At 34.1% G+C, this 54,636-nt stretch carries 48 protein-coding genes, 2 tRNA genes and 1 pseudogene; 15 read left to right on the forward strand and 36 right to left on the reverse strand.

Features of this window, described 5'->3' with window-relative positions:
- Positions 1–329: 329 nt before the first annotated feature.
- A complete protein-coding gene (locus V6246_RS17530) occupies positions 330–2,105 on the reverse strand; it encodes a M1 family metallopeptidase (RefSeq protein WP_341561750.1) in 1,776 nt (591 codons plus the stop codon).
- A gap of 259 nt (positions 2,106–2,364) precedes the next feature.
- On the opposite strand from V6246_RS17530, the gene V6246_RS17535 reads away from it, so the two are divergent.
- Genes V6246_RS17535 through V6246_RS17545 form a run of 3 tightly spaced genes read left to right on the forward strand, consistent with a single transcriptional unit; the run spans position 2,365 to position 4,084 of the window.
- Positions 2,365–3,648 (forward strand): DEAD/DEAH box helicase, encoded by a 1,284-nt coding sequence (locus V6246_RS17535; protein WP_341561751.1) that lies wholly within the window; start codon positions 2,365–2,367, stop codon positions 3,646–3,648.
- A gap of 3 nt (positions 3,649–3,651) precedes the next feature.
- Complete coding sequence (locus V6246_RS17540) at positions 3,652–3,876, forward strand: DUF6500 family protein (protein WP_341561790.1); 225 nt, start codon at positions 3,652–3,654, stop codon at positions 3,874–3,876.
- Positions 3,857–4,084, forward strand: coding sequence for a VF530 family protein (locus V6246_RS17545; RefSeq protein WP_159018166.1), 228 nt, complete (start codon positions 3,857–3,859; stop codon positions 4,082–4,084). The genes V6246_RS17540 and V6246_RS17545 overlap by 20 nt, the downstream gene beginning before the upstream one ends.
- Before the next feature lie 22 nt (positions 4,085–4,106).
- Here the strand turns inward: V6246_RS17545 and V6246_RS17550 are convergent, their stop codons facing one another.
- The 9 genes from V6246_RS17550 to V6246_RS17590 are packed head-to-tail and all read right to left on the reverse strand — an operon-like array spanning position 4,107 to position 13,881.
- On the reverse strand, positions 4,107–4,856 hold the full coding sequence (locus V6246_RS17550) for a DUF5995 family protein (RefSeq protein WP_341561752.1): 750 nt from the start codon (positions 4,854–4,856) through the stop codon (positions 4,107–4,109).
- Between the two features lie 25 nt (positions 4,857–4,881).
- Positions 4,882–7,008: a methylmalonyl-CoA mutase gene (gene scpA / locus V6246_RS17555; protein WP_341561753.1), complete on the reverse strand. Its 2,127-nt coding sequence runs from the start codon at positions 7,006–7,008 to the stop codon at positions 4,882–4,884.
- Between the two features lie 9 nt (positions 7,009–7,017).
- Positions 7,018–7,656 (reverse strand): hypothetical protein, encoded by a 639-nt coding sequence (locus V6246_RS17560; protein WP_341561754.1) that lies wholly within the window; start codon positions 7,654–7,656, stop codon positions 7,018–7,020.
- Positions 7,640–9,025, reverse strand: coding sequence for a methylmalonyl-CoA mutase subunit beta (locus V6246_RS17565; protein ID WP_341561755.1), 1,386 nt, complete (start codon positions 9,023–9,025; stop codon positions 7,640–7,642). The genes V6246_RS17560 and V6246_RS17565 overlap by 17 nt, the downstream gene beginning before the upstream one ends.
- On the reverse strand, positions 9,018–9,350 hold the full coding sequence (locus V6246_RS17570) for an FtsB family cell division protein (protein ID WP_341561756.1): 333 nt from the start codon (positions 9,348–9,350) through the stop codon (positions 9,018–9,020). Before V6246_RS17570 ends, V6246_RS17565 begins: the two co-directional genes overlap by 8 nt.
- Positions 9,351–9,956, reverse strand: a complete 606-nt coding sequence (gene udk, locus V6246_RS17575) for a uridine kinase (protein ID WP_042497892.1) — start codon at positions 9,954–9,956, stop codon at positions 9,351–9,353. It lies immediately after the preceding gene.
- A 50-nt stretch (positions 9,957–10,006) separates the two neighbouring features.
- Positions 10,007–10,423 (reverse strand): c-type cytochrome, encoded by a 417-nt coding sequence (locus V6246_RS17580; RefSeq protein ID WP_162857680.1) that lies wholly within the window; start codon positions 10,421–10,423, stop codon positions 10,007–10,009.
- A 10-nt stretch (positions 10,424–10,433) separates the two neighbouring features.
- Complete coding sequence (locus tag V6246_RS17585; protein WP_341561757.1) at positions 10,434–11,558, reverse strand: PQQ-dependent sugar dehydrogenase; 1,125 nt, start codon at positions 11,556–11,558, stop codon at positions 10,434–10,436.
- A 25-nt stretch (positions 11,559–11,583) separates the two neighbouring features.
- Positions 11,584–13,881, reverse strand: a complete 2,298-nt coding sequence (locus V6246_RS17590; RefSeq protein WP_341561758.1) for a TonB-dependent receptor domain-containing protein — start codon at positions 13,879–13,881, stop codon at positions 11,584–11,586.
- A 163-nt stretch (positions 13,882–14,044) separates the two neighbouring features.
- Here V6246_RS17590 and V6246_RS17595 point away from each other — a divergent pair.
- The 3 genes from V6246_RS17595 to V6246_RS17605 all read left to right on the forward strand — a co-directional run bounded on the left by V6246_RS17595 (position 14,045) and on the right by V6246_RS17605 (position 18,702).
- Positions 14,045–14,119, forward strand: a tRNA-Pro gene (locus V6246_RS17595).
- A gap of 189 nt (positions 14,120–14,308) precedes the next feature.
- Positions 14,309–16,585 carry a DUF7133 domain-containing protein gene (locus V6246_RS17600; protein ID WP_341561759.1) on the forward strand — a complete coding sequence of 759 codons (2,277 nt, stop codon included), beginning with the start codon at positions 14,309–14,311 and terminating at the stop codon, positions 16,583–16,585.
- A 296-nt stretch (positions 16,586–16,881) separates the two neighbouring features.
- On the forward strand, positions 16,882–18,702 hold the full coding sequence (locus V6246_RS17605; protein ID WP_341561760.1) for a lectin-like domain-containing protein: 1,821 nt from the start codon (positions 16,882–16,884) through the stop codon (positions 18,700–18,702).
- A 159-nt stretch (positions 18,703–18,861) separates the two neighbouring features.
- On the opposite strand, the gene V6246_RS17610 is transcribed toward V6246_RS17605, so the two are convergent.
- From V6246_RS17610 to V6246_RS17700, 19 genes are all read right to left on the reverse strand, one after another.
- Entirely contained in the window at positions 18,862–21,228 is a 2,367-nt protein-coding gene (locus tag V6246_RS17610) for a GumC family protein (protein WP_341561761.1), read from the reverse strand.
- A 7-nt stretch (positions 21,229–21,235) separates the two neighbouring features.
- Complete coding sequence (locus V6246_RS17615) at positions 21,236–22,003, reverse strand: polysaccharide biosynthesis/export family protein (protein WP_341561762.1); 768 nt, start codon at positions 22,001–22,003, stop codon at positions 21,236–21,238.
- A 14-nt stretch (positions 22,004–22,017) separates the two neighbouring features.
- Complete coding sequence (locus tag V6246_RS17620) at positions 22,018–23,010, reverse strand: MraY family glycosyltransferase (protein ID WP_341561763.1); 993 nt, start codon at positions 23,008–23,010, stop codon at positions 22,018–22,020.
- 132 nt (positions 23,011–23,142) lie between these two features.
- Positions 23,143–23,904 carry a glycosyltransferase family 2 protein gene (locus V6246_RS17625; protein ID WP_341561764.1) on the reverse strand — a complete coding sequence of 254 codons (762 nt, stop codon included), beginning with the start codon at positions 23,902–23,904 and terminating at the stop codon, positions 23,143–23,145.
- 14 nt (positions 23,905–23,918) lie between these two features.
- The gene (locus V6246_RS17630; protein ID WP_074938497.1) at positions 23,919–24,854 is read right to left on the reverse strand and encodes a UDP-glucuronic acid decarboxylase family protein; all 936 of its coding nucleotides are present in this window, start codon (positions 24,852–24,854) and stop codon (positions 23,919–23,921) included.
- Positions 24,851–25,672, reverse strand: coding sequence for a glycosyltransferase family 2 protein (locus V6246_RS17635; RefSeq protein WP_074938500.1), 822 nt, complete (start codon positions 25,670–25,672; stop codon positions 24,851–24,853). The genes V6246_RS17630 and V6246_RS17635 overlap by 4 nt, the downstream gene beginning before the upstream one ends.
- Before the next feature lies 1 nt (position 25,673).
- On the reverse strand, positions 25,674–26,222 hold the full coding sequence (locus V6246_RS17640) for a putative colanic acid biosynthesis acetyltransferase (RefSeq protein WP_341561765.1): 549 nt from the start codon (positions 26,220–26,222) through the stop codon (positions 25,674–25,676).
- Positions 26,219–27,367: a glycosyltransferase gene (locus tag V6246_RS17645; protein ID WP_341561766.1), complete on the reverse strand. Its 1,149-nt coding sequence runs from the start codon at positions 27,365–27,367 to the stop codon at positions 26,219–26,221. Before V6246_RS17645 ends, V6246_RS17640 begins: the two co-directional genes overlap by 4 nt.
- Before the next feature lie 3 nt (positions 27,368–27,370).
- Positions 27,371–28,345 (reverse strand): glycosyltransferase family 4 protein, encoded by a 975-nt coding sequence (locus tag V6246_RS17650; protein ID WP_341561767.1) that lies wholly within the window; start codon positions 28,343–28,345, stop codon positions 27,371–27,373.
- Positions 28,335–29,552, reverse strand: a complete 1,218-nt coding sequence (locus tag V6246_RS17655; RefSeq protein ID WP_341561768.1) for a glycosyltransferase — start codon at positions 29,550–29,552, stop codon at positions 28,335–28,337. The genes V6246_RS17650 and V6246_RS17655 overlap by 11 nt, the downstream gene beginning before the upstream one ends.
- Positions 29,533–30,498: a hypothetical protein gene (locus tag V6246_RS17660; protein WP_341561769.1), complete on the reverse strand. Its 966-nt coding sequence runs from the start codon at positions 30,496–30,498 to the stop codon at positions 29,533–29,535. Before V6246_RS17660 ends, V6246_RS17655 begins: the two co-directional genes overlap by 20 nt.
- Positions 30,499–30,796: 298 nt before the next feature.
- Positions 30,797–31,972, reverse strand: a complete 1,176-nt coding sequence (locus V6246_RS17665) for a glycosyltransferase family 4 protein (RefSeq protein ID WP_341561770.1) — start codon at positions 31,970–31,972, stop codon at positions 30,797–30,799.
- A gap of 22 nt (positions 31,973–31,994) precedes the next feature.
- Entirely contained in the window at positions 31,995–32,924 is a 930-nt protein-coding gene (locus tag V6246_RS17670; protein WP_341561771.1) for a hypothetical protein, read from the reverse strand.
- Complete coding sequence (locus tag V6246_RS17675; protein WP_341561772.1) at positions 32,921–33,406, reverse strand: acyltransferase; 486 nt, start codon at positions 33,404–33,406, stop codon at positions 32,921–32,923. Before V6246_RS17675 ends, V6246_RS17670 begins: the two co-directional genes overlap by 4 nt.
- Positions 33,407–33,521: 115 nt before the next feature.
- The gene (locus V6246_RS17680) at positions 33,522–34,793 is read right to left on the reverse strand and encodes a lipopolysaccharide biosynthesis protein (protein ID WP_341561773.1); all 1,272 of its coding nucleotides are present in this window, start codon (positions 34,791–34,793) and stop codon (positions 33,522–33,524) included.
- Between the two features lie 22 nt (positions 34,794–34,815).
- Positions 34,816–36,252 carry a UDP-glucose 6-dehydrogenase gene (locus tag V6246_RS17685; RefSeq protein WP_341561774.1) on the reverse strand — a complete coding sequence of 479 codons (1,437 nt, stop codon included), beginning with the start codon at positions 36,250–36,252 and terminating at the stop codon, positions 34,816–34,818.
- A gap of 18 nt (positions 36,253–36,270) precedes the next feature.
- Positions 36,271–37,221 carry a GDP-L-fucose synthase family protein gene (locus V6246_RS17690; protein WP_341561775.1) on the reverse strand — a complete coding sequence of 317 codons (951 nt, stop codon included), beginning with the start codon at positions 37,219–37,221 and terminating at the stop codon, positions 36,271–36,273.
- A gap of 1 nt (position 37,222) precedes the next feature.
- The gene (gene gmd / locus V6246_RS17695; protein WP_341561776.1) at positions 37,223–38,341 is read right to left on the reverse strand and encodes a GDP-mannose 4,6-dehydratase; all 1,119 of its coding nucleotides are present in this window, start codon (positions 38,339–38,341) and stop codon (positions 37,223–37,225) included.
- A 136-nt stretch (positions 38,342–38,477) separates the two neighbouring features.
- Complete coding sequence (locus V6246_RS17700; protein WP_159018143.1) at positions 38,478–38,939, reverse strand: UpxY family transcription antiterminator; 462 nt, start codon at positions 38,937–38,939, stop codon at positions 38,478–38,480.
- A gap of 857 nt (positions 38,940–39,796) precedes the next feature.
- On the opposite strand from V6246_RS17700, the gene V6246_RS17705 reads away from it, so the two are divergent.
- Positions 39,797–40,387 (forward strand): DUF3575 domain-containing protein, encoded by a 591-nt coding sequence (locus V6246_RS17705; protein ID WP_341561777.1) that lies wholly within the window; start codon positions 39,797–39,799, stop codon positions 40,385–40,387.
- Between the two features lie 268 nt (positions 40,388–40,655).
- Here V6246_RS17705 and pepE read toward each other — a convergent pair whose 3' ends face one another.
- Entirely contained in the window at positions 40,656–41,363 is a 708-nt protein-coding gene (pepE, locus tag V6246_RS17710) for a dipeptidase PepE (RefSeq protein ID WP_341561778.1), read from the reverse strand.
- Positions 41,364–41,474: 111 nt separating this feature from the next.
- Here pepE and V6246_RS17715 point away from each other — a divergent pair, with 111 nt between their 5' ends.
- From V6246_RS17715 to V6246_RS17735, 5 genes are all read left to right on the forward strand, one after another.
- Positions 41,475–42,272, forward strand: coding sequence for a hypothetical protein (locus tag V6246_RS17715; protein ID WP_341561779.1), 798 nt, complete (start codon positions 41,475–41,477; stop codon positions 42,270–42,272).
- 95 nt (positions 42,273–42,367) lie between these two features.
- Positions 42,368–43,156: a hypothetical protein gene (locus V6246_RS17720; protein ID WP_341561780.1), complete on the forward strand. Its 789-nt coding sequence runs from the start codon at positions 42,368–42,370 to the stop codon at positions 43,154–43,156.
- 108 nt (positions 43,157–43,264) lie between these two features.
- Entirely contained in the window at positions 43,265–43,768 is a 504-nt protein-coding gene (locus V6246_RS17725) for a DUF6702 family protein (protein WP_341561781.1), read from the forward strand.
- Between the two features lie 110 nt (positions 43,769–43,878).
- Positions 43,879–46,134, forward strand: coding sequence for a M1 family metallopeptidase (locus V6246_RS17730; RefSeq protein WP_341561782.1), 2,256 nt, complete (start codon positions 43,879–43,881; stop codon positions 46,132–46,134).
- A 127-nt stretch (positions 46,135–46,261) separates the two neighbouring features.
- A complete protein-coding gene (locus tag V6246_RS17735) occupies positions 46,262–46,549 on the forward strand; it encodes a Sec-independent protein translocase subunit TatA/TatB (RefSeq protein ID WP_042497928.1) in 288 nt (95 codons plus the stop codon).
- 2 nt (positions 46,550–46,551) lie between these two features.
- Here the strand turns inward: V6246_RS17735 and V6246_RS17740 are convergent, their stop codons facing one another.
- From V6246_RS17740 to V6246_RS17750, 3 genes are all read right to left on the reverse strand, one after another.
- Complete coding sequence (locus tag V6246_RS17740) at positions 46,552–47,226, reverse strand: DUF2490 domain-containing protein (protein WP_341561783.1); 675 nt, start codon at positions 47,224–47,226, stop codon at positions 46,552–46,554.
- A gap of 147 nt (positions 47,227–47,373) precedes the next feature.
- On the reverse strand, positions 47,374–49,005 hold the full coding sequence (gene pckA / locus V6246_RS17745) for a phosphoenolpyruvate carboxykinase (ATP) (RefSeq protein WP_341561784.1): 1,632 nt from the start codon (positions 49,003–49,005) through the stop codon (positions 47,374–47,376).
- 36 nt (positions 49,006–49,041) lie between these two features.
- Complete coding sequence (locus V6246_RS17750; RefSeq protein ID WP_341561785.1) at positions 49,042–50,874, reverse strand: SLC13 family permease; 1,833 nt, start codon at positions 50,872–50,874, stop codon at positions 49,042–49,044.
- Between the two features lie 286 nt (positions 50,875–51,160).
- Between V6246_RS17750 and bshB1 the strand changes: the two genes are divergently transcribed.
- Positions 51,161–51,880, forward strand: a complete 720-nt coding sequence (gene bshB1, locus V6246_RS17755) for a bacillithiol biosynthesis deacetylase BshB1 (RefSeq protein WP_341561786.1) — start codon at positions 51,161–51,163, stop codon at positions 51,878–51,880.
- A 115-nt stretch (positions 51,881–51,995) separates the two neighbouring features.
- Positions 51,996–52,071 (forward strand) — tRNA-His (locus V6246_RS17760).
- Between the two features lie 109 nt (positions 52,072–52,180).
- Here the strand turns inward: V6246_RS17760 and V6246_RS17765 are convergent.
- From V6246_RS17765 to V6246_RS17775, 3 genes are all read right to left on the reverse strand, one after another.
- Complete coding sequence (locus V6246_RS17765; RefSeq protein WP_341561787.1) at positions 52,181–52,681, reverse strand: hypothetical protein; 501 nt, start codon at positions 52,679–52,681, stop codon at positions 52,181–52,183.
- A gap of 78 nt (positions 52,682–52,759) precedes the next feature.
- On the reverse strand, positions 52,760–53,407 hold the full coding sequence (locus V6246_RS17770; protein ID WP_341561788.1) for a class I SAM-dependent methyltransferase: 648 nt from the start codon (positions 53,405–53,407) through the stop codon (positions 52,760–52,762).
- Positions 53,408–53,443: 36 nt separating this feature from the next.
- Positions 53,444–54,178: a DUF4386 domain-containing protein gene (locus V6246_RS17775; protein ID WP_341561789.1), complete on the reverse strand. Its 735-nt coding sequence runs from the start codon at positions 54,176–54,178 to the stop codon at positions 53,444–53,446.
- Between the two features lie 356 nt (positions 54,179–54,534).
- On the opposite strand from V6246_RS17775, the pseudogene V6246_RS18480 reads away from it, so the two are divergent.
- A pseudogene (locus tag V6246_RS18480) lies at positions 54,535–54,636 on the forward strand (IS110 family transposase); the annotation flags it as partial.

The following is a 54,636-nucleotide window of genomic DNA, read 5'->3' on the forward strand; positions in this document are numbered from 1 at the left end:
GACGCATGGAGACATCACACACGTTTTTCAGATCACTGTTATGTGATACCTTCTCACGTCGATATGACTTGAGGCTTTTGTTTTTAGGTTGGTTTTATTTTGAAAATTTTACATGTTGGTCATGTCGACACATGGAGACATCACACACGTTTTTTAGTTCACTGTTATGCGATATCTCCTCACGTCGATATGACTTGAGGCTTTTGTTTTTAGGTTGGTTTTATTTTGAAAATTTTACATGTTGGTCATGTCGACACATGGAGACATCACACACGTTTTTCAGTTTACTGTTATGTGATATCTCCTCACGTCGATATGACTTGAGAGTGTTATTCAGAAACAAAACCCAACATATCATCAATAGTGTTAACAGTTACTGAATGATAATTTTCACGAGCTTTTTTATAAATTACTAATGCATCATCTGTTTTATCATTTCTTTTAAAAGCTTTGTAAATAGTTGAAACATACCAACGGCGACCAACTTCAGTTAAAAAAGTTTCAATCTTTTCATCTACATTATTACCATGATAATCATGATTGATAGCTTGCTCGTACCAAACCATAGCAATGTAAGAGTTGTTGGAGTTGGTTAAATTGAACGTGTCATCGAGTAATTGCATTTGTTCAGTACTCATGTCTTCAGGGAAGTTACGAACAAAATGCACCCACTCTTGAGGCGTCCAATTATTTGTTTTTTCCTGATCGATGTTGTTTGTTTTAACAAAATCTTGGACTATACTTTCAACTTGTTCAAATTTATCAGAAACAATAATGGCTTGGTTTTCAGGAATACCTGGTTGGTAAATCCATTCTTCCGTGTTAAACGTTACTCCATTTTTTTCTAATAGATTTTCATTTAAATATTTGATAAATTTTTCAGTATTGGTAGTTGAAAATGCGTGAGATTCAAAATAATTTTTCAAGAATACATCAAATTTTTCACGACCAACCGTTTCTTCTAAAGTTCTTAAAAAGAGGTACCCTTTATCATAAGCAATACTGTTCATGCCGTCGTCAGGGTTTCTTCCGTTAAGGTCAAGTTTTAGTTTGGTATCATTCGGTGAATCTTTTAAACCTTCTAGTTCTTCTTCTAAATCTTGTCGACCTATTCTCGCCAACATATTAGCGCGATCTTTTCCGTAAAGCGCTTCCATGATACGCATTTCAAAGTAAACAGTGAAACCTTCGTTAAGCCAAAAATCATCCCAAGTGGCATTGGTTACTAAGTTTCCAGACCAAGAATGCGCCAATTCGTGTGCAATAAGTGAGGTTAAACTTTTATCGCCAGCAATTACTGTTGGTGTAGCAAAAGTTAAACGTGGATTTTCCATACCTCCAAATGGGAAACTTGGTGGCAACACAATAACATCAAATTGTTCCCAAGCATATTTACCATATAGTTTTTCTGCAGAAGCAACCATGTTTTCCATATCCGAAAATTCAAAATGTGCTTTATCTAGCATCGATTTTTCAGCATAAACACCAGTTCTGCTACTTATTGGTTTATAAGCTATATCTCCAACGGCAATGGCTATTAAATATGGTGAAATAGGTTGAGCCATTTTAAAGTTGTAAACACCATCTGCAGTTTTTGTTTTAGGGTTTTCGGCACTCATAACCGCCATAAGTTGTTCTGGCACGGCTACTTTTGCGTTGTATGTTACTCTAATTTGTGGACTATCTTGTATCGGGATCCAGGTTCTAGTTAAAATCGCTTGACCTTGCGTAAATAGAAATGGCTGTTCTTTATCGGCTGTTTGCTGAGGTTTTAACCATTGTAATGCTTCCGTTTTGTCTGTGGTTTTGTAGAAAACAGTAATACGTTTAGTCTCTGGTTTTATTGCTATTTTTAAAGGGGTTCCTAATTGAGAATCAAAAGCTCCTAATTCGAAATTAGTGTCTGTGCCATCGGCTTGTACCTTTTCAATCTCTAAGAATTTTGAGTCAAGAATAATTTCCGATGCATCGTTATTGTTAATTAAATAAGAGGCTGTTCCCGAAATAATTTCTGTATCGAAATCGACTTTTATATCTAAATCTAAATGTGTGATAACCGCTTCATTTGGTTTGGCGAACGAGTGTGGTTCTTCAATATAAGTCATTAAAGGGGTTTGTTTTTTTGCTTTTTGGCAGCTTGAAAATAAAAGTATTACGCATCCTAATAGTAGTAGGGCCTTTTTCATATAAAATTTAATGTTTTGATAATTTATTACGAAGTTACTCGTTTTGGTTTAAAAAAAAGAAATAAACTAACAACGAAAAAAATAAGTGTACCTTTGCGGCTTAATAAAAAGGAGATGGTGTTTACTACATAAATTGTCATCTCAACGGCTCGCAAAAAGAGCTTTCTAAACAATTTATATGTCATTTCAATCTTTAGGCTTATCCGAAGCCTTGCTAAAAGCAATTAGCAAAAAAGGATACACTACCCCAAGTCCAATTCAAGAAAAAGCGATTCCTCCAGTTTTGGAAGGTCACGATGTTTTAGCTTCGGCACAAACAGGAACAGGGAAAACAGCAGGTTTTACATTACCACTTTTACATATTTTATCGGAAAATCCGAAAGAAAAGTATAGACCAATACGTGCCCTAATTTTAACGCCAACGCGTGAATTAGCGGCTCAGGTTTATGCTAATGTTAGAGAATATAGTGAGTTTTTAAATTTACGTAGTGCCGTTATTTTTGGTGGTGTAAACCAGAAACCACAGGTAGCAACACTTCGTCAAGGTATTGATGTTTTAGTAGCGACTCCGGGACGTTTATTAGATTTACAAAATCAAGGATTACTATCACTTAAGCGTGTGGAGATTTTTGTTTTAGATGAAGCGGACCGTATGCTAGATATGGGGTTTTTACGCGATATTGAACGTATTATTAAATCGATGCCAGAAAAACGTCAGAATTTAATGTTCTCGGCTACGTTTTCTAAAGATATTAAAAAGTTGGCTCATGGTATTTTAAATCATCCGGTTCAGGTTGAAGCCACTCCGGAGAATACCGCTGTAGAGGCGATTACTCAAAAAGTATATCGTGTGGCTAAAGGTTTAAAAACACCTTTAATTATAAAATTAATTTCTGATGGAAATTGGAAACAAGTTTTAGTTTTTGCGCGTACAAAACACGGCTCGAACAAACTTTGTGAAAAATTGGATAAAGCAGGTATTTCTGCTGCGGCCATTCATGGAAATAAAAGTCAAGGTGCACGTACAAAAGCATTGGCAGGTTTTAAAAGCGGACGCATTCGTGTGTTAGTGGCCACTGATATTGCTGCACGTGGATTGGACATTCCGTTATTACCACATGTTATCAATTTTGAAATTCCTAACATTCCAGAAGATTACGTACATAGAATTGGTAGAACGGGTAGAGCAGGAGCCAATGGTGTTGCTTTATCGCTTGTTAGTGCAGATGAAACTACGTTTTTAAGAGACATCGAGAAACTTATTGGTAATAAGCTTCCTGTTGAAGTATTGGAAGGTTTTGAACCTGACCCAAATGCTTCTACACAACCTATTAAACAAGGGCAAGGTCGTCAAAATAGAAATTCTAGACCAGCATCTAATAAATCTGGAAACTCTAGTAAAAGTTCTAATAAAAGCAGCAATTCTAGACGTCCAAAACGTAATACAGATAGACGTAATTAAATGATGCAGCAAGTTTTAAAAGATAAAATTATTGAAGTTTGCGATAAAAAGATAGCAGCAAAAGGAAACGCCGTTGGTGTTTCCTTTTATGCGTTTTTTAAAAATAAGAATGATAATCCAGAATTATTAATGGAAGCCGCTACTTGGTGGATTGAAACCCATAAACTGGATCATTTTGAAAAAGCAGTTAAAATAAAAGCATTAGTACATGGAATCGCAACCAAATAACCCGTTACATGGTATAAAGTTAGAACAAATTATTAATGATTTGGTAGAACATTATGGTTGGGAATATATGGGCTATAATATAAAAATTAAATGCTTTACCGATAAACCATCAGTTAAATCGAGTTTAAAGTTTTTACGTAGAATGCCATGGGCACGTACAAAAGTAGAAAACATGTATTTAAAGATGTTAAAGAATAAAGAACGCTAGTCGTTCTTTTTTTATGCTCTATTTATAGCAGCGTTTTAATTTTATCAGAAACGTTTCCACGTTCGCCAATTCTGGCGGCCAAAAGTATCATTTTTACTGTGAATTTATGATTTGTAATGGTTTTTGAAAACTCAGTAATGTCTAAGTCGCGTTGCAGTATAGCCTGATCTTTCGAAAATACATTAGGTTGGTTTACTAAAGCATTGGCAAATGTCCAAGCGCCATCTCTAGCTACAGTCATGCTAAAGTTTATTAAAAAATCGTCCACCTTATTCGTGAATTTTAATATTTTTATTAGTGTAGGCCAAATTTGAGACAAATCGTCTAGAACCTCAGCAACTAGTGCACTTAAAATGGTGTTAATTTTGTTGAAATCGGCCTGTAAATCACTGATTGTAGTTGGATTTGTTATTTCCGCCGCAGCGATACCAAGGTCTAAATTAATATGTGCATTCATTCCTAAAAGTAAATGTTGCAATACTATTGGGCGCCATTGCGTTGCCGTTGTGAAGGCCGATAACCAAGATTTAGAAACAGGTTTGCCTTCTTTGTAATTGGCATAAGCGGTTAGATAGCGATTTGCGAAAATGACATCTAATTTCTCCATGCGTATATCATCATCGAAATAATTTGTGCCTAATTTGTTTTTTACGGTAATCGTTACTTTTTGATATAGAGCCGCAAAATAACCAAGTGTGCTTTCTTCTACAATAGAATCTTGAATGATGTATTCTAATTGTTCAATAACCTCATCAATAGTATTTGCAATCATGTTATTGAAGTTTTTGGGTTAAATTTTAATCAATTAAAATCTCCAAAATTCTTATCGCTGTTTCGCTAATTTTTGTTCCTGGGCCAAAAACAGCAATAGCACCAGCATCAAATAAAAATTGATAATCCTGTTTCGGTATTACACCGCCAACAATAACCATAATGTCGTCACGATTATAGCTTTTTAGAGCTTCAATAACTTGTGGTACTAAGGTTTTATGCCCGGCAGCTAAAGAAGATACGCCTAAAATGTGCACATCGTTTTCAACGGCTTGTTTAGCAACTTCTGCGGGTGTTTGAAATAACGGACCAATATCTACATCGAAACCAATATCAGCATAGCTAGTTGCTATAACTTTAGCACCACGATCATGACCATCTTGCCCCATTTTGGCAATCATAATTCTTGGGCGTCTTCCATCTTGCTCAGCAAAAATATCGGCTAATTCTTGAGCTTTCTTAAAGGATTTATCGTCTTTTATTGCTTTACTATACACACCAGAAAAAGATTTGGTTTGTGCTCTATAGCGTCCGAATTGAACTTCTAGAGCATCACTAATTTCACCTAAAGTTGCGCGTTCTCTTGCAGCTTCAATAGCTAAAGCTAATAAATTATTTTCTCCTGTACGTGCCGCTTCAGATAAATTTTCTAAAGCTATTTTTACTTTTTCAGAATTTCTGCTCGACTTTATAGTATTTAAGCGTTCAATTTGAGAATTTCTAACCGATTCATTATCGACTTCTAGCGTAGAAATTGGAGCTTCTTCCTCTAAAACATATTGGTTTACACCAACAATAATATCTTGGTTAGAATCTATTTTAGCTTGTTTTCTAGCAGCAGCTTCTTCTATTCTAAGTTTAGGTATTCCCGCTTCAATGGCTTTTGTCATGCCGCCAAGCGCTTCAACTTCTTCAATTAAAGTCCATGCTTTTTCTGTGATATCGGCGGTTAACTTTTCAATAAAATAACTGCCAGCCCAAGGGTCTACCGTTTTTGTAATTTGTGTTTCTGCTTGTAAATAGATTTGCGTGTTTCTTGCAATACGTGCCGAGAAATCGGTTGGTAGCGCAATAGCTTCATCTAAAGCATTGGTGTGCAAACTTTGCGTACCTCCAAATACTGCAGCGGTAGCTTCAATAGTTGTTCTAGCGACATTGTTAAATGGATCTTGTTCGGTTAAACTCCAACCTGATGTTTGACAATGTGTCCGTAATGATAATGATTTTGGATTTTTAGGACTGAATTGCTTTACTAATTTGGCCCACAATATACGAGCGGCACGCATTTTAGCAATTTCCATAAAATGATTCATACCAATTCCCCAAAAAAAGGATAATCTCGGTGCAAACGTATCAATATCTAAGCCTGCATCTAGACCTTTTCTAATGTATTCTAAACCATCGGCTAAAGTGTAAGCCAGTTCAATATCGCAGGTAGCACCAGCTTCTTGCATGTGGTAGCCGGAAATGCTAATACTATTAAATTTAGGCATGTGCTTGCTCGAATATTCAAAAATATCCGAAATAATCTGCATCGATGGTTTTGGAGGATAGATATAGGTGTTACGCACCATAAACTCCTTTAAAATATCGTTTTGGATTGTGCCTGCTAATAGATTTGGTGTTACGCCTTGTTCTTCTGCAGCCACAATATAAAAGGCCATAATGGGTAAAACAGCGCCATTCATGGTCATAGAAACCGAAATTTTATCGAGCGGAATTTGGTCGAAAAGTATTTTCATATCTTCTACCGAATCTATGGCAACACCCGCTTTTCCAACATCACCAACAACCCGTTCATGATCGGAATCGTAACCACGATGCGTAGCTAAATCAAAAGCTACCGAAAGTCCTTTTTGTCCAGCTTTTAAATTACGTTTGTAAAACGCATTACTGTCTTCAGCTGTAGAAAAACCTGCATATTGCCTAATAGTCCAAGGTCTTTTTGCATACATAGTGCTGTATGGACCGCGTAAATAAGGCGGGATTCCTGCAGCAAAATCGAGATGTTCTAAACCTTCTAGATCGACTTTAGAATAAGTAGGTTTAAACGGAATGCCTTCGGAAGTGATAAACGATTCTTGTTTATCGACATCCAAATTAGAGCTTTCAGTTTTTGCCTTTAAAGTGATATGTTGAAGGTTTTTTCTCAAGGTATATGCTTATTTTGTTGGTCTTTTATTGAAATCTACTTTTTGTTCAACAACAGTTTTTTCTTTTACATTCGATAAATCGATACCAAAAAGTTTAGCGTAATATAAGTCTAATGCAATATAAGCGGCTAAATTTTTATCCGATGCTGCTGCTCTGTAATTTCTAGCTAATGGCGTTCCAAATAATTCTGGTTTCATGCTATTAGTAGCGACCAAAGCATCATAAGTTGTTTTTAGTTTTTTATCTTTTAGGTTGCTCGAAATACATTCGAGTAAATCGCCTTTATAGTTTAAATGACTGTTAGGGTTATTAGCATCCCAAAGATCATTTTCATTTTTTAAAGCTTCAAAAACTTTTACGGTATGTGGCGAAACCATGTCTTCGTATTTAATACGGTTCATGCTTGCCGCTCTAAGAAACTGCCCATAGGCATTAGGTACATTCTCTTGTCCGTTTTGCGCATAAAATGCTGCAATATCCGCTTCAAAGCTAAATAAAGCTTCGTTTATTAAGGCCGTGTTTTGGTTATCGCAAGTAATAATGCTGCCTTTTTCTGAAAATTTGTAATCGTTAAACGTGTTTTCTTTTTTACAGCTTACTACAGTTAAAGCTCCTAAAAATAAAATAAAGTTAATTGTCGATTTCATTTTGTTTTTCATTTTTTAATCTGGTTTGTTCTATTTGTTCTGCTATTCGTTTTTCTATAATGGGAACAATTAAAGTTTTTCTTTTGTTAATTTTTACAAAAGGATAAATCTGCAATTGTTCTGCCATTTTATCGTTTGGGTTACTATGTTTATTTGTGCCTAATAAAATACGTTCACCACTGTTAAATTGCTCTTGTTCTTTGGTCGCGTTTTCTTTTATTTTACGTTGAATGGTGCCTGACTTTAACTGATTTAAAAACCCGCCATTACGTTCAATATCTTTAAATAATTCTAATGCTTTTTCTGCTAATTGCTCGATTAGCGATTCTATGTAATACGCACCATCGGCAGCATTTTTAACTTTATCAAACGCGCTTTCATGCTTTAAAATAAGCAGTTGGTTTCTGGCAATACGTTCGCCAAATTCGTTGTCTTTATGGTAAATGGCATCGTAAGGTAAATTACATACATTATTTGCGCCACCTAAAATCGCACTCATACACTCGGTGGTTGTGCGTAGCATATTGGTGTTGTAATCGTATAGTGTTTTATTGCGTTTTGTTGGAACTGCATTAATATAGCAATCGGTGTTAATGTTGTATTCTGAAGCTAACGTGCTCCAAAGTAGCCTAAGCGCTCTAAGTTTTGCAATCTCGAAGAAGTAATTAGAACCTATCGAAACTGTGAAAATGGTTTGGATAGATGCTGAAGACTCTGGGTTTAGTTTTAAATGATTGAGATATTCATTGGCGTGGGCTAGGGCGTAGGCCAATTGCTGAACCATATTTGCGCCTGCATTTTGATACAGACTAGTGTTGATGTTTATTGAGTTAGAAGACTGAAAACTGGTTTCAAACTTCGAAAAATCATCAGTTAAGTTATTAAACCAATTCCCTGTTTTTACAAGGTTTCCAATAATATCAACGGCAATACTGATGTTCTTTTTCCCCGGAAGGGTGTGTATGCTTTTTATGAAATTTACTGATAAAAATTGTAATTCTAAATGAATAGAAATACTATCGGTATCAATGTTTTTAATTAAATGTTCTATTGAAATATTTTCTTCGGAAGGAATAATGAAATGAATATGTTCTGCTCCACGTTTAATGGCATCTACAGCTTTTAAATTCGATTTTTCAGTATGAGCAACAAATATGGTTTGCCCAATTTTCCAGGTAGAAATATTAGAGGTTGAAGGTGTGTGCTTTTTTAAGTCGTCTGCGTTATAAAATGGTTTTACGGCAATATCTTCGTTTGAGTTCCAGATAAGGGTATCGTTAAAATCAGCTCCATTTAAATCGAACTGAATTTTTTGTTTCCACTGTTTAGTTGAAACCGAATCGAAACCATCAAACAAACCTTTATTCATTTTTTTTTACTTTTAAGCTATCTTCATATTCAATAATATAAATGTCTTCATTTTCTCGTCTCATGAAGTATTCTTCGCGGGCAAATTTCTCTAAACCATCTTCCGAACTTAACTTTTTAATGGCTTTATTATCGTTTTCAATTTCTCGTTGATAATATTCCTTTTCATTTTCTAGAGCTTCAATATCCGTGTTTAATTCGTGATGAATAAGCCAAGAATTCGCATCGAAAAAAATCATCCAAATCAGGAAACCAGCAAATATCAAGATAAACCAATTTTTGAAAGGTTTTAAATATTTGCTTGTGTTTTTATTGAATTTCGCCATTTAGAGTCTGTCGTTAATAATAGTACGCACAATATTTACTGCAACGGTATTGTATTTATTGTTTGGTATAATAATATCTGCATATTCTTTCATAGGCTCAATAAATTGGTCGTGCATGGGTTTTAGCGTGGTTTGGTAACGTGTTAAAACCTCGTTTATATCACGGCCACGTTCGCTAATGTCACGTTTTAAACGTCTAATTAAACGCTCGTCTGTATCGGCATGTACAAATATTTTAATATCAAACATATCACGAAGTTCTGGGTTTGTTAGTATTAATATACCTTCAACAATCATTACTTTTCTCGGGTGAGTTAAAATAGTATCGCCCGTTCTGTTATGTTTTACAAAAGAATACACAGGTTGGTGTATGTTTTTGCCTTTTTTTAGTGCTTTTAAATGTGTTGCTAATAAATCGAAATCGATAGACCTTGGATGATCGAAATTTATATTACCACGCTCATTGTAAGATAAGTGTGAGTTGTCGTTATAATAAGAATCTTGCGAGATGATACCCACTTCACCTTCTGGCAATTCGTGTAGAATTTGATTAACAACCGTTGTTTTTCCGCAGCCTGTACCGCCTGCAATTCCTATAATTAGCATGTGTTTTTGTTTTTTGCAAAGTTAATTAATTGTAAAGGTTTAAGTAATCTTTATTTTTTAATTTTTGCAACTTCGTCTTCCGTAATTATTTTGTCGTTTTTGTTACCCCAAGCATTGGTAATGTAATTCATAACATCGGCTACCTCATCATCACTTAAACCTAATGGCATCATGGTGCCGTTGTATATTTTATCGTTTACAACTATGCGTCCTGTGAGTCCAAATTTTATAGCTTTTATACTCGCAATACGTTCTGTTTGTAAATAATCGGATTTTGCCAATGGCGGATACACTTTTTCTACACCTTTTCCGCTAGGTAAATGGCAAGACATACAGAAATCGTTATAGATTTCACGACCACGAACAATACTTTCTTTTAGTGGGTCGGTTTGTGTGTAATTCGGTTTAGTCGGAATTATGCTGTATAGCGAACAGCAAATTAAAAAGCAACATGCAATTAATTTCATAATTTAAATTTTATTTATTCGGAATAATTTTAACAATGCCAGTGCCTTCTGCGGCTACATAAATATAACCATCTGGTCCTTGAATAACGTTACGTACACGGCCAATATCTTTAAACAATTCTTCGCGTTTTACAACTTTGTTATTCTCGAGCACTAAACGCTCTAAATATTGAAATTTTAGAGAGCCAACTAATATATTATTTTTCCAATCTGGATATTTATCTGAAGTAACAAAGGCCATACCGCTTGGCGCGATAGAAGGCACCCAATAAAATAACGGCTGTTCCATGCCTTCTTTTTCGGTGATTTCTGTAAAGGCCGTACCACTATAATTTACACCATACGAGATTACGGGCCAACCGTAATTTTTGCCTTTTGCTATAATATTAATTTCATCGCCACCTTTTGGTCCATGCTCATTTACCCAAATAGCTCCAGTTTCCGGATGGATTGCCATGCCTTGTGGATTACGATGTCCGTAGCTATAAATGGCAGTTTTAGCATTAGGTGTATTTACAAACGGATTGTCTGTAGGTATGCTACCGTCGTTATTAAGTCGGTATATTTTACCACAGTCGCGTGTAATATCTTGTGGGTTTTCGTCACGATTACCACGTTCACCAATAGAGAAATAAAGGTAACCATCATTATCAAATTCAATTCTAGAACCAAAATGTTGTCCTTTTTTCGTGTTTGGTCCGGCTTTATATAATAGTTGTTTTTCAACAAAGGCGTTATTTTTTAATTTGCCACGCATAAGGGCGGTATTACCACCATCGCCTTCACCTTCCGCGGAAGCGTATGTTATATAAATCCAACCATTGTGTGCATAATCGGGATGAATTTCAATATCTAATAAACCACCTTGACCACGAAGATACACTTCTGGTAAGCCTGAAATATTTGTTTTTGTTCCGTTTTTAAAATGAATAAGTTTACCTGCTTTTTCTGTAATTAGCATGCTACCATCTGGTAAAAAAACCATGCCCCAAGGAATGCTTAAATCGGGAACAACAACTTCCGTAGTATAATTTAAAGCTATAGGCGGTTCGGCCTTTACTTTAGATTCGCTTTGTTGCGCACAAGCACTTAACGAAAGGGCGAGTATGGTAAATAGTATATGAAAATGTTTCATTTTTTCGTTTTTTTTATAAATTTAGTTAAAACTTATAACTTAAGTTGACTCCAGCGTAATAATTTAACGGTTGCCCTGGATAATAATATCTTGGCGCGGCACCACCAAAACCTGTGGCATTAATAAGTATTTGCGAGGCGTAATGCGTATTAAAAACGTTATCCAAACCAAAATAGGTACTCAACTTTAGGTTGTTATTTAGGTTGTGCTTAAATCCCAATTTTATGTTCGTTACACTGTATCGGTCGGAAAATAGTGTGTTGGCATCCGTCATTGGTATGCGCCCTACATATTGGTAATTTACGGTAGTATAAAGACCGAACGCAGTATCTAAATCTAAACCTGTGTTTAATAGGTTAGATGGCACACCAGTTAGTTTATTCCCCGAAAAATTATTTCCATCATCTTCAAAATCTTTAAATTTAAAATAGTTTAAGGAGTACGTGATGTATTGGTGTAGCGATATGTTTTTAGATGTTACCCATTGGTATTTTATAACGGTTTCTAATCCATTGTGTAGCGTTCGGCCTGCATTAACGCCTATAAATTGGTCGTTGCCTGTTCGTCTAGCGACTAAAAGGTTTCGCACATCTAATCTGTATAAAGCGAGGTTAAATTGTAAGCGATTATTATAAAAAGCACTTCGTGTTCCTAGTTCGAAATTCCAACCTGTTTCTGGTTTTATATCCGTATTTATTAAACCATCGGGAAGCAAGGTTTCTTGAGTTGAAGGTGGTGAAAAACCATGGCTAATATTAGAATATAAACTGATGTGTTTTGATAATTGATGCGATATTCCAAATTTAGGAGATAGTATGGCTTTAAAACTATAGTCGCCAGATTGATCAGGATTTTCATCTGAAACAAAACGGTCTGATAGAGTGTATGACGTCTTGTTTAGATTTAAACCAAAAGATAGCATTGTTTTTTCTGAAGCTTGATAGTTGCTTTCAAAAAAGAGGTTGTAATAGGTTCTGTTTTCTTTGAAATCGGAAAATTTATCGCCTTCAACACTGCCGGATTCTTCGGGAGCTTCTTGATATAAGTTCTCGTAGTTTTTGGATATGTAGCGGTCCTTAAAGAATTCGCCACCTAGTGTGTAATTAAATTTCCCCCATCGCCCCAAAAAACGACTTCTTAATCCGTAAGCAGATGTGTTTTCGGTTAGAATATCAAAAGGTCTCGGTTCATAAGCCTTTTTAAATGATGTAAAAATACTGGTGGTTTGTTTTAGGTTGTCGTGATATTGATGATTCCATGATGCGCCAAATATACCACGTTGTGCATCTTCATACCCTTGGGCTTGTGCCCATGTAAAGGCGGCAGATTTTGGATTGTTATTATACGCATCTTCATTTAAGGAACTAGGTATAAAAGCGTTCAAGTCCACATAACTCGCTATAATAGAGAGGTCATCTTTGTTACTTAAATAATGATTGGTGCTTATCGTGAATGTTTGCCTGTTGTATGCATTATTATCGCGGTAACCATCGCTTTCTGTGTTGCTGTGGATTAATTTATAGCTGTTTTTATCTGTTCCGTGGTTTACGTTTAAAACACTTTTTACTAAACCAAAAGAACCTATTGTGATACCTGTTTCAGCTGAAGTTTGATTGAGATAAGCGTGCTCTGGTGTTAAATGTACGGTGCCACCCAATCCGGCGCCATAAATGCTAGAACCGGCGCCTTTTATAATTTCAAATCGGGACAAGGCACTGAGTTCAAAATCTTCAATGGTGGTTTCTCCATTACCGGACGTTAATGGAATGTCTTGAAAATAAGCACGTATTTTAGATGTCCCGTATAAATTTCTAGAACCAATACCGCGTATGGAAATTTTGTTCGTGTTTAATGCGCCCGATTGCATAAAAACTCCAGGAACGCGATTCAATACCTGGATAGGTGAGGTGGTATTACTGCGCTCTAAATCTTTAGATGAAATAATATCGATGGTGGTATTTGCTTTTTTTAGTTCTAAAGGCAATTGATAGGCGTTCACAATCACTTCGTTTAATCGATCAGGATTTAATTCCAGTTGAATTATGACATTATCGGATTTTAAATTTTCTGACTTTGCTTGATACCCTGTTTTTGTAAAGCGGTACACACCAGAGTTTGGGATTTTAAAATACCCTAAATGATTAGAAGTTGAAACTATTTTGTTTTCATGATCTGTAATGGTGACGAATTGAAGCGCTGTACCATTTTCTTTTTCAATAATCCGTCCGGTGATGATTTGCTGCGCATTTCCAGAGGTATAGCTGAAAAATAAAATTACAATGATGGTTATTTTACTGGAAATAAAAGATTTATAAGTTTTCATTGTAGGGTTTAGCTATATGCAGTTGATTTGGTTTAAGCATGAAAAACAGGTGTTGTTTGACTGCTTTGTAAACTAAAGTTAATTTTTTTTAAAATTACTAAAAAAAATAGTGTCTATATTATAGAAAAATGTATATTTGCACCCGGTTAGAGATAATCATATTCGGGGTGTAGCGTAGCCCGGTTATCGCGCCACGTTTGGGACGTGGAGGCCGCAGGTTCGAATCCTGCCACCCCGACTAAAAACCTTTTGAGAAATCAAAAGGTTTTTTTAGTTTATTCAAGTTTCTTTTGAATAATTGAAATTTCTGAAACCTTTATGATTTTACTAGTTTTCTACTTTTCAAAATTGTTGTAATTTTATGATTATCAAAAGAACATAAAGGGCATAAAAATGTACTTTAAAACTCCCTGAAAACTAATAATTAATGGCATTTCAAACGCGTTCCTTTATAACTCAAATCGCTTCAAGTAAAACTTTAGTATTAAATCTCATTCTATTAATTTTTATTATTGGCTGTAAAAAAGTATCGTATGAGGAACCTGAAATCTCACTAGATTCCTATCAAATAGAAGATGGGTTTCATTTAGAAGTCGCTGTTTCAGAGCCTTTTATTGAAGCACCAGTGGCTATGGATTATGATAATCAAGGGCGTATGTGGGTTGTTGAGATGAAGGGGTATATGCGAAATTTAAAAGGCATTGGTGATGAAATGCCCAATGGTGTAATTTCTATAATGGAAGATTTAGACCATGATGGGGTTGCCGATCATTCCAAAATATTTTTAGACAGTTTGGTATTACCGCGCGCTATTTCTCATGTTTATGGTGGTTTATTGTATGCAGAACCACCAAATCTTTGGTTTGTGGATATTGAAGATGATAAGCCTCTTAATAGAGTTTTAGTCGATTCTGCATATGCCTATGGTGGTAATGTAGAACATCAGCCAAATGGTTTAATGATGCATTTAGATAATTGGATTTATAATGCAAAATCTAAATACAGATACCAACGAAAAAACGGAAAATGGAAAAAAGAACAAACTGCTTTTAGGGGGCAGTGGGGTATCACAAAAGATAATTTTGGTAGGTTGTACTATAATACCAATTCGGTGCAATTAATGGGAGACTATGTGTTGCCAAATGTTACCGATAAAAATCCGTATTTTAAAGGTGGAGCAGCTTTAAACAAGCGGTTAACAGTAGATCAACGTGTGTATCCGTTGCATCCCACTTCGGTTAACCGAGGCTATGTAAATGGTGTTTTAGATAAGGATAGTTTATTGGTTAATGTCACATCCGCATGCGGTCCTTTAATTTACACAGGTAATAATTTTGGTGCTCAATATAGAGAAAATGCCTTTGTTTGTGCGCCCGAAGCCAATGTGGTAAAACGAAATATTTTAACTTTTGAAGATGAAATAGTAAACGCTACACAAGCCATTGCTGAAACCGAATTTTTGGCCTCCACAGATGAAGGTTTTCGTCCGGTAAATTTGAATAATGGTCCTGATGGTAATATGTATATCGTGGATATGCATCGTGGTATTCTTCAGGATAAAGTGTTTTTAACCGCTTATTTAAAAAATCAATACGCCAAAAAAGCTTTAGATACCATTGTTGGTATGGGGCGTATATTACGTGTGGTAAAAAATGAAAACTCACCGAAGGATATTATTAATGTTGAAAAATTATCAACTTCAGAATTGGTAGGTTTACTAGGCAGTAAAAATGGTTGGTTACGCGATAGGGCTCAACAATTATTAGTTTTTAAAGGTGATAATAAGGCAGTTTCGCTTTTGGAACATGTAGTTTTAGATACACAAAATGCTATCGCTCAAATACATGCTTTGCATACTTTAAACGGTTTGGGGCAACTTGATTTTAAAACATTGGAAGTGCTTTTATCTTCGGAAAGTGAGACGGAAGTTCTAAATCATACATTAGTGTTGTTGGAAAATTATGCCAGTGAAAGTAATTTGGTTTCCGTACTACCGCTCATAGCGGGGTTAGTTAAAAGGGATGATGCTGAATTAGATTTGTATATTTTAAGCACTTTAGGCGGTTGGGCACAAGTTTCAGCGGAGCAGTTATTTCCAATTCTTTTTGAACTTTCAAATCGATATGCCGAAAATATTATCTATCAGCAGAGTCTTATAAGTAGTTTAAGAAGTGTAGAGGAAGCGTACAAAATATTTTTAGATAAAGAAAAAAGTATGGTTTCTGAAAACGTTTTAAGTGTTGTTTTAGATAAAACCATTTTAAACAAGCAAAGTAATAAAACGAAAAACACGGAGGTTAAGCCAACGATGTCTAACACGTTTGGATATAAAATATTTAGAAACTTCTGTGCAACTTGCCATGGGTTTAATGGTGAAGGTGTTGATGGTTTAGCACCGCCATTAGAAAATTCAGAATATGTAAGAGGCTCAACTAAAAGGTTGGCATTGGTATTGTTGCATGGTTTGGCAGGACCTGTACATGTTAATGGAACATTGTATGAATTAAACGGAACAATGCCCGGACTTGCTAATAACCCTGCGTTTACCGATCGTGATATTAAAAATATTATTAGCTATTTACATAGTACCTTTTCCGAAGGATCAAAAGGAATAGACGTTGAGCAAATAAAAGCATTGCGAGATGTAAAACCAAAATCAGGTGGTGTTTATAGCGAAAAAGAATTGCTGGATTTAGGGTATTAAGTTTACTTAAATAACCTATGCGGAATAAAAGATGGCTTTTGCTATTTTGTTAATAGTGCCTTAGTTTTTAGTGAATTGATGCTAAGTGAACTCAGGCTATATCTCGTTTTTTAAATAAGGCTTTTTTAGTTGCGATATTTTGAGTTTTTAGACTGTGTTTTTATCAATTTGTTATTAATTAAAATACAACAGCTTTTAATATTAAATTAACGATAATAATCACCGATTTTGTAAGAAAAAATAAGTGGTTTTATTGTAAAACTTGTATATTTCGCTTAGTTATTAAACCTTCTAGAATGGCTTTTTTAAGCAGCTCCATAAAAAAAGTTTTTCTGTTTGCCCTTGTTATGTGTTGTGGTCATTTTGCTATGGCGCAGTTAAAGGCGACTACTATTGAGAGTGCTTCAGATTTAGGTAATAATTGTTTTCAAATTACGCCAGATATAGATGGCCAAGTTGGAGGCGTTTGGTTTGATTATCCTATCGATTTTTCAAATGATTTTACCATTGCTTACCAAAATTACTTTGGAAACGATAATGATGGTGCTGATGGGATGGCGCTTGTTTTTAAATTGACACCTGATATTGTTATTGGAGGTTCGGGTGGAGGGTTAGGTTACGAGGGAATTCCATCTTCTTTAATTATTGAATTCGATACTCACCATAATCCAAGTAGAGACGATCCTTCTTTCGATCATATAGCACTGATGTCAAATGGATCTTCATACCATACGCTTGCTACAAATTTATCAGGCCCTGTCAATCCGTTGGTTGATGGTGGCGTAAATATTGAGGATGACCTTCTGCATGACGTTAAGGTAGAGTGGATTGCTACAACTAAGACCTTAAATGTGTATTTTGATTGCCAACTTAGACTATCAAAAACACAAGATTTTAAAAGTGGTATTTTTAACAATGATAATGCTGTATATTTTGGATTTGTAGGAGCAACAGGAGCAAAGCATAATCGCCAAGAAGTTTGCCTAAATCGAGTGTCATTTATAGAAGATTTTATTGTAAGTGATGAAACCATTTGTTTAGGAGAGTCTATTTTAAAAGATGTTAGTATTCACAATGGTATTAACTATTCTTGGGAGCCTAGCGCTAGTGTAAGTGATCCTAATAGTGCTAACCCAATGTTGTCACCTACAGTTGATACTAGATATACTGTTAGTATTACCGATTTGTGCGGAGAGACTTTTACAGAATTTATTAATGTAACTATTGCAGGGAATAGTATAGTACCTCGTTTTAATCCAATACCCAATGTTTGTGAAGGCGAATCTCTTGTACTACCAAGTACTTCGCTCGAAGGAATTATAGGAGCATGGTCTCCAGAACCCGATAACACAAAAACTACAGAATATACATTTTATCCACATCCCGGTCAATGTGCAGCGCCAACAACCGTAATAGTAAATGTATTAATCCCTACTTTTAATATTCCTGCAGGTATATGTGAAGGTGAACAGCTGTCTCCATTACCCGGAACATCAATTGAAGGCATTGTAGGTTCATGGTCGCCCGAATTAAATAATAAAACGCCAACCGTTTATACTTTTACACCTGACGTTGGTCAGTGTGCGCATTCAGTATCTAGACGTATTGATATTTATTCAACAGAAGCTTTATCACTCAAAACTGTAATTTTACCTGATAGTTTTAGCGAAAGTCGAACTATTGAAATGCATGTTACTGGAGGTAGTGGGTTTTATGAATATCAATTGGATGAAGGTGTTTGGCAAAGTGAGGCTGTTTTCGAAAATGTTTCCCGTTGTAATCAGCATGATGTTGGGGTTCGTGATGTTTATAGCTGTGCTGCTGAAGTTAGAGAGGTGATAGATCTTATTTTTTATCCTAAATTCTTCACGCCTAATGGCGATGGCTATCATGAGTTTTGGAATATTAAATGTTTAGAAACGCATCCAGAAGCAGTGGTATTTATTTATAATCGCCATGGCGCGCTATTAAAACAAATAAAACCGAGTCAAAATGGATGGAATGGAACATACCGAGGTACGGCACTTCCTAATGGGAGTTATTGGTTTGTAGCCCATTATAGGGATGAAAGTAATAGAAATAAACAATTGCGAGGCTATTTCGCACTAAAGCGTTAGCAATGTATCAAGTGTTTAATGAAGCCTTAGGGGTATAGAGCATCATATAGAAGTTTATTCAATAGTTTATAAAAAGAAAAACCGATGAAGTCTAGCTTCATCGGTTTTTTTATTAGAATGATATCAGTGTGCTGGTTCTAAATAGAACCGTATACTTTTCTAGCTTCGGTTGGTTAACCTTTTAAACCAAGATTTTTTCTCTTCTTCATGTCCGTATCCATAACCATATCCGTTACCATATCCGTAACCTTTCTTCACATCAGTTCCATTTATTACAACCGTCATATTTGGTATTCTTTTCTCGTTGTATAATTTTTTAGGAATTTCTAAAAGTCGGCTATCTAAATAATTCGCGCGTACCAAATAGATAAATAAATCGGCTCTCGATGCAATTTGTAAGGTGTCAGTCACCATGTTTACCGGTGCGGTATCTACAATCACATAGTCGTAATGTTCTTTTCCGTAATTTAATACCTCATCAAATCGTCCGTTTATTAATAATTCCGATGGATTTGGTGGTACCATTCCAGATTGTATCACATCAAAATCACCGTTTTTAGCGGTTTCAATAATTTGATTTATTTGTATACTATTGTCTGCTAAAAACACGGTTAAGCCATTGGTTGCTTCCGTCATATCTAGATATTCAGCGACCTTAGGTTTACGCACATCCGCACCAATAAGTAGTACTTTTTTATTAGACATGGCCAATACCGTTGCCAAATTAATCGCAACAAAAGTTTTTCCTTCACCAGGAACAGTCGAGGTGACATAAATTGCTTTAGATTGCTCTTTTAAATTACCAAGCATAAAGTTCATGTTGGTTCTTAACATTCTAAAAGCTTCAGCTACATTACCGCGATCCGATTTGGTTAAGATTTTATTGCCTTCTAAAGTCTTTGGGATATTCCCGATAATAGGTGTTTTTAGTAACGCTTCTAAATCTTCTTGGTTGTGTACTTTATTGTCTAATAAAAATAGGACGTAAATAAAAACAAAAGGAATAAGAAGGCCTAACATTAGCGCAATAGCATAAATCATTTTTCGTTTTGGACCAACCGGTATATCACTGCCGTCCGCCGCATCAATAAGTTTGGCATTCGGTACTGTTACCGCAAGAGAAATCGCATTTTCTTCTCGCTTTTCTAATAAAAACAAATAGAGGGTTTCTATAATTTGCTGCTGGCGCTGTATGTCTCTAAACTCGCGTTCTTTTCTTGGTGCCGAGGTTATTTTGCTGTCAATAGAGCGTTCTTGAGATTTGGCTTGTCCTAAAGAAATAGTTAAGCTACGTTTTAAATTAGATAATCCCTGAGCAATACTGCCGCTTAACTGCGATAGTTGCGCATCTAAATTTAAAAGCACGGGGTTGTTTTTACCAGAACTTTGTGCTATTCTATTACGTTCTAAAAGTATGGTGTTGTATTGGGTGCTACTAGAAGTTACATCACTAGAATTAATACCTAAATTTTCTGGTATTAAGTTTTTCGATCCCGATTGCATGTGGGCAATTACATAATCCACGAGTTTCAATTGGGTACTTAGGTCTATAATTTCTTTTTCAACAACCGAGTTTGTTTCTAGCACAATACCCGTTTCCAATGAGATATCGGTTAGTTTATTAGCCGTTTTAAAATGCTCTGCTGTTTTATCAACCTTTTTAAGATCGTCTTCAATAAGTTCTAACCTTTCGTTTATAAAGGCATCGGTATTATTACCAATTAAACTTTTGTATTCTATAGCGTCTTTATTATACTCACGTATTAGCTCGTTTAAAATACGTTCCGCTTTTAGCTTTACAGGGCTTTTTAGTTTTAATTCTAAAATACTTGCTTTTTTGTATAATAAACTTACGTTAATACTATTTCTGTAATTTTTAGCAACCGATTTTAAAGGTGCAGTTTTAACAATATAAACAGCATTATAATCTTCAGATGTTATGTTTACAGGGGTAATAATAATGTCTCCATAAGCGGTTTTTACATTTTTGCCATAAGCATAAGATGTTCCTTTTTCTTTTTTTGAGTGTGATAATTCAAAGTTTGTGTCAGATATAATTTTTATTATGAATGATGTATTGCGTTCAAAAAAACTGGAGTCTTTTACAAAAAAAGTTGTTTTAAAAGGAAGTTCATCTTTGTAGATTTCGGTGTCTCTAACACTTCCCTCTTTAAAGTAAGAAATATTTAGGTCTAGTTTTTTAACAACACGGGTCATTAAACTTCTAGACTTTAAAATTCCCATTTCATTTTCTATATTCTTTTTACTGTTTCCAATACCTAATTCTTCAAAAGCTGCTAATTCATTATTTAGACCTCCATTAGCTTCATCGTCAATTAAAATTGTTGCCGAAACCTCATAAGAGTTTGGTGTGTAACGTAAATATAAATAGGCTCCCATCATGGCAAGAAATAAGCCTAATGCAAACCATTTCCAATGAAATACATATTTTTCAATTTGCTGACGAATATTAATACTTTCGTCTTCAGTAAGCATATAATCTTGAAATTTCTCTTTGTTAGACATATTTATGTTATTTTAAGATTAAAGCTAAAACAGTTATAAGTAAAGAGGCTGAAGAAATAATAACGCCTGTGTTCGGCCCAACTGCAGATGAGTTTACTCTTGTTTTATTTGGTGAGATGTAAATAATATCGTTTTGCTTTAAATTGTAGTAAGGTGAGTTGAAGATATCCTTATTAGTTAAATCCAAGGTTGTAAATGTTTTTTCGCCATTTTCGATGCGTACTAATAATACGTTATCTCTTTGGCCATAAATAGTAAGATCTCCTGCTAAACCTATAGCTTCTATAACAGAAATACGCTCATTAAGCACCTGGTAAGATCCTGGTTTGGCTACCTCACCTAAAACGGATACTCTAAAGTTATCAAAGCGAATGTTTATAGTAGGGTTCGTTATATATTCTACCAAGTCAACTTCTAATTTTTTAGTCAGTTGTTTAGTTGTGAGTCCTGCAACTTTAAGTTTTCCTAACACCGGGAAATTAATAACTCCATCATCATCAACTAAATGAGGAATTGGTTTTGCACTAGCCGCAGCACCCTGTAGCATTGGTGTTTCATAAAGGTTAAATGGCAAAGCGGCTTCGGCATTAATGGTCGATACATTTATCGTTAAAAGATCTCCGCTTTGTATTTTGGCTCCAAATGCAGATGTAGAATCTTTTAAAACACCATCTTCAACATTTTGAAAATACTGTATGTCTTTTGATGAGGCACAACTGTTAAAAAGTAGTAAAGTGATAACAGTTATGATTAACCCTTGGTTGAGTTTTTTCATGGTTGAGAGGTTCATTAGTTATTTATTTTTTTTAAAGAAAGCAATTTCAGTTTATGGAAAATCCCCAATAGTAAAATGAAAATTATCGGCAAGATAAACATCATTTGAAAAGAGTTAAAAATTGAAGCGAAAAAAATAAGAATAATCGCTAAGGTGTAATTTAATAAGCCTAATAGTATCGCTATTTTGTAATGTTCTAATCCTAAGTCCGATAATATGTGATGAATGTGGTTTCTGTCGGCCGTAAACGGGCTTTGTTTTTTTAAGAGGCGTACACCAATAACACGCATCATATCAAATAAAGGAACGGCCAAAATGGCTGCAACAATTAACAATTTGTTTTGCGGTGCAAAGGTAAAGCGTTTAAACAAGCTAGTGTCTATGGTTAAAAACTTTAAAGCTAATATGGCTATGCAAAAACCAATAACTAAAGAGCCTGTATCTCCCATAAATATTTTTTTCTCATGCGAAAAGTTATAACGCATAAAAGCCAGTAAGGTGAAAATTAAACTCAAACAAATTAAGAAGTAATAGTTTAAACCCATGGTTAAAAAAATAAGGGCGAACATGGAGAAAATGGATATGCCTAAAGTGGACGCTAAACCATCGACACCATCAATTAAATTGTAAGCGTTAATAATGGTGAGTGCGATAATAACGTGAAACACATCAAGAACTATTGAAGGCACCTCATGTATACCCATAAAACCAGCGAGTGATGCCGTATGGAAATCGGAATGTAAAAAAACAATACAAATCGCAAAAATTTCTATAATAACACGTGCTCTTGGGGTAGACACGGCTAAATCATCCTTTAAGCCTACAATAAATATAATAGTGAATGCAGCTGCTAAATTCAATCCAATATATTCTGTATCTAAAGGTTTAAACAAGAATAAGTTGAGTACCAAAGTTACAAAAAAAGCGAGGCCACCCATGGTTGGTGTTGCTCTAGTATGCGAACTGCGTTCACCTGGCACTTCGTTTAAATTATGGAAATTGACCATAAAAATAATTTTTGGAATAATATAGCTCACCAGTCCAAATGAAAATATGGCACTTATAAAGGAAAGAAATATTAAGCTTGAGAGGGGATCTTGCATATGTTTATGTTTTGGTTAGTAGGTTTGGAAAATGAATTAACCCTTTTTATAAAACTGATTCAGTTTAGAAACGTTTTTTTGTATAATCGTACCAAACGAACCGACATTGTTGGAAGTAATGGCTTTATAATCTTCCTTAGATTTTATAATGATGTTTTTTAAACTACGGTTACTAGCGCCACCAGCTCTCATTTTTGTAATCACTTCAGGTAAGTAAGCAAAACGTAAAGCGTCGTCTTTAAAAACGCGTAAAATAAAATCGTAGTCCGCAGCAATTTTATAGGTTAAATTAAAGCCGACGTGTTTGTTATAGACCTCACGGGTTAAAAACAAGGTTGGGTGTGCCGGCATCCAACCTTTTTTCAATAGTTTTTTATCAAAGGCACAGCTTTCCCAATGGCGAATCACCTTGGTTGGGTCAATTTTGTTCACGTATTGTAAATCCCCATAGACACCGTCGGTTTTTTCGGTTTTAAAGGTGTTTACAAGATGTTCTATTGTTGTGGTTTGTGCCAACATATCATCGGAATGTACAAAACCAATAACATCACCTGTAGCACGTTTAACACCTTTGTTTAAGGCGTCGTAAATGCCTTTATCTGGTTCCGAGAGTATGCTTACTTCGATATTCGGGAATTCTGCCTGTAATTGTTTTACAACATCCAAAGTGCCATCGCTAGAGTTACCATCGATAATCACATATTCAATAGAAGCATACGTCTGTTCCATTACAGAACGCATGCAACTCGCTATCGTAGCTTCACTATTATAAGTGGCGGTTATTATTGATACTTTCATAGTTTATAAACTATTTACAGTTTGGTTTTAAAATAGTCGATGGTTTTTATTAAGCCTGTTTCTAATTGAATATTAGGTTGCCATCCATTTAGTTTATCTTTAGCTAAGCTAATATCTGGTTGGCGTTGCTTTGGATCATCTTTAGGCAACGGCATAAATATTAATTTAGAACTAGAACCTGTTAATTTTATCACAGTTTCTGCTAACTCTAACATAGTGAACTCATTTGGGTTTCCAAGATTTACTGGACCTAGAAATTCTGGTTCCGAGTTCATCATTCTAATCATACCTTCTACTAAATCATCTACATACTGAAATGAGCGTGTTTGTAAACCATCGCCAAAAATGGTAATGTCTTCGCCTCGTAAAGCTTGCATAATAAAGTTAGAAACTACACGGCCATCACTTGGGTTCATATTAGGACCGTAAGTATTAAAAATTCTAATAATTTTTATAGCGACTTCATTTTGTATATGATAATCCATAAATAAAGTTTCTGCGCAACGTTTTCCTTCGTCGTAACAAGACCTTATTCCAATCGGGTTAACATTTCCCCAGTAATCTTCTTTTTGTGGGTGTACTTTTGGGTCACCATAAACTTCACTTGTACTTGCTTGTAGTATTTTAGCATTAACACGTTTGGCTAAACCTAACATGTTTACAGCGCCAAGTACCGATGTTTTTATTGTTTTTATTGGGTTGTATTGGTAATGTACAGGAGAAGCAGGACATGCTAAATTATAGATTTCATCAACCTCTGCAAAGTAAGGGTGCGTAATATCATGACGAACTAATTCAAAGTATGGGTTATCTAATAGATGTACCACGTTTTGTTTAGATCCTGTAAAATAATTATCTAAGCATATAATATCGTTTCCTTCGTTTAGTAAACGTTCACATAAATGAGACCCTACGAAACCAGCACCTCCGGTAATTAAAATTTTTTTCATTTTGTATGTTTTAATTCTGCAATTTTAGTTTGTATTTGAAAAAAGTAATTCGCTTTATATTTTGCCAAGCGATAGCCCGCAAGTCCATCAAGAAACCCGAGTTTTAAAACGAAAGAACCCATAAAATATATCATAGGTAATAAGCCGCTATTAATAAATTGATACTTAATTTTTTGTCTTTTTGTTAAATCATTAAATCCTGTTTTTAATAAAAACAAGTAACGCTTAGCTTCCCAAGTAGAGTAGGCGTTATGGCGTGCTATATAATGCTCTAAACCTTTGTAGTCTTTGTGTATAATTGGGCTTCCAATTTTACCAATTTCACCATCAATAATGGGGTGTTCGTGCACTTCCATATCTAAATGGCTCCATGAATCTTCCTGAATTTGCTCATATTCTCCCGAATCTTTTTTGAACAAAGCCAGTTTTTTCATTTTATCGCCATGCTTCAACTCCTTACCCATAAAGTAGTTGTTGTAGTTCAGCCAAAACCCTTTAAAGTTCGAGTCTTTAGTTTTTTCGCCTATTTCTTTGATAAACGCATCGGTTAAAAATTCATCGGCATCCAAAAATAAAATCCAATCATTTTCTAGGTCAACATTCCTTAAAGTCCAATTTCGCTTTTTAGGGAATTTTCCATCCCAATTAAAATCTACAATCTTAAAACCAAATTGCTTCACTATAGCTGGCGTTTTGTCTGTACTTTGAGAGTCAATAACAATAACTTCTGAAAACGAACTTAATTTCTCCAAACAATGGGGTAAATTCAGTTCTTCATTTTTTACGGATACAACAACGGTAATCGGTAATTTACTCATATTAGTCAATGTTTCTTTTTTTTATAAATTTAGCTGGGTTTCCACCAACAATAGTCCACGGTTCTACGTCTTTAAATACAGATGCTGTTGCTCCTACAACGGCTCCTTCACCTATAGTTACGCCCATACCAATAAAAACAGCAGCGCCAATCCATGCTTGGTCTTTTACAGTAATTGGTGCGGTAATTAAAGGGTAATCTTTTTTGTTAATATCGTGAGATGCAGCACATAAATATGTTTTTTGTGATACGGTAGCATGTGCACCTATGGTAATTTTATCAACATTATAGCAATCTACTTCTGGAGCTAAACACGAGTATTCATGCATTTCTAAGTTCCAAGGCATATATATTCTAACAGATGAATAGACTACAGCTTTGGCGTGTACTTTTCCTCCAAAAAGTCTTAGTAAAAATAATTTCCACCCGTTACCTAAACGTCTTGGTAGAGGGCGAGCAAAAAGCAACCAAACTACAGACCATAATAATCGAGCGATTTGATTTTTACGACTAAAGTTGTTTTTGTATTCTGATAGATCTACTTTATTCATACAACATCTACATATTTAGGTTTATCACAATCATTTAAAATCCAATTATAGAGTTCTAGCATTTGCTTACCTACCGCATTCATACTAAATTGATCTTCAACTAGTTTTCTTCCATTTATTCCTAATTCCAATAAGGCTTCGGGAGATTTTACTAACATCTGGTTTAAAGATTCAACAAGAGGTTTAACACCAATATCAATCCAATTTCCGCAGTTGTAAGTTTCTAAGGTTTCCCAAGGCGCACCTTTTGTGGTTATTACAGGTGTATAGCAGGCTAAAGCTTCAGCAACTACAATACCAAAATTTTCACTATAAGTTGGGAGTACAAACAAACTGGCTTGTCTAAATACGTTTAATTTATTTACGCCAAATACAGGTGCTTTAATTTGTATTTGGTTTTCTAGATTAGATTTTTTTATAAGCGTTTCTAGTTGTTCAATATAAGCCGCATCTCCATTTCCGTAAATATCAATCACCCAATTTTGCTTTACTTCAAGATTTAATTGTTTCCAAGCTTCAATTAAATTTTCAATGCCCTTTTTTTTATGAATTCGTGATAAAAATAAAATACGTTTAGGAGTTTTAGATTTATTAGGAATGGTATCTGAAAAAGCTTTTAAATCAATGCCATTAGGTATCATAGCTACAGGATTTGTAAATCCTAAATCACGAATGCTTTTTACTTCCATTGGTGCAGTAGCGTGTATGCAAGCGGCATGATTTAAATCCTTTTTTTGAAACAAACTTAAAGCCAATTTCTTTTTTAGCGGACTTTGTGTTAAAGACCAAGGCTCTAGCATGCCTCTAGGTGTGATAATGTATGGTATATGTCGTTCTCTTGCCATTTTAGCCATTTGGTGCACTGGCATTTGCCATAATCCATGACCGTGTAATAAATGAGCGTCCGATTTTTTCAGACTGTTTTTTAGGCTTTTAGAAAGGCCTAGTTTTTCGAAGTCATGAAAATAAACGTTTCCATTAGGAGTGTTAAAGCTATTTAAAATTGGTTCAGGACTTTTTAGGGTCTCTAAATCAATTTTTATATTACTTTCCAGAGATAACATTTCCGAAATTAAATGGGTTACGCTTCGCGCTGGTCCTCCCGTTGAAATATCTATGGAAGTTATAACATGATTAATTTTCAAAGCTTATATCTTTTTGTATAAATTAAAATATTCCGAAGCTATTTTTTTGACTTCAAATTGTTCAACATTATTGAAGCCTAAGTCTATTAACTTATTTCGCATGTCGTTGTTTTCTATAATTGTTTTAAAGGCTTTTTGCATATCCTCAACATTCAAAGGGTCTGCATAGCATACACTATCTCCTGCAATTTCAGGAATAGAAGCTCTTTGGCTCGTTACTACAGCGCGTCCCGTTTTTTGAGCCTCAATAATTGGCATTCCAAAACCTTCGTATAACGAAACAAAACTTACAAGATCGCAGTCCTGATACAAGGCCACAATATCTTTATATGCTATGTTTGTGTAGTTTAAAAAATCTATTTTATATAGTTCTAATATATCTTTATCGTTTTTACCTAATGGGCCAACTATAACAAGTTTACATGGTATATGTTGTAAACTTTTAATGGTGTTTTCTAAATTTTTATTAGCCTTAGTGCCTATATGTAAAATAGTAGGTTGTTTAGCATTGAAGTCTTTAGGTTTAGTTTCTATCAATGGGTTAACAGGGTTATAGATAACTTCTGTTTTGTTTTTTGCCCATGGAATAACTTGTAACACCTCATGTTTTGAAAATTTTGAGATTACCGTTATTTTTTTTACAAATAAACCTGGTAAGGTAAACCATAAGGTTTTGAACATAAATTTTCTAATAGAAGTCCCTTTTATAATCGAGTTAACATCATGTATCGTTAATATGGTTTTTTTAAAGGGGATGATACCAATGTAATGCACATCGCCTGTAATATGGATAATGCCTTTAAGCGATAAAACATGCCAAATGTTTAGAAAAATAGCTTTTAAAGAGGCACCTCCATGGGGTAATTCCATAATATTAACCTCAACATTACTTGGGAGATTTTTTATTATTGAAGCAAACAACTCTTCAATGCTATTATGGCTAGGGCCTCTTTTTCTGAAAATGAAATTAACCAACATGAGAAATGTTTTCTATTAAAGTATTAAGTTGCTCATAGTAATTATCCCAAGTATAGTTTTGTGCCGTATCATAGGCTTTTAATCCATCCTCTTTTAATAAAATTCTATTATTTTGGTATGCTTTAACAGATGTGATTATCGCATCTACATCATCAACAGGGATTACTTTTCCTCCACCTTTCAGTACAGCATCTTTAGAACCGGTATTTTCGGTAACAATTACTGGTGTACCGCAAGCCATGCATTCTAAAACAATCATAGCCCAACTGTCTAAATAAGAAGGAAAAACAAGCAAGTCGGCTTCTCTAAATTTATCTGCAAGTTCTTCATGATGCATAAACGGGTAATACTTGAATTTGGTTTTGTTATTTTCAATAAGGTCTCTGGCATCTGCCATGGGGCCTATTAAAGTTAGCTCCACGTTATCAAGATGTTCCATGGCTTCAAATAATAAATGTACACCTTTTCTTTTGGTCATCGTGCCTGCAAATAATAGCTTTATTGGTGCTGTTTTATCTAAGTTGTATGAAGCTTTAGGTGAAAATGATTTAGGATCAAAGCCTAAACTAACAACATGGACTTTCTTTTTTTCGATACCGTAATTTATCATGGTGTCTCTAGCAAAAGTAGAAAGTGTTATTACATGATCCATAAGGTCATATTCACTTTGCTTTGTAGATGAGGCTTTATTATAAATATGGTCTTCTTGTATGGATTTAAACATAGGGTACCTGTCTCTTAAATAACCAATGTATTTATAATGCACTTGTGCTAAATCGAGTACAGCTATAGCGTTCTTGTTTTTAGCTTGTTTAAAACTGTTTAAGCAAGATTTTTCGTAACCTATAAACACATTAAAATTTAGCTTTTTTATCTTTTTTGCAACGAACAAATCAAACTTGTTTTCAGCGTAAAGACTATCTAGTTCTGTATTATTGTAAAAGGGAACTTTTGTTTTTAGTTGACGAAACAATTCATGCATTGGGTATTGCTTAACAAACTTTGGTGGTAAGCTTTTATCAAAACGCTTTTTAAAAATAGAATCTATTAATTTTTTTAAAGGTGTTTTTAATAACAGTTTTATTATCGTATTGTCTTTTTTATACCAAATACTAGTAAAAAAACACCATAAATAATTATCCTTAAGTAAAGCAATACAAAGCTTATTAGTATGCTGTTTTACAGGGTTAGATACTATAACTTTCATCTATATATCTTTGTTTTTGGCGAGCAGCAACAAATAATAAAATGCCTATTTGTGTGCAGTAAATAATGTTTTCTATATATACAAAGTTAGTCTGTGACATGACTAAAACTGTAGGGATTTGATAGATGAAAAAGAACAGTAAAAGCCCTTTTAGTTGTTTGTCTTTTTCTCGGTTCATCACTTTAAATAAAAAGAGTAATACTGTAAACCTAAAGATTACAAGTATTATGAAACCGAGCATACCTTGCTCAATAGCTATACGTTCAGATTCTTCTTCCCAATAAGATGGTAAACTAGATCGATCATGTATAAACCCTTGCGAAGGGTTTGCTGTTACGCCTAAACCATGACCTAAAAAGCCTGCGGTTTCAGAAAATTTAAAAGGTGTAAATATTTCAACAAGTCTGTCCTCACTATTGTCAGAACTATTGATACGTGATTCAAAATTTTGGAGAGCAGTTTGAAAAAAACTGGTTTGAGAACCTATGATTGCTAGAATTGGTAAAACTAAAAACATTTTCCAAAATTGCTTGGTGCTAATAACTTTAAAAGGTTTAGCTAAAATAAAATAAGTAATAAACACAATGCAATAAAAACCAAGTGCGTAGCGAGATCCGGTCATAAAGACACAAATGGTACCAAGAATTATATTTGTGTTCACAATAATTTTTTTACCAGATTTTAGGACAAATTGTGTAAAACTCAGTAAAGCGGTGAATACAATAAAATATTGGCTTAAGCCTATATATGGGAAAATTGTGGTTATTCTAACAGCATTACCAACTGTAGCTACATATTCTGTATCAGCAAGATATTTGTTTAAAACATGATCAGGAGGTAAGGTATATTGATAAATTCCTAAAATAAAAATTAGAAGTATAATGTAATTAAAGTAATTTAGAACTTTAAATAGGTCTTGCTTTGTTTTTAATGCTAGTGGAATCATGAAAAACAAAGGGAAATAAGCGACGTGTACGGTTAGGCCTAGGATTGGGACAATAGGGCCGAAATTTAAGGCTCCTATGCAAAAGGAAAGGCAAAGGAATAGCATATAGGACGTTAATACTATAATGGTATTTTTGTCTTGTAGAATTTTTTTTCGATTCGTTTTTATTAGAACTAAAGTAAAATAGATACAAAATAATAGTTTACCAAAATATAATATATTACCTAGCCCTGGTGCTATCCATTTTCTTATGATGCCTTCTAAGAGCACCCAAACATAAAAAAAGATTAAATATGTCTTAATATTTTTCAAGTTCTAATATTTTTGCATATTCACTAGCGATTACATTCCATGATAAATTTTCAATATAGGAACGGTGTGCGTTCTTTCCTAAATCAGTACTTAATGTTTTATCATTTAAAATCTCTGTAGTTGCATTTTTTAACTGTTCATATTCATCTATTAAGTAGATGTTTTGTTTGTGTTTTAATAAGTAATTTGATAGAAATCCTTTAGTGCCAATTATTGGAAGTCCCATAAAAAAAGCAGTCGATAAAGTTCCACTTCTAGTAGAACTTCCTGACCACGTGTTTTTGTCGTCAAGTGCCTCAAGCATTAAGTATAAGTTAGATATCGCTAAATAATCTAATACTTCATTATCGTTTAAAAAGCCTGTGATTAATATATGGTCTTCTAAACCTAGTTTTTTTATATGAGATTTTATTTCTTCCTTTTTTAATAAGTTACCAATAAAAATAAACTTAAATTTTATCCCCTTTAGTTTAAATTCCTCTGCTAGTTTTAAAATACTATCCAGACCTCTAACTTTAACTCCAAAGGTTGAAATAATAAAAGTGTCCGAAGAAATTTTTAATTGTTCTTTTAGCTCTGCATTTAAAGGCGAATTATTAACGTTTATATTTGAGCCAACCGGTATAATGGAAACAGTGTTGTTCGTTACTTTTCCTAAAAGTTGCTGATAACCTTCATTACTTGTTGATAGTAATTTAGCCGCATTTGCTATTCTCTTCGTTATGTATCGCATTGCAATACCTAATAAAATACTTTTATAAGAACGATAATTTATTTTTGTGTAAACTTCATGAAAAAATACATGGAGATTTAATTCTTTTTTTCGAATATTGTTGGCTAAATAGATCATGTCCTTTGGTAAGCCATATTTGTTAAAAGCATGCGGGACATACTGTAAACTTATCCAATTGGGATTAATAGCTTCAATTTGTTCTAAGCATTGATTACATCCAGATCTGTCCCATTTATTAATTACGGGATAGATATTAATATTTTCATTTTTATACGCTCCAATCTTTCCTTTAATCTCTTTTTTTGAAGAACAAATAATATGGATCTCTACATTTTTGCTTAATAGGGTTTTAGCTAAGTTGTAGGTGTAATCTCCAACGCCATCTGAAATTGGCGGAAAATTGTTTGTTATGAATAGTATTTTTTTCAATTAATTTGTCTAAAATTTAGTTTTAAAATTTCGAACCGTAAAACCTAGATAGGAATCGGTATAATTTAATCCAAAACAACTTCCATTTTATCTCCGAGTTTTTATATGGTTTTAGATACTCACCGTTTGCGTACTCCCAAAATCTAAGATCTCCTAATCTAGGAGGAATACCTTTGAGAAACATAGTAGTGAAATTTAAATCCCATGGCTTTGGGCCTAAAGGATGAACCATTAAGCTTAACCCATAAGTAAAACCCATAGCTTCTGGTCCGATAGTTGAAATTTCAGAATCGGATGTCATTACAGCCATGTTAAGAGAGTCTTGATTAGAGCTTAAAACAACATTTGTTCTGTCATTAACCCTGAATTGTTTTAAATCTCCAGATATTTTATTTAGAATTTTTGAACATTCATACCATTTTTCAATAAATTCTATTTGACTTTTTTGCCATCCTAAAAAACCACTATTGTAATATTTGTCGGGTACTGTTTTTAAGTTTAAGTTGTTGCTTTTTAGTAATTTTATCCATTGTTTTCTTATGGGATGGTTCACACTCATTCCATCATTGACATCCTCACAGATTGATACACCTTGTTTCACCCATTCACCAAAAAAAGACATTCTATTAACTAAAATAATATCTGAGTCAAAAAAGAAGTATTCGTCGGCATTAGGTTCTAATTTTGTACTTAAGTCATAAAACCATTTAGGTTTTTCATGAACCATATGGAGGTCACCATTAATTTCAATAAATTCAATTTCAAAATCATTTTTTAGTTTGCATATTTGACCATTTTTTGATTTTGTTAATGTCGGTAGCCAATTTGGTAGTTCTCCTCGATAGCCGATGATTATTTTGTCTGCGTAGCAGCCATGTTTAATTATCGAATTTATTAATGCTGATACTCCAAAAAAATATCGACCTTCTGCTAAAGTTGTAAAAATTATCATTGTAATCTAGATTTTATTTTTTTTGCGGGAATTCCTCCCCATATTTCATTTTCGGGAACGCTTTTATTTACGACTGATCCTGCGGCAATAACAACCCCTTTGTTAATCGTAACACCACTTAATATTATTGATCCCGCTCCTATCCATACATCATCTTTAACCTCTATAGGTATATATGTGCACTTCTGTGCCTTCATAGGTGTATTTAAATCTTCGAAGCCATGGTTGGCATCGGTAAAAACGCATAAAGGAGCTATCATACAATTGTCTCCAATTTTGAAGTTAGAACCTATGTTTATTTGTGTAGAGTGACCGATAAAAGTATTGTTCCCAATTGTTATAGACGATGTTTGCCATGCACCTCCCGGTCTTAGTCTTACTTGATCTTCCAAGTGGCAATCGTTTCCTAATTTTATTTGTTCAGGTAGTTCCATCATAACTCTACCTAAAAAAGTGTTACTTCCTATTTGAGCACCTCTCAATTTATAATAAAATTTTTTTAGATAAAGAATTAGGTCTGTAGCTAAGTAATGAAGTCTATTAAAAACTTTTATTTTTAAAGTTCTTTTTTGATTAATCATAGTATTTAAAGTTACTTTAAGATGTTTGTTTAAAGTTTTTGTTTTGGAAAGTCATGTAGATAAAGTTCGTTGTGTGGAATATTAAAGGGAATAAACCTATAAAAATATTAAATTTTAAAAGGTTTATAAAATTAGAAACGTCAAAAGTGAGTAGGCCTATAATTATAAAAATAATGTTACCCAAAATTAGTATTATAGAATTTGAAGGCCATCCTTTAGATGCTCCAATATTAAAATTAATACCGCTTATTGTTACTATTGCGGAAGAAATTAGAACTAAAAGTAATTCATAATTCAATCCGAAGTATTTGTCTCCTAGAATCCATAGCATATAGTCTGAAAAAAAGTAACTTATCATTACTATTAATGAGAATAAAACAATTAGTAAGAGTTGAAACTTGAAGAAATGAAGTCTTAAGTTTTTGGATGTACTATTAAAAATTGAAAATTTTGGTATTATTAAGAAGTGACATATTGTTTGAATTAAGGCAAAAAGCATTGAGAAACGACCTAAAGCTCCAATTTGAGCGATATTAGTTGTGTTTCCAAAAATAGAAACAAGCCAAATTATAAGTTGTCCAGATATGGCATAGTAAATTGAGCCAGGCATTATACGCTTAACAACTTTTAAAATGTTTTTACGAACTTCAGGGCTTGGCTCGGAAGCTATATTGCTATGCTCTTTGGTTATTTTTCTTAGTTTTATATTTCCATAAATTCTAGGGAAGCCGTTGGCAAGGATAGCAATTATAGAAATAGGAAAAATAAATAATGTTAAAAATAGTATTAATAGTCTTACAATACTTACCTCAACTTGATTTCGTTGAAGAGGTTTGATATTTTGGTGTAGCTTCGGTACAATCTGTAACAGCGTATCTGAAAGACTTGCGTAAAAAGCAGGTATAACAGATAATGCTATTAATATAGATGTAATTAAGCTAGCGCCATTGTCGATTAGAAGGTATAGTAGTATAGGTATTGCGATTATTAAACTACCAATAGCGAATTTTCTTCTTAAATCTAACCCTGTAGCTAATACAATGCCTAGTTTATCTTTGTCTTTCCAAACTTTACCACCTTCAGCCATTACGCCTTGAGAAATACCACCGTCAGCCAAAACAGTCATGGTACCCAGCATTGTGTTTGCTAGAATATATAAGGCATATTCTTCAACAGGTAGTAATCTAATTATTAATATACCGCATACAAAACCCAGGCCTTGCACAATTACTTGTGCAGAGCCTGTTATTGTAATAAGTTTAAACCAATGCGTTATGTTTTTATTCAAGAAGGTCTATTTATAAATAATATTACTTACCAATACTTTGCACTCGAAACCCAATAGCTTCTAAAGTAGCTTTGTCAAGCACATTTCGACCATCAAAAACAAAAGCGGGTTTACTCATGCTGTCGTAAATACGTTGCCAGTTGTAGGTTTTAAACTCATCCCATTCTGTAAGTACCGCAATAGCGTGAGCACCTTCTAAGGCTTTGTACGCGTCGGTTTCTGTTTTTACAAAGTTTTCGTTTTCAGCTTCCGATCTGGTATTCAAATAATTTAAATCGGCTTGCATTTGCACGGCGGTTACTTTAGGATCGTAAACGCTAATTTGCGCTTGCTCGTCAATCAATTTATCGGCGACGTAAATGGCAGCAGATTCGCGGGTATCGTTGGTGTCTTTTTTAAAGGCCCAACCTAAAAAGGCTATTTTTTTACCAGAAACTGTATTGTAAAGTGTAGATACGATGTTGTTTGCAAAACGATCGCGTTGGTGGTTGTTCATGATAATAACCTGCTCCCAATAATCGGCTACTTCATTTAAACCTAAAGATTTAGAAATATATACGAGGTTTAAAATATCCTTTTGGAAACAAGAGCCTCCAAAGCCCACAGAGGCTTTTAAGAATTTAGGACCAATACGTGAGTCCATACCAATAGCTCTAGCAACTTCTTCTACATTAGCTTCGGTAACTTCGCAAAGTTCGGAAATAGCATTAATAGACGATACACGTTGTGCTAAAAAGGCGTTGGCTACTAATTTAGAAAGCTCTGACGACCATATATTAGTGGTTAAAATTTGTGCTTTTGGCACCCAAGTAGCATATACATCTACCAAAGATTGAATGGCTTGTAAACCTTCTTCGGTTTGTTCGCCACCTATTAAAACACGATCAGGATTTGCTAAATCCGTCATAGCTGTACCTTCAGCTAAAAATTCTGGATTTGATAATATTTGAAATTTAACACCGTTGCCTGTATGGTCTAAAATAGATTTTATGGCTTGGGCTGTTTTTACCGGTAAGGTTGATTTTTCTACTACAATTTTATCGGTAGTTGCAATTTGTGCAATTTGTCTGGCACATAATTCGATATATTTTAAATCTGCCGCCATACCTTTTCCAGAACCGTAAGTTTTGGTAGGTGTGTTTACCGAAATAAAAATCATGTCGGCTTCACGTATAGCATCATCAACATTGGTAGAGAAAAATAAATTGCGTCCTCTAGCTTCTGCAACTACTTGATCTAAACCGGGTTCAAAAATGGGTAATTTAGATAAGTCGCTATCGTTCCAGTCTGCAATACGTTGTTTGTTTAAATCGACTACGGTGACTTTAATGTCTGGGTTTTTTTGAGCCATTACGGCCATAGTTGGTCCGCCTACATAACCTGCACCAATACAACAAATTGATGTGATTTTTTTAGGTTTTAAAACTGTAGTTGAGGTGTTTTCTAGCGTCGCGAGCATGATGAATGTGTTGTTGATTTATAATTTTACTTGTTTATAAGAAGCTTCATTAGACAGAAACCAATTATAGGTGTTTTCTATACCTTGATCTAAAGGTGTTGTGGCTTGCCAACCTAAGGTTTTCATTTTAGAAACATCCATAAGTTTTCTTGGTGTGCCATCTGGTTTGGTATCGTCCCAAACAATAGTGCCTTGGTGCCCTACAATACGTTGTACGGTTTCGGCTAAATTTTTAATAGTAACATCGGTACCGGTACCTACATTATAAAGATGCTCTGGCAATTTGTTTTCTAAAGCAAAAACAACGGCCTGTGCCATATCTTCCACATGTAAAAATTCACGCATTGGCGATCCGCTGCCCCAAAGGGTTACGGTAGCGTTATCGTTAAGTTTGGCTTCGTGAAATTTACGAATCATGGCTGGTAATACATGCGATGATTTTAAATCGAAATTATCGTGAGGACCATATAAATTAGTAGGCATTAAGCTTACAAAATCTTTTTGGTATTGATCGCGAATGGCTTTGCATAAACGCACACCAGAAATTTTAGCAATGGCGTAACCATCGTTAGTAGGCTCTAATGGGCCTGTAAGCAAGTATTCTTCTTTTAAAGGTTGCGTAGCCAGTTTAGGATAAATACAAGAGCTGCCTAAAAAGATAAACTTTGAAATGTTTTGTTTGTGAGCCGCATCGATCAGGTTATTCTGAATTTGCATGTTCTCTAACAAAAATTCAAATTGGTATTGGCTATTTGCTAAAATACCACCCACTTTTGCAGCCGCATCTATAATAACGTCTGGTTTGGTGGTTTCGATAAAGGTTTGTACCGCACTTTGATTACGTAAATCGAGTTCTGCACTGGTTTGACCCACAAGGTTGTTGTAGCCCGAAGCTTCTAACGCGCGCCAAATAGCAGAGCCGACCATACCTCTATGGCCAGCGATGTATATTTTAGATTGTTTGTCCATACTATTCAAAATAGTTTAAGGTTTGGTAATTTCCTTCTTTTAAATAGCAATCTTTTTGCATTAAGTGTAAATCACTTTGCATCATATCTTTTACTAAGTCGGCAAGTTCGTATTGACATTCCCATCCTAGTTTTGTGTTTGCTTTAGTAGCATCTCCTATTAATAATTCTACTTCTGTTGGTCTGAAATATTTAGGATCTACAGCTAAAACTTCTTTACCAATTTCGATTTGGTATTTTTCGTTAGAACAAGATTTTACATATCCTTTTTCGTTAACACCTTCGCCTTTAAATTCTAAAGTAATACCTACTTCTGCAAAACTTAAAGAAACAAAATCTCTAACGGTGGTTGTTTTTCCGGTAGCGATTACCCAATCTTCAGCTTCTTCTGCTTGAAGAATCATCCACATCATGCGTACATAATCTTTGGCATGACCCCAGTCACGTTTAGCATCTAAATTTCCTAAATAGAATTTATCTTGTAAGCCTAAAGAAATTCTTGATGTTGCTCTCGTAATTTTACGTGTTACAAAAGTTTCTCCTCTAATAGGAGACTCGTGATTAAATAAAATACCATTACAAGCATACATACCGTAAGCTTCTCTATAATTTACAGTAATCCAGTAAGCGTACATTTTTGCAACAGCATAAGGCGAACGTGGATAGAACGGTGTGGTTTCCGATTGAGGTACTTCTTGAACTTTACCATATAACTCTGATGTAGACGCTTGGTAAATTCTAGTTTTCTTCTCTAAACCTAATAGTCTAACAGCATCAAGAATTCTTAATGTTCCAATACCATCTGCATTTGCTGTGTATTCTGGTATCTCGAAAGATACGTGTACGTGGCTCATGGCTGCAAGGTTGTAAATCTCGTCGGGTTGAATTTCTTTAATTAAACGGATTAAGTTAGTACTATCCGTCATATCACCATAATGCAAAATAAAATTACGTTCTTCTACATGTGGATCTTGGTAAAGGTGATCGATTCTATCGGTATTGAATAATGAAGATCGACGTTTTAAGCCATGGACTGTATAGCCCTTTTTTAATAAAAATTCGCTTAAATAAGCACCATCTTGACCTGTTACTCCTGTTATGAACGCTACTTTGTTTGCCATAATTTATGGGTTTTTCTACTTTTTGTAATTTATAAAGTTGATTAGTATTCTATTTTAATGGCCGTTTTACACGGCTCCGCCTCCTGAGTCCCATTACGGACCCAGTATTATTCAAAAAAAAATACTTTAAACAAGGTTATTCCCTGTTTAAAGTAATTTTCATTTCTAAATCCAAAAGTAATAATTGGATTCTATTTTTGCTTATTTCTTTAACAAGACCTTTCTCTCCTTTAAAAGGTCCGGTTTTTATTGCAATGCGGTCTCCGGGTTGGATGCTCTCTACGGTAAACGTCGTGTTTTGAGCAACTAGCCAGTTCTGCATTATTGTTATTTCGTTATCTCTTACAATAGCGGGTTTACCCAACCAGAAGAGGTAACGTACCACATTGGCCACTTGAAAAACTAAATCGCGCTCGTTATCGTTTAATTGAACAAAAACGTAGGATTTAAGTAAAGGCACTTCTACCTTTTTTTTTCTATCGGACCATTGGTGGATTTCTGTAACTACAGGACAGTAAGCTTTAATCCCCATTTTTAACAATGCGGCTTCCACTTTTTTCTCGGTTCTTGGCTTTACATAGATAACATTCCAGATCATTTCTTCAAATTTAATTAATAGCCGGGTTAACGGCTAAAACGAGTGGATGCTAACTGTAAAGACCCCAATGTGCGGTTGTTTTTAGTTAATTAAGATGTAACTTAATAGAGTTAAAAACATGTACGACACAGTTAACGATAAACACACTAATGAAACTAATTTACTTTTTTTCATAATAAATTGGATTTAATTAATAAATATTCCCTTGAGGGCGGTTTTAAATATTTTGAATAGACTATAAGGACACCTGGATTAAGGGTGCAATTTAACCTATCATTAAATTCATTTTCGTGCTAAAACGGGAAGATATATCCACATTTGAAAGTAGATGTCAAAAACACAGATTAGCATTTAAAATTTCAATTGTTTAACGGTTATCGATCTGCTTTTTAAATAGGGGTTTAAAAAACTAAATTCACCTTTAACTGTTAAACAAATACGTAGCTATTAATCAGTACTTTTTCAACACTGCTAAATTAGAAATGTTTTCTTGAATAAAAAGGCTACATTTTTACATTTCGCCCAACACCTCATTAAAATCGGTTAAAGACAAAGCGCTGTGTTTTTAAAAGAAAAAAGCATGCATTTCGTCGATTTTTTGGATGGTTTTGGAGGTTTTTCTGACTGGTTTTGATTTCGTAAAAAACGCTGTAAACCCTTGTGAAATAAGTATTTTTCGAGGATATGTATGCGAAATTGATAAGAATTATTGCTTGAAATTATCAACTTCGTAATTGTGAGTGTATTTGTTGCTTTTATATAAGAATTAACCTTTAGTTTACATTAAAATTGTAGCAAGTGATATTATAAAGATTTTGCTTAGTTTTAACTCGAAAATGTTTAAAAACAAATAAATTATGAATTATAAAGCGTATGTTTTTGTTGTTGTTTTAGTCTTTTGTTTTTTTAAAATGAATGCTCAAAATGATTTTGATTTAGCGTCTGATTCTAAAGGCACATATTTAAAGGGAAATGCAGTGACACTTTTGGCGGCTATGCCACATATTGGTCTTGAAACGGGCTTGAGTAAAAAGTGGACCTTTCAAATAGATGCGATTGCTTCTTTTTGGAATTCTGTAGATGGTGCACCGTTACAGTTTTTAATTGTGACTCCAGAATTTCGTTATTACTTTAAAGAACGCTTTAAAGGTTTTTATGTTGGTGGGCATATTGCTGGTACAACCTTTAAATTGTCTAAATTTTTTAGAGGAACAAATGGTTACGAACAAGGTTTTGGGTATACCGCAGGTGCAACCATAGGGATACAAAAACGCCTAAGTGATCGGTTTAATATTGATATTTTTCTTGGCGGTGGTACGCATCAGGCTTTTTATAAAGGATACAACAAAGCTTCTGGTGAGCGTGTAGATGGTGTAGTGCGCTATAATAAGAGTGGAGAATGGTTGCCGTATAGAGGTGGTGTGATGATCGCTTATAAATTGAACTAAGCACATTTTTTATTTTTTACTGAACTTAGCAAGTACACTTTGTTTTACGATAATTAATGATGTTGGCGGGCTCCTGCGGGAGCGATAGCAGTGGCATCCTTTTTACGACTTATTAAATTGGCTTAATATAGCTGTTGTTTTGTTTATGCTCTAGCTGATTTGATTAGCTTAATTTTTCCTCGTAAAAAGATATAACGGATAGCGCGGTTTTTATTTTTCTTAAAAACCCGCCCAAAATTGTATTCTGAATTTTAATATGTTACTCCTTTTATTTTAAATGATTTAATTGGGTGTCTGGCGCAACCTCGTAAGGTGCTTTGTTGTACTCGAAAATACGTGCGGGTAGTTCGCCTTTTAACTTTATAGATTTACCTGAAACGGCCAGCCAACTGCCTTCTCGTAGGCCTACTACGGGGTTGGTATTGAAGTTATGAAACTCTTTTATGCGGGTTTCTCTGGTTTCGCCCATGTGTTTGCTATCTGGCAATGGGTCTAAATAATGCGGATTGATATTGAAGGGTACCAAGGCTAATGCATTGAAACTTGGCGGATATACTATGGGCATATCGTTGGTGTTTTTTATGGTGAGTCCGCAAATGTTACTACCTGCACTGGTACCTAAATATGGCGTTCCGGTTTTAACGGCTTGTTGTATAGCATCGATGAGGTTGTTTTTATACAATTGGTTAGTAAGTACAAAGGTGTTGCCGCCACCTACAAAAATGGCTTCGGCTTGTGCTACGGCTTCAACAGGATTACTGTGTTTATGCATTCCGGTAACGCTTTTATCTATTTTAGCGAATGCTTTTTGTACGGTTTCTGTATAAGCATCATGACTTATGCCGCCTGGCCTAGCGTAGGGTATAAATAGAATGGTATCGGCATTTTTAAAAAATACGCTGAGGTAATCGAGTAGGTATTCTAAATATCCCGAACCGTGTAGGGTAGAGGTGCTGGCAATGGTAATTTGTTGCATGATGTTTTTCTTTAGAGGGTAAAACTAAATAAATTTATTTTTTTAATGTATTTTTTTCTGTTTTACTTGATGAAGACTTGATTAAAACGTATTTTTAATAAAAAAGAACATATGAAATTTAAAATACTTTTTCTGGTTTGTTTAATGAGTGGCTTTGCTTTTTCGCAAGATTTTCAGCGGTTTAATGTTGAAGGAAAAATTATAGTTGAAAGTAGCGATCTTGGTGGTATTACGGTTTTTAATGCATCGTCTAATGCCGGAACTATTACTGATGATGGTGGTGAGTTTACACTTGCGGTGCGCCTTAATGATATTATTGAGGTGAGCGCTTTGCAATTCCAAAATATTAAATTTACTGTGAATGAAGCCATTATGGGTTCTAAGAGTATGAAGGTGTTTTTAATTATGGAAATTAATAAGCTGGATGAAATTATACTTTTGCCACAAAAACTTACGGGTGTTTTAGCTGAAGATATGGAAGTGGCTAAGCCGTTTTCGCCTAAGTTGGATGCACTTTACTATGGTATTAAACATAAAGATGAATTTGAATTTGCTCAAGATTATAGTACACAAACCGTTAATGACGCTATTGGTAGAGAGCATATGCCGATGGTAAACGGACTGAATGTGATAAATGTTGTAGACCAATTGTTGCTACCATTATTTAGATCTAAGGTTAAGGATAAAGAAGCAAAAGGAATCCCGGAAGTGCCTATTGAGGCGGTTAAGTATTACTTTGGATCGGAGTTTTTAGTGGATAATTTTGATATTCCTGAACACCGCGTGGAAGAGTTTATACATTATGTGCAACGTAATAATTTTGATTTTAGTTTACTGAACGAAGGTAAAGAAATGGAGTTCTTGGAGTTGCTTAATACTAGAAGTGTTGCTTTTTTGAAGACTAAATAGAAGGATAGGTGTTGTTAGCTTTAACAAAATATTAGATGCGTTTTGTAATTTCTTTAAGAAATTATCGTCGTTATTCGTGGTTCTAAAATTAAAGTGTGAAACAAAAACTACTATTTTTATTCTTTTTAGCGTCTTTAAATTTCTACGGGCAAACGGTTGAAATTCTAGGCAAGGTTACCGGCGTAAGTGATGTTGAAAACATACACGTTATTAATAAAACAGGACAGGCTTATACCGTTACGGATGCCCATGGTGAGTTTAAATTACCGGTGCGTTTGCATGATACTATTGTGTTTACGTCTATTCGGTATAAGTTACAAGAAATTGTAGTTTCTAACGAAACCGTACTTAATAAAGCGGTTTTGGTAAAGTTAAACGAGCAGGTTAATCAGCTTGATACTGTTATTGTTGGTAAAATACTAACAGGCGATTTACTTTCGGATATTAAAAACACAAAAGGTGATAGGCCTCTTAATTTCTTCGATGTTGGCATCCCTGGATACACGGGTAAAATTGCTACTATAAATGAAAGGCAGCTAAGTGAGGCTTCTAGTTTTAATCCTGGATTAGGTAGTTCTGGTTACGGCCTTGGAGCTTCTATAGGTTTTACGCCTTTAATAAATGCTATTTCGGGCCGAACAAAAATGCTTAAACGCCGTGTGAAAATTGAGCAGAAAGATGGCTTAATGCACAGCATTAAAAGCCGATTAGGAAAAGACTTTTTTGCATCGAACCCGCTAGATGAAGATAAGCGAATGGATTTTTTATATTTCTGTTCCGATGATGCTAACTTTGTTAAATACTGTAAAAACCAAAGCGATTTTAAAATACTTGTGTTTTTAAGGGTGAAGTATAAACAGTATTTGGAAAATATAAAGCCTTAGTTTTTCTTGTTAATAAAGACGGATCTTTCGGTTTTAGAAAAGAACTTATATTTTGGAATGCTTTTTGAACTTCTAAAATAATTACTTTAGCAAAAAAATAATAGATTAATGAATCGTTTCAAAATAGTTTTACTCCTCGCTGTATTTAGTTTTTTTTCATTTACAAGCATTCATAAATATTACATTAGCGTTACACAGGTTGAATATGTAAAGGATAAAAAGGCGGTTCAGATAATTTCTAGAGTTTTTATTGACGATTTAGAAAATGCGTTGCGCCATAATTATGATGAAAATATCACTTTAGATGAAAATAAAGATTCTGAAGCTGTTAACACGTACCTAGAAAAGTATATTAATACCAATTTAAAAGTTTCTATAAATAAACAGCCTGCTACACTTCAATTTGTGGGTAAAGAATATGATGGTGACATTGTGCGATTTTATTTAGAAGTTACTGAAATTCAATCTATTAATTCGGTAGAGGTGTCTAATGAAATGCTTTTTGCTGTTTGCCCAGATCAACAAAACATTGTTAAAACCAAAATCAACTCCAAACAAAAAAGTTTTATACTCACTCATAAAAACAACTCAGCGCTGTTAAATTTTAATTAATTTACTGTTAATTAACTTTTAGATTTATTATTTTCGAGCGTTTTTAGTTCTAATAAGTAAACATATTAGAGTTAAAAGCTGAAAATTTGTTAAATCTATTTATAGCTAAAATGAGAATCCTGAAGTATTGTTTCCTATCTGTAATTTTTATTTCCACGAGCCTTTTCGCTCAAGAACCCACAAGCACTAAACCACAAGGTCATACCGATCAAAACAAGTTTAGGCAAATGAAAGATTTGTTGGCAACGCCCAACGAAACTAGAACAGCCTCTGGTGCGCCAGGCTACAAGTACACTCAACAACAAGTTGATTATGTTATGGATATTCGTTTAGACGAAAATACCAGTCAAATTTTTGGTGACGAAAAAATAACATATCACAACAACTCAAAGGATCACTTACAATATTTATGGATTCAGCTCGACCAAAACATGCGAGCTAAAGATTCAAAAACTCCAGATGTTAAAGAAGAGAGTTTTAAAACACCTTTTAATAGTGCGCAATCTTTTACTAAAAACAATCTTCAAGAAAGTTTTGATGGTGGATTTAATATTGAGCATGTAAAAAACGATAACGGATCGGATTTATCATATACAATCAATCAAACCATGATGCGTATTAACTTGGCAAAACCATTAGCGCCAGGCGATACCTTTAAATTTGAAATTAAATGGTGGTACAACGTAAATAACCACGTAACTCAAGGCGGACGTTCTGGTTACGAGGCTTTTCCTGATGGAAACAACACGTATGTTATTGCTCAGTTTTTTCCAAGATTATGTGTTTATAATAATGTAGAAGGTTGGCAAAATATGCAATTCTGGGGCAGAAGTGAATTTGCTTTAGAATTTGGAAATTACGATGTTAAGTTAACCGTGCCTGCAGACCATAAAATGGAAGCCACAGGTGAGTTACAAAACCCAAAAGATGTTTTAACTAAAGAACAAATTAAACGTTTTGAGTTAGCTAAAAAATCTTTTAAAGATCCTGTTTTTATTGTAACACAAGAAGAAGCAGAGCAAGCTGAAAAACAACGTACTACAAAATTAAAAACATGGCACTTTAAGGCTGATAAGGTTAGAGATTTTGCTTTTGCAACGTCTAGAAAATTCCTTTGGGATGCTATGGCTGTAGATATTAATGGTCGTTCGGTAATGGCTATTTCTTTATATTCTAAAGAAGGAAACCCATTATGGGAAGAGCACTCTACACGTGTAGTTGCTAATACTTTAGAAGAATATTCTAAGTTAACTTTCGATTACCCTTATAGTAAAGCGGTTTCTGTACATGCAGAAATGGGAATGGAGTACCCAATGATTTGTTTTAACTACGGGCGTCCAAATGAAGATGGAACTTATTCTGAAAGATTAAAACGCGGAATGATTGGTGTAATTACTCATGAAGTTGGGCATAACTTTTTCCCGATGATTGTAAATAGTGATGAGCGCCAATGGACTTGGATGGATGAAGGTTTAAACTCTTTTGTTGAAACATTAGCTGAGTTAGATTACGATCCAAACTACATTACCGGAAACTTACCAAAAGATATTGTTGCCTACATGGGTGGTGATCAAAGTAATATTTCTCCAATTATGTCTCAAGGAGATTACGTGCACCAATTTGGTCCAAATGCATACACTAAGCCTTCTGCAGCGTTATACTTGCTTAGACAAACTATAATGGGGCCAGAATTGTTCGATTACGCGTTTAGAACATACTCTCAACGTTGGATGTTTAAGCACCCAACTCCAGCAGATTTCTTTAGATCTATGGAAGATGCTTCTGCAATGGATTTAGATTGGTTCTGGAGAGGTTGGTTTTATACTACGGATTATACAGATATAGGTGTTAAAGATGTTAAGCAATACTATTTAACAGATAAGCCAACTGAAAGTGCTAAGGAAAGAGCTAAGCGTTTTAAAATGGATTTAGCAGATTACCCAGGGCGTTTTATTTATTATGCTGAAGCTGTAGATGGCGTTATTCCTCAAGATGCTAAAAGTGCAACAGATTTTGCTGAACTTAATACGTATTTAGAGTCTTTATCTCCAGAAGAAAAAGCAAAATTAAAAGAAGCTCCAAAGCATTTTTATGAAGTAACTTTTGAAAAGCCAGGTGGATTGGTAATGCCTATTATTTTAGAAATTACTTATGAAGATGGTACTGTAGAAAGAAAAAAATATCCTGCTGAAATATGGAGATATAATGAGTTTGAAGTTAAAAAGGTATTTAAAACTAATAAAGCAATAACGAGTTTTGTTATTGATCCAGATTTAGAAACTGCCGATGTGGATACTACAAACAATGCGTGGCCAAAAGATGATGCTACTGCATTTAGTAAATTTAAAGAGAAAGTAAAGGGCTGATTGATAGCAATTGAATTTTTTAAAAAAGCCGACTTGAAAAAGTCGGCTTTTTTGTTTTAAATTGAAAATTGAGTTAAACAAATTAAAAAATGTTTAAACTAATAAAACAAGTTACTATATTTGCCACGTGATACAACTAGCAACATTTTTATTTATTAGCGGAGCAGAAATCGCCTTTATACTATTTATAGTGGTGATGGTTTTTGGAGCCGATAAAATACCCGAAATCGCACGTGGTTTGGGTAAAGGTATGCGTACTCTAAAAGATGCTACCAACGATATTAAACACGAAATTACCAAAACTGCTGAGAAAAGCGGAATTGATACTAGTGTAACCGGAGATATTAAAAAAGAACTCGATAAAGTAAAAGATGATATCGAAGACTTTGCTGGTTCGGTTAAAAGAAAATTATAAAATTACTTCACTTTTTTTCTTAAATCTGTTTTAAAAAAGTAACCTACTTGTAGTCGGTTTAAATTCGATTTATTTATTTCATGATTTAAATAGCCTACTTGAAAATTACTAGATTTTGAAACATTGAAGCCTATGGCTGCATAAAATCTATTTTCGGTAAAAACCTGATCTTGCAGGTTCATGAAAATTTCATTATTAATATTGAAGAACATTTTATCACTCAATTTCACTTTTGTGCCTAATCTGTAACGAAATCTATGTAATGTAGTTTGCGTATGTTGATAGTTTAAAAAACGATGCTCTAACCTTACTCTATGGTAAATAGGAAGGCTTTTGGTGGATTGTGTGTAGCTTATTTGCTCGTAAGGTCTATTTTCATATAAATGGCTTTCTCCGGCCAATAAATAGCTTCTATCGATATCTAAATAGCAATACACTAAGGTTAATGTTGTTTTTTTATTTAAATGGTAGTTTGCACCAGCATAATAAAATAATAAGTTTAAGTTATCTAGTACTTCAAAAGAACGTAATTGAAACCCTGTTTTAACGCTCCATTTGTCGGCCACCTTATGTGTGCCATCGAGCATATACCAAGATCCTAATTTGTCTTCTGGAGATTGACTATAACTGTTAGAAATAGAAATAATAAGCACTATTGTAGTTAATAAGTACTTCATGATATTGTGATTTAAGTTAGTAATAAGGTTTTAAATTTAGTATTAATTTACAGTGATTTAAAACCGAAAACTGTTTCAAAAAAAAAGAGTTATAATATAAAAGGAGCTCTTTTCGAGCTCCTTTTTTTGCTATTAATATCCACTTAATTAAAAACTCTCGTTTAAGTGGTGGTGTTCGTCAATTAGTGGCCCACCTTCCATAATTTGATCTGAAGCTTGAGCTGCGAATTTCTCGAAGTTTAAGTGGAAAGAGTGTGCTAATTGAATTGCTTTCCCTACATATTCTCCTTTTTTCAACCAAGTATTCATTGGATCTAAAATTTCAGTTGGTACACCTGGGCAGTATTTTGGCATGTGTAAACCGAAAATAAAGTTTTGATCGTAATCTACGCCTTCTAACTCACCGTTTAGAATTGCTGTAATCATCGCTCTTGTATATTTTAATTTTATACGAGATCCTACACCGTAAGGTCCTGCACTCCATCCTGTGTTTATTAACCAAACATTTACACCAGCTTCAGTCATTTTTTTACTTAGCATTTCACCGTAAACTGTTGGGTGTAATGGCATAAATGGTTCTCCGAAACAAGCAGAGAATGATGGTACTGGTTCTGTAATTCCAGCTTCTGTTCCAGCAACTTTAGCAGTATAACCAGAGATAAAGTGGTAAGCCGCTTGGCCTGGTGTTAATTTAGATACTGGAGGTAATACACCAAAAGCATCACAAGTTAAAAAGAAGATGTTTTTTGGATTGTTTGCGTAAAGTGTTTCTTGGATGTTATCGATATGATAAATAGGGTAACTTACACGTGTGTTTTGCGTAATGCTGCTATCTAAATAATCTGGTTCTCCATCTTCTTTAATTAAAATATTTTCAAGTAAAGCCCCTGGTTTAACCGCTCTAAAGATGTCTGGTTCTTTTTCTTCAGATAAATCGATCACTTTTGCATAACATCCACCTTCAAAGTTAAAAATAGTGTTGTCTGCTGTCCAACCATGCTCATCATCTCCAATTAATTTTCTTTCTGGATCTGCAGAAAGTGTTGTTTTCCCTGTTCCTGATAATCCGAAGAAAATAGCAGTATCACCTTTTTTACCTACGTTAGCAGAGCAGTGCATTGGTAATACATTTCTCTCTACAGGTAAAACCATGTTCATAGCAGAGAAGATACCTTTTTTAATTTCTCCTGTGTAAGCAGATCCACCAACTAAAGCTATTTTTTTAGTAAAGTTGATAATAGAGAAGTTTCCTTGACGGATACCGTATGCTTTAGGATCTGGACATTCATATCCTGGAGCACAAAGTACTAACCAGTCTTCACTAAAGTTTTCTAACTCACTTGGGCTTGGGCGTAAAAACATATTGAAAACAAACATGCTAGACCAAGAATACTCGGTTACTGTTCTAATATTTGTTCTGTATTCTGGCTCTGCACACACATACCCATCTCTTGCGTATATTTCTTTTCCAGAAAGATATTTTTTAATTTCAGCTTCAAGTTTATCAAAGTTCTCTGGAGAAACTGCTTTGTTTGTTTTTCCCCACCAAACTCTTTCAGCAGTATAATCATCTTTTACTATAAATCTATCTTGAGGAGAACGACCAGTAAACTTACCTGTTTTAATTACTAGAGTTCCGTTAGCTGTTTCTTCACCAGAACCTTCAGCTACTGCAATTTTTTGAAGTTCTTCTGGAGATAAATTCCAGTTCACTTTAGCAGCGTCAATTCCGTATTGTTTTAAGTCGGCTTGTTTTGTCATGGTTTCTGTCGTTTTCATAATTATTGATTTTAAAGTTCCTAATAATTTTATGGTTTAAAATGGCCAAATAATTGGCACAAGTATTAATGATATAATGAAAAATAATAGTAGTAATGGTGCTCCAACTTTTAGGTAGTTCATGAACTTGTAACCACCGGCCGTCATAACCATGGCGTTTGTTGTTGTGCCTATTGGTGTTAAAAAGGCTGTTGATGCACTTATGGCTACAATAATCATAAACGGTTCTGGAGAAAGGTTTAATGATGTTGCTGCTAAAATGGCTATTGGTGCCATTAAAACTGCTGTGGCCGAGTTGTTAATGACCTGGCTAAAGGTTGTTGTTAGTAAAAACACACCACCTAGTAATAGAATAGGGTGAATAGCCCCTAAATAGTCTACTAAAGCACTTGCTATAAGTTGCGCTGTGCCTGTTTTTTGTAATGCAATACCCATTGGTATCATAGCGGCAATCATAACAACACTGGTCCAGCTAATGCCTTTGTAAGCTTTCGATATTGGTACACAGCCTGTTAATAAAACTACACCTGCGGATATTAATGCTGCAATAGAACCTGGTACAATTTTAAAGACCATGAATATAATCATGAGGATTAAAGCACCTAAAGCAATGTATGATTTTGGACTTAAACTTTCCACATTTTTAGCCATACCTTCTGGGCTACCAATAATAACAAGGTTTTCGTTTTGTTCTTTTAAATCTTCAATGTGCGCCCATGTTCCTCTAATTAAAAAGGCATCACCTACTTTTACAGTTATTTCTTTTTCTAGTAAAGGTTTGTTATTTCTAGAGGCTCCTAAAAGTTGAATACCGTATCTTTTAAAATAATCACCTACTTTATATTTTCTTCCTACTAAAATAGAATTTGGATTCACAATTACTTCTGCCATTCCAACCTCTTGGTTAATTAAGTTGTGTTTTAATTCGTCGGTTGTTATAGGTTCTAGAGGTAAAAGCCCTAGTCTAAACGTGATCATTAATTTGTTAATGTCTTTAGCATCACCTTTTACAGTAATAATATCGTGGTACAGTAAATCTGTTGATGGTACTGGGAATTCTTCAAACTGTGCTATACCTTTTAAAACATTTGGGTGTCTTCTTTTAATTCTTATAATAGATACATTAAAGTCTTTTTCAAAATGCCAATCTTCACATTTTGTATTAATTAATGGTGATATTGAGCGTACGCGTAGTCTATAATATCCATCGTGTACTTTGTAAGCTTCAATCCAATTATAAAGTGTAGATTCAATGTTTACAGGTTTGTTATTTGTTTTATTACTTGGTAATAATTTGTAACCTACATATCTAAAGTAAAGTAAGGCAACAAGTAGTAATGGTATACCTATTAGGGCGAACTCGAAAAATGAAAACCCTTCGAATCCTGCTTCAACTAAAGCGTTACTCGCAATAATGTTTGGTGGTGTTCCTGTTAGGGTTAATAAACCACCTGTGTTAGATCCAAAAGCAACAGGCATAAGCATTTTTGATGGTAATGTACCAATGCTCCAAGCTGATGATATGGTAAGTGGCATTAAGGTTGCAACGGTACCCGTATTACTAACAAAACCAGAAAGTACACCTGCACCAAGCGTGATAATTACTAATAGCTTCGGAACACTTTTTCCTGCCCATTCTACAAACTTTTTACCTGCTAAGGCCGTCCATCCGGTTTGAGCAATACCTTCTCCTATTATAAAGAGTGCGGCAATCATAATTACTGTTGGGTTACTAAAACCGCTTAAGGTTTCTGTTGGAGTTAAAATGCCTGTTAAGTATAAACTCAACATAGATATTAATGCAACAATATCTGGTGTAAACTTTCCCCAAACAAAGAGACCAATAGTTATAATTAAAATGAGAAGCATTAAGTAGATCATAATTTATAATTGTTTATTAGCTTAGCGCTATAAGTGTCGTTCTATATTTATACTGTAAAATTACTGTAGATACAGAAGAGTAATTATGACGAAAGTCATACTTTGAATTTGGGTGCTATTTTTTCATTATTGTTATATTTGAGCCTCATTAAATGCAAAAAATACTTACGAATACGTTTGCGAAGTCACTAGTTTTGCGATAATTAAGATTTTTGATAGTGTATTCTGATTTTGTAGGTTGAAAAACGAAATAAAAATTTAAAAGAAGTTAAAAATGAAATTAGATATTCTAGCCCTTGGAGCACATCCGGATGATGTGGAGTTAGGTTGTGGTGGTACCATTGCTAAAGAAATTGCTAATGGCAAAAAAGTGGGGATTATAGATTTAACCCAAGGGGAATTGGGAACGCGAGGTACAGCAGAAACTAGATTTACAGAAGCTAGTAACGCTGCAAAGATATTAGGTGTTGCTGTGCGTGAGAATTTAGGCTTTGCCGATTGTTTTTTTGTAAACGATAAAACGCATCAATTAGAGGTTATTAAAATGATACGTAAGTATCAACCAGAAATAATACTTTGTAATGCTTTTGATGATCGCCACATCGATCATGGAAAAGGAAGTAAGTTAGTTAGTGATGCTTGTTTTTTAAGCGGACTGATAAAAATAGAGACAAAAGATGATCAAGGTACACTGCAAGCACCTTGGAGACCAAAGCAAGTATACCATTATATACAATGGAAAAACTTAGAGCCAGACATTGTTGTTGATATCTCTAGTGTTATTGATATAAAAATGGAATCGGTGCTGGCATATAAAACTCAATTTTACGATCCAGATAGTAAAGCGCCTGTAACTCCAATATCTAGCAAGAACTTTACAGATAGTGTAACTTATCGTGCACAAGATTTAGGACGATTGGTTGGTGTGGCTTACGCCGAAGGTTTTAATGTAGAACGTTTGCCTGCAGTTGGTAGTTTGTTCGATTTAAAGTAGTTAGAATCTTCTGAATGTTTTTTTAAAAATTTTATGTAAAAATTTTTAAAAAGTCTTTGTAGATAACGTTTAAATCGTTTACATTTGCACACGCATTACAAAATGCAAGTTACATGGTGGTTGTAGCTCAGTTGGTTAGAGCATTGGTTTGTGGTACCAAGGGTCGCCGGTTCGAATCCGGTCTTCCACCCAAAAAGTAAAAGCCTTTCAAGAAATTGAAAGGCTTTTTTTGTGGATGTAACTTTGGTGTTTGCAAAAAACTAAGTGTTATTTTTATGCGATTTAGTATATAGTGCTTTATTAATTTTCGAATTTTCGATATTCAGTTACGTGCTCATTATCAGACCACTTTATTTTCAGAGTATCATTTTCTGTTGAAGTAATTCTTCCTTTTTGAACAAAGTCCTTGTAAAATATAGTGATTTCGTTTTTGTCTAAAATATATGGCATTTCCGCATCTCCATCATAGTCTACAACATAAAATGATTTTTTAGTTAGCCAAAAATCGGCATGAGGTCCATTTGGATCTTGAGTCCAAATTCCGAATGCTTTAGTTGTATCAATTGCTAAATTTCGAATGATTGTTTTTTCTGGTCGCTCAATATTTTCAATTTCTGAATAGTCAGTATTATATTCAGAGCTTGTGAGTGATTTTTTGTTGTTGAGATTAGCTTCCGTAGAATCTATTTTCAATTCAGTTTCAGCTTCTAAATTTAGATCGTCCTTTTTGTTTTCGTTTTTACACGAAATACTTATTAAAATTAGGGTTGTAATTAATATGTAGTTTAGTTTTTCTTGCATTATTTAAAAATGTTTCTGCTATGGTTAGTACGCAATTAAAAGTAATTAATTTCCGATTAAGCACTTAGCGAAATTTTTTTATTTTTTTCTGGCAATAAATATCATGTCAGTTAGAAAAGTTCCATCTGGTTCTGGGTAATCTTTCCGAACTAAGTTTACAATCTCGAACCCTGAATTATTTAATTGTTCTTCTAAAAAAGCGGCTTGGTGATAATGAATGTAAACTTCATTTTCACCACTAAAACTTGTTGTTTCGTAACCCGATTTTTCATAATCATCTTCCATGGTACTCAAATAAAATAATCCATAGGCGTATAGTAAATTGGCAGAATCTTGAATTAGTTTTGAACATTCTTCTTTAGAAAGATAGGGCATGCAAAATCCACACATAATTGCATCGAACATTTCTTTTACCTCATCTATTTTTCTGCAATCCATTATTTCAAAATCAACATCAGGATTATTGATTTTAGCCAATTCAATCATCTTAGAGGCTAAATCAATTCCTTTAATTTGAAATTTAGGATTAATTGACTTTAGATATTTAGTAACGTTTCCTGGTCCACAAGCTATTTCAAATATTTTTGCATTATCGACTTTTATTAGTTCGCAAAACTTATTAAAAGTATCATGGTATAAATCCATTTCCATGAATTTATCTTGATAGCTTTCTGCTGAATTATTATAAGTTTCTACACTTAATATATTTTTGTCGTTAAGTTTCATGGTGTTGTCTTAAATTGGGTACAACGTTTATGTTTTTTATACTTTGTTGTGCTCCGTTTTTTTTATGTTCTTAATTTTAGAGCCTTTTATTAAAAGCCATATCATAAATATCAATTCTCCAAAGAATGTAATAAAAAGGAATTCTGTATTAATGTTTGGGAATAGAAACAATCCCAAAGTATTTATTAAATAGCCAAAACCAGCAATTATCAATAATATTCCAAATATTTTAGGAACATATTCTGCAATAAATACTAAATATCCAAGAAGACTTAAATAAATTCCAAAAATGATTAGTCCGAAAGACCATTCGATATGGAATGAATTAATATAAAATGTGATGGAATCATATAATTGAGTTTGGTCTAATATATTTGACTTTTCATTAATATTTAAAAGATTTATAACCTTAATTAAATTAACCAATGCTACTAAATATATAGCAGTATAAATTAATCTAAACCAAGCTGTTAATAATGAAAGGTGCTTAAAAACAGGTTTAAGAAAAACATATAGAGACCAAGCAACTACTATGTCACAGATAAGTGTTATGAAATGTAAAAAAATACCAGTTGTGAATAATAATCTATTATCCATAATATTTTTAGCAGTCAATGCTGGATTTTCAGCTATTAGTTTTGGAAAAATATAGAATTCAGCAAATGGTACTGTTAACGCCATAATTAATACTCCTATTCCAGATATTAAAGCAGCATTAGCTATGGTTATGTTTTTTTCCTTGATTTGAGTAGTTGATTTAATTGAGCTCATATTAATTTAGTCTTTCAATTAAGACTGAAATGACTATAATTTGTTACAATTGACAAGGGATTTCTGTTTTTTTTTCAAATGGCGCACAACGACCTTTGATTAAGCCCTAATCTAGCAATTAATTCTATACATCTTAAGTTAGCATTTAAATAAAAAAGACTAATTTAAACATATAAAATAGAAAGCACAAAAGAGAGGAATAAGGTTAATTTATACGGAGAGACTTCAGATCTCGTCAACATTGTAAATCCCCTCTCTTTTCTACTCAGATTTCGAACAGTTCTGTGAGGCTTTAAGACCTCGATTTTAAGTCGTTGAAACTCGCGTAGTATGTCCTTTCAAAAAAATAATTTGTTATGAATAAAGATATTAAATATTTTGGTATTGACATTAGTTATTTAGTTTTTGATGTCACAGATTCAGATGGTAATTATTATCAGTTTAAAAACAAGGTTTCA

It is taken from the genome of Algibacter sp. TI.3.09 (genome assembly GCF_038154905.1).
In the GTDB taxonomy this organism is placed as follows: domain Bacteria; phylum Bacteroidota; class Bacteroidia; order Flavobacteriales; family Flavobacteriaceae; genus Algibacter.

What these genes read in the sequence shown, in the direction of transcription:
- V6246_RS17545 (WP_159018166.1), top strand. Translation starts at nt 3,857, where the DNA reads ATGGAATCGCAACCAAATAACCCGTTACATGGTATAAAGTTAGAACAA.
- V6246_RS17535 (WP_341561751.1), top strand. Translation starts at nt 2,365, where the DNA reads ATGTCATTTCAATCTTTAGGCTTATCCGAAGCCTTGCTAAAAGCAATT.
- V6246_RS17565 (WP_341561755.1), bottom strand. Translation starts at nt 9,025, where the DNA reads ATGAATAAAGGTTTGTTTGATGGTTTCGATTCGGTTTCAACTAAACAG.
- bshB1 (WP_341561786.1), top strand. Translation starts at nt 51,161, where the DNA reads ATGAAATTAGATATTCTAGCCCTTGGAGCACATCCGGATGATGTGGAG.
- V6246_RS17765 (WP_341561787.1), bottom strand. Translation starts at nt 52,681, where the DNA reads ATGCAAGAAAAACTAAACTACATATTAATTACAACCCTAATTTTAATA.
- V6246_RS17670 (WP_341561771.1), bottom strand. Translation starts at nt 32,924, where the DNA reads ATGATAATTTTTACAACTTTAGCAGAAGGTCGATATTTTTTTGGAGTA.
- V6246_RS17655 (WP_341561768.1), bottom strand. Translation starts at nt 29,552, where the DNA reads ATGAAAGTTATAGTATCTAACCCTGTAAAACAGCATACTAATAAGCTT.
- V6246_RS17560 (WP_341561754.1), bottom strand. Translation starts at nt 7,656, where the DNA reads ATGAAATCGACAATTAACTTTATTTTATTTTTAGGAGCTTTAACTGTA.
- V6246_RS17705 (WP_341561777.1), top strand. Translation starts at nt 39,797, where the DNA reads ATGAATTATAAAGCGTATGTTTTTGTTGTTGTTTTAGTCTTTTGTTTT.
- V6246_RS17770 (WP_341561788.1), bottom strand. Translation starts at nt 53,407, where the DNA reads ATGAAACTTAACGACAAAAATATATTAAGTGTAGAAACTTATAATAAT.
- V6246_RS17730 (WP_341561782.1), top strand. Translation starts at nt 43,879, where the DNA reads ATGAGAATCCTGAAGTATTGTTTCCTATCTGTAATTTTTATTTCCACG.
- V6246_RS17585 (WP_341561757.1), bottom strand. Translation starts at nt 11,558, where the DNA reads ATGAAACATTTTCATATACTATTTACCATACTCGCCCTTTCGTTAAGT.
- V6246_RS17625 (WP_341561764.1), bottom strand. Translation starts at nt 23,904, where the DNA reads ATGAAAGTATCAATAATAACCGCCACTTATAATAGTGAAGCTACGATA.
- V6246_RS17530 (WP_341561750.1), bottom strand. Translation starts at nt 2,105, where the DNA reads ATGACTTATATTGAAGAACCACACTCGTTCGCCAAACCAAATGAAGCG.
- V6246_RS17700 (WP_159018143.1), bottom strand. Translation starts at nt 38,939, where the DNA reads ATGATCTGGAATGTTATCTATGTAAAGCCAAGAACCGAGAAAAAAGTG.
- V6246_RS17635 (WP_074938500.1), bottom strand. Translation starts at nt 25,672, where the DNA reads ATGAGTAAATTACCGATTACCGTTGTTGTATCCGTAAAAAATGAAGAA.
- V6246_RS17660 (WP_341561769.1), bottom strand. Translation starts at nt 30,498, where the DNA reads ATGATTCCACTAGCATTAAAAACAAAGCAAGACCTATTTAAAGTTCTA.
- V6246_RS17600 (WP_341561759.1), top strand. Translation starts at nt 14,309, where the DNA reads ATGGCATTTCAAACGCGTTCCTTTATAACTCAAATCGCTTCAAGTAAA.
- gmd (WP_341561776.1), bottom strand. Translation starts at nt 38,341, where the DNA reads ATGGCAAACAAAGTAGCGTTCATAACAGGAGTAACAGGTCAAGATGGT.
- V6246_RS17685 (WP_341561774.1), bottom strand. Translation starts at nt 36,252, where the DNA reads ATGCTCGCGACGCTAGAAAACACCTCAACTACAGTTTTAAAACCTAAA.
- V6246_RS17740 (WP_341561783.1), bottom strand. Translation starts at nt 47,226, where the DNA reads ATGAAGTACTTATTAACTACAATAGTGCTTATTATTTCTATTTCTAAC.
- V6246_RS17725 (WP_341561781.1), top strand. Translation starts at nt 43,265, where the DNA reads ATGAATCGTTTCAAAATAGTTTTACTCCTCGCTGTATTTAGTTTTTTT.
- V6246_RS17540 (WP_341561790.1), top strand. Translation starts at nt 3,652, where the DNA reads ATGCAGCAAGTTTTAAAAGATAAAATTATTGAAGTTTGCGATAAAAAG.
- V6246_RS17715 (WP_341561779.1), top strand. Translation starts at nt 41,475, where the DNA reads ATGAAATTTAAAATACTTTTTCTGGTTTGTTTAATGAGTGGCTTTGCT.
- pckA (WP_341561784.1), bottom strand. Translation starts at nt 49,005, where the DNA reads ATGAAAACGACAGAAACCATGACAAAACAAGCCGACTTAAAACAATAC.
- V6246_RS17550 (WP_341561752.1), bottom strand. Translation starts at nt 4,856, where the DNA reads ATGATTGCAAATACTATTGATGAGGTTATTGAACAATTAGAATACATC.
- V6246_RS17580 (WP_162857680.1), bottom strand. Translation starts at nt 10,423, where the DNA reads ATGAAATTAATTGCATGTTGCTTTTTAATTTGCTGTTCGCTATACAGC.
- V6246_RS17750 (WP_341561785.1), bottom strand. Translation starts at nt 50,874, where the DNA reads ATGCTTCTCATTTTAATTATAACTATTGGTCTCTTTGTTTGGGGAAAG.
- V6246_RS17640 (WP_341561765.1), bottom strand. Translation starts at nt 26,222, where the DNA reads ATGAATAAAGTAGATCTATCAGAATACAAAAACAACTTTAGTCGTAAA.
- udk (WP_042497892.1), bottom strand. Translation starts at nt 9,956, where the DNA reads ATGCTAATTATAGGAATTGCAGGCGGTACAGGCTGCGGAAAAACAACG.
- V6246_RS17690 (WP_341561775.1), bottom strand. Translation starts at nt 37,221, where the DNA reads ATGGACAAACAATCTAAAATATACATCGCTGGCCATAGAGGTATGGTC.
- V6246_RS17620 (WP_341561763.1), bottom strand. Translation starts at nt 23,010, where the DNA reads ATGGTCAATTTCCATAATTTAAACGAAGTGCCAGGTGAACGCAGTTCG.
- V6246_RS17590 (WP_341561758.1), bottom strand. Translation starts at nt 13,881, where the DNA reads ATGAAAACTTATAAATCTTTTATTTCCAGTAAAATAACCATCATTGTA.
- pepE (WP_341561778.1), bottom strand. Translation starts at nt 41,363, where the DNA reads ATGCAACAAATTACCATTGCCAGCACCTCTACCCTACACGGTTCGGGA.
- V6246_RS17775 (WP_341561789.1), bottom strand. Translation starts at nt 54,178, where the DNA reads ATGAGCTCAATTAAATCAACTACTCAAATCAAGGAAAAAAACATAACC.
- V6246_RS17570 (WP_341561756.1), bottom strand. Translation starts at nt 9,350, where the DNA reads ATGGCGAAATTCAATAAAAACACAAGCAAATATTTAAAACCTTTCAAA.
- V6246_RS17650 (WP_341561767.1), bottom strand. Translation starts at nt 28,345, where the DNA reads ATGTTGGTTAATTTCATTTTCAGAAAAAGAGGCCCTAGCCATAATAGC.
- V6246_RS17610 (WP_341561761.1), bottom strand. Translation starts at nt 21,228, where the DNA reads ATGTCTAACAAAGAGAAATTTCAAGATTATATGCTTACTGAAGACGAA.
- V6246_RS17630 (WP_074938497.1), bottom strand. Translation starts at nt 24,854, where the DNA reads ATGAAAAAAATTTTAATTACCGGAGGTGCTGGTTTCGTAGGGTCTCAT.
- V6246_RS17605 (WP_341561760.1), top strand. Translation starts at nt 16,882, where the DNA reads ATGGCTTTTTTAAGCAGCTCCATAAAAAAAGTTTTTCTGTTTGCCCTT.
- V6246_RS17615 (WP_341561762.1), bottom strand. Translation starts at nt 22,003, where the DNA reads ATGAAAAAACTCAACCAAGGGTTAATCATAACTGTTATCACTTTACTA.